Source organism: Rhizobium sp. BK538 (assembly GCF_014197575.1).
Lineage (GTDB): Bacteria > Pseudomonadota > Alphaproteobacteria > Rhizobiales > Rhizobiaceae > Rhizobium.
The window spans coordinates 337,747-394,732 of the sequence record NZ_JACIFT010000001.1 but is presented as its reverse complement, the minus strand read 5'-3'; the positions used below and the strand labels follow the sequence as shown (position 1 = coordinate 394,732).

54 protein-coding genes (2 of these 54 running past the window's edge) are annotated in these 56,986 nt (G+C 59.8%); 31 read left to right on the top strand and 23 right to left on the bottom strand.

All coding sequences use genetic code 11. The annotated features are described in order from the left end of the window. A protein-coding gene (locus FHX09_RS01940) for an ABC transporter permease subunit (protein WP_132587897.1) crosses the window boundary here: on the top strand, nt 1-648 show its 3' portion. 207 nt of this gene lie to the left of the window's left edge; the window shows 648 of its 855 coding nt (coding positions 208-855); its start codon lies off the left edge, out of view; it ends in the stop codon at nt 646-648. 65 nt (nt 649-713) lie between these two features. Further along, complete coding sequence (locus FHX09_RS01935; protein WP_184449203.1) at nt 714-2,069, top strand: LLM class flavin-dependent oxidoreductase; 1,356 nt, start codon at nt 714-716, stop codon at nt 2,067-2,069. Here the strand turns inward: FHX09_RS01935 and FHX09_RS01930 are convergent, their stop codons facing one another. The 3 genes from FHX09_RS01930 to FHX09_RS01920 form a co-directional block, all read right to left on the bottom strand. After that, complete coding sequence (locus tag FHX09_RS01930; protein WP_132587899.1) at nt 2,070-2,723, bottom strand: methionine ABC transporter permease; 654 nt, start codon at nt 2,721-2,723, stop codon at nt 2,070-2,072. Beyond that, nucleotides 2,704-3,789, bottom strand: a complete 1,086-nt coding sequence (locus FHX09_RS01925; RefSeq protein ID WP_132587900.1) for a methionine ABC transporter ATP-binding protein — start codon at nt 3,787-3,789, stop codon at nt 2,704-2,706. The genes FHX09_RS01930 and FHX09_RS01925 overlap by 20 nt, the downstream gene beginning before the upstream one ends. 93 nt (nt 3,790-3,882) lie before the next feature. After that, complete coding sequence (locus tag FHX09_RS01920; protein WP_007797477.1) at nt 3,883-4,716, bottom strand: MetQ/NlpA family lipoprotein; 834 nt, start codon at nt 4,714-4,716, stop codon at nt 3,883-3,885. Between the two features lie 270 nt (nt 4,717-4,986). Between FHX09_RS01920 and FHX09_RS01915 the strand changes: the two genes are divergently transcribed. Then, nucleotides 4,987-6,444 (top strand): FAD/NAD(P)-binding protein, encoded by a 1,458-nt coding sequence (locus FHX09_RS01915; protein ID WP_210294251.1) that lies wholly within the window; start codon nt 4,987-4,989, stop codon nt 6,442-6,444. Nucleotides 6,445-6,721: 277 nt separating this feature from the next. On the opposite strand, the gene FHX09_RS01910 is transcribed toward FHX09_RS01915, so the two are convergent. Next, complete coding sequence (locus FHX09_RS01910; RefSeq protein WP_184449201.1) at nt 6,722-7,249, bottom strand: hypothetical protein; 528 nt, start codon at nt 7,247-7,249, stop codon at nt 6,722-6,724. 222 nt (nt 7,250-7,471) lie between these two features. Between FHX09_RS01910 and FHX09_RS01905 the strand changes: the two genes are divergently transcribed. Genes FHX09_RS01905 through FHX09_RS01885 form a run of 5 tightly spaced genes read left to right on the top strand, consistent with a single transcriptional unit; the run spans nt 7,472 to nt 11,288 of the window. Continuing rightward, complete coding sequence (locus FHX09_RS01905; RefSeq protein ID WP_184449199.1) at nt 7,472-8,143, top strand: amino acid ABC transporter permease; 672 nt, start codon at nt 7,472-7,474, stop codon at nt 8,141-8,143. Further along, nucleotides 8,143-8,814, top strand: a complete 672-nt coding sequence (locus tag FHX09_RS01900) for an amino acid ABC transporter permease (protein WP_184449197.1) — start codon at nt 8,143-8,145, stop codon at nt 8,812-8,814. Before FHX09_RS01905 ends, FHX09_RS01900 begins: the two co-directional genes overlap by 1 nt. 1 nt (nt 8,815) lies before the next feature. Then, nucleotides 8,816-9,550: an amino acid ABC transporter ATP-binding protein gene (locus FHX09_RS01895; protein WP_184449195.1), complete on the top strand. Its 735-nt coding sequence runs from the start codon at nt 8,816-8,818 to the stop codon at nt 9,548-9,550. Between the two features lie 9 nt (nt 9,551-9,559). Next, complete coding sequence (locus FHX09_RS01890; RefSeq protein ID WP_184449193.1) at nt 9,560-10,477, top strand: N(4)-(beta-N-acetylglucosaminyl)-L-asparaginase; 918 nt, start codon at nt 9,560-9,562, stop codon at nt 10,475-10,477. Nucleotides 10,478-10,496: 19 nt separating this feature from the next. Beyond that, nucleotides 10,497-11,288, top strand: a complete 792-nt coding sequence (locus FHX09_RS01885; RefSeq protein WP_007797499.1) for a transporter substrate-binding domain-containing protein — start codon at nt 10,497-10,499, stop codon at nt 11,286-11,288. 37 nt (nt 11,289-11,325) lie between these two features. On the opposite strand, the gene FHX09_RS01880 is transcribed toward FHX09_RS01885, so the two are convergent. From FHX09_RS01880 to FHX09_RS29565, 6 genes are all read right to left on the bottom strand, one after another. After that, on the bottom strand, nt 11,326-12,327 hold the full coding sequence (locus tag FHX09_RS01880; protein WP_184449192.1) for a LacI family DNA-binding transcriptional regulator: 1,002 nt from the start codon (nt 12,325-12,327) through the stop codon (nt 11,326-11,328). A 110-nt stretch (nt 12,328-12,437) separates the two neighbouring features. Beyond that, complete coding sequence (locus tag FHX09_RS01875; RefSeq protein WP_132587908.1) at nt 12,438-12,692, bottom strand: DUF2934 domain-containing protein; 255 nt, start codon at nt 12,690-12,692, stop codon at nt 12,438-12,440. A gap of 111 nt (nt 12,693-12,803) precedes the next feature. Further along, entirely contained in the window at nt 12,804-13,217 is a 414-nt protein-coding gene (locus FHX09_RS01870) for a VOC family protein (RefSeq protein ID WP_184449190.1), read from the bottom strand. A 4-nt stretch (nt 13,218-13,221) separates the two neighbouring features. Continuing rightward, complete coding sequence (locus tag FHX09_RS01865) at nt 13,222-14,319, bottom strand: Gfo/Idh/MocA family oxidoreductase (RefSeq protein WP_184449188.1); 1,098 nt, start codon at nt 14,317-14,319, stop codon at nt 13,222-13,224. A gap of 10 nt (nt 14,320-14,329) precedes the next feature. Then, nucleotides 14,330-15,340: a Gfo/Idh/MocA family oxidoreductase gene (locus FHX09_RS01860; protein WP_132587911.1), complete on the bottom strand. Its 1,011-nt coding sequence runs from the start codon at nt 15,338-15,340 to the stop codon at nt 14,330-14,332. A gap of 360 nt (nt 15,341-15,700) precedes the next feature. Further along, nucleotides 15,701-15,892, bottom strand: a complete 192-nt coding sequence (locus tag FHX09_RS29565) for a hypothetical protein (protein WP_132587912.1) — start codon at nt 15,890-15,892, stop codon at nt 15,701-15,703. A 218-nt stretch (nt 15,893-16,110) separates the two neighbouring features. Between FHX09_RS29565 and FHX09_RS01855 the strand changes: the two genes are divergently transcribed. Then, the gene (locus FHX09_RS01855) at nt 16,111-16,422 is read left to right on the top strand and encodes a hypothetical protein (RefSeq protein WP_132587913.1); all 312 of its coding nucleotides are present in this window, start codon (nt 16,111-16,113) and stop codon (nt 16,420-16,422) included. Nucleotides 16,423-16,458: 36 nt separating this feature from the next. On the opposite strand, the gene FHX09_RS01850 is transcribed toward FHX09_RS01855, so the two are convergent. The 6 genes from FHX09_RS01850 to FHX09_RS01825 form a co-directional block, all read right to left on the bottom strand. Beyond that, complete coding sequence (locus tag FHX09_RS01850) at nt 16,459-16,797, bottom strand: DUF2147 domain-containing protein (protein WP_132587914.1); 339 nt, start codon at nt 16,795-16,797, stop codon at nt 16,459-16,461. A gap of 175 nt (nt 16,798-16,972) precedes the next feature. Then, entirely contained in the window at nt 16,973-18,976 is a 2,004-nt protein-coding gene (locus FHX09_RS01845; protein WP_132587915.1) for an aldo/keto reductase, read from the bottom strand. 45 nt (nt 18,977-19,021) lie between these two features. Further along, on the bottom strand, nt 19,022-20,107 hold the full coding sequence (ugpC, locus tag FHX09_RS01840) for a sn-glycerol-3-phosphate ABC transporter ATP-binding protein UgpC (protein WP_132587916.1): 1,086 nt from the start codon (nt 20,105-20,107) through the stop codon (nt 19,022-19,024). Between the two features lie 14 nt (nt 20,108-20,121). Then, nucleotides 20,122-20,958 (bottom strand): carbohydrate ABC transporter permease, encoded by an 837-nt coding sequence (locus FHX09_RS01835; protein ID WP_132587917.1) that lies wholly within the window; start codon nt 20,956-20,958, stop codon nt 20,122-20,124. Further along, complete coding sequence (locus tag FHX09_RS01830; protein ID WP_007796063.1) at nt 20,955-21,815, bottom strand: sugar ABC transporter permease; 861 nt, start codon at nt 21,813-21,815, stop codon at nt 20,955-20,957. Before FHX09_RS01830 ends, FHX09_RS01835 begins: the two co-directional genes overlap by 4 nt. Before the next feature lie 76 nt (nt 21,816-21,891). After that, entirely contained in the window at nt 21,892-23,169 is a 1,278-nt protein-coding gene (locus tag FHX09_RS01825) for an ABC transporter substrate-binding protein (protein WP_007796060.1), read from the bottom strand. 86 nt (nt 23,170-23,255) lie between these two features. Here FHX09_RS01825 and FHX09_RS01820 point away from each other — a divergent pair, with 86 nt between their 5' ends. After that, complete coding sequence (locus tag FHX09_RS01820; protein ID WP_132587918.1) at nt 23,256-24,164, top strand: helix-turn-helix domain-containing protein; 909 nt, start codon at nt 23,256-23,258, stop codon at nt 24,162-24,164. A gap of 21 nt (nt 24,165-24,185) precedes the next feature. On the opposite strand, the gene FHX09_RS01815 is transcribed toward FHX09_RS01820, so the two are convergent. Continuing rightward, nucleotides 24,186-25,094, bottom strand: coding sequence for a LysR family transcriptional regulator (locus FHX09_RS01815; RefSeq protein WP_132587919.1), 909 nt, complete (start codon nt 25,092-25,094; stop codon nt 24,186-24,188). Nucleotides 25,095-25,211: 117 nt separating this feature from the next. On the opposite strand from FHX09_RS01815, the gene FHX09_RS01810 reads away from it, so the two are divergent. The 4 genes from FHX09_RS01810 to FHX09_RS01795 all read left to right on the top strand — a co-directional run bounded on the left by FHX09_RS01810 (nt 25,212) and on the right by FHX09_RS01795 (nt 29,513). Further along, on the top strand, nt 25,212-27,047 hold the full coding sequence (locus FHX09_RS01810) for an IlvD/Edd family dehydratase (protein ID WP_132587920.1): 1,836 nt from the start codon (nt 25,212-25,214) through the stop codon (nt 27,045-27,047). A gap of 236 nt (nt 27,048-27,283) precedes the next feature. Further along, on the top strand, nt 27,284-28,444 hold the full coding sequence (locus tag FHX09_RS01805; RefSeq protein ID WP_132587921.1) for a fumarylacetoacetate hydrolase family protein: 1,161 nt from the start codon (nt 27,284-27,286) through the stop codon (nt 28,442-28,444). A gap of 114 nt (nt 28,445-28,558) precedes the next feature. Further along, on the top strand, nt 28,559-28,831 hold the full coding sequence (locus FHX09_RS01800; protein ID WP_132587922.1) for a hypothetical protein: 273 nt from the start codon (nt 28,559-28,561) through the stop codon (nt 28,829-28,831). A 229-nt stretch (nt 28,832-29,060) separates the two neighbouring features. Further along, on the top strand, nt 29,061-29,513 hold the full coding sequence (locus FHX09_RS01795) for a helix-turn-helix transcriptional regulator (protein ID WP_132588266.1): 453 nt from the start codon (nt 29,061-29,063) through the stop codon (nt 29,511-29,513). Between the two features lie 66 nt (nt 29,514-29,579). Here FHX09_RS01795 and pepT read toward each other — a convergent pair whose 3' ends face one another. Continuing rightward, nucleotides 29,580-30,812: a peptidase T gene (gene pepT / locus FHX09_RS01790; RefSeq protein ID WP_132587923.1), complete on the bottom strand. Its 1,233-nt coding sequence runs from the start codon at nt 30,810-30,812 to the stop codon at nt 29,580-29,582. A 249-nt stretch (nt 30,813-31,061) separates the two neighbouring features. Here pepT and FHX09_RS01785 point away from each other — a divergent pair, with 249 nt between their 5' ends. Continuing rightward, nucleotides 31,062-31,316, top strand: a complete 255-nt coding sequence (locus tag FHX09_RS01785) for a YMGG-like glycine zipper-containing protein (protein WP_132587924.1) — start codon at nt 31,062-31,064, stop codon at nt 31,314-31,316. A gap of 60 nt (nt 31,317-31,376) precedes the next feature. Here FHX09_RS01785 and FHX09_RS01780 read toward each other — a convergent pair whose 3' ends face one another. The 4 genes from FHX09_RS01780 to FHX09_RS01765 are packed head-to-tail and all read right to left on the bottom strand — an operon-like array spanning nt 31,377 to nt 35,430. Next, nucleotides 31,377-32,219, bottom strand: coding sequence for an ABC transporter permease subunit (locus tag FHX09_RS01780; protein ID WP_007796035.1), 843 nt, complete (start codon nt 32,217-32,219; stop codon nt 31,377-31,379). A gap of 2 nt (nt 32,220-32,221) precedes the next feature. After that, nucleotides 32,222-33,100: an ABC transporter permease subunit gene (locus FHX09_RS01775; RefSeq protein ID WP_132587925.1), complete on the bottom strand. Its 879-nt coding sequence runs from the start codon at nt 33,098-33,100 to the stop codon at nt 32,222-32,224. Beyond that, nucleotides 33,097-34,197, bottom strand: coding sequence for an ABC transporter ATP-binding protein (locus FHX09_RS01770; RefSeq protein ID WP_132587926.1), 1,101 nt, complete (start codon nt 34,195-34,197; stop codon nt 33,097-33,099). The genes FHX09_RS01775 and FHX09_RS01770 overlap by 4 nt, the downstream gene beginning before the upstream one ends. A 57-nt stretch (nt 34,198-34,254) precedes the next feature. Continuing rightward, entirely contained in the window at nt 34,255-35,430 is a 1,176-nt protein-coding gene (locus FHX09_RS01765) for an extracellular solute-binding protein (RefSeq protein WP_184449186.1), read from the bottom strand. Nucleotides 35,431-35,637: 207 nt separating this feature from the next. Here FHX09_RS01765 and FHX09_RS01760 point away from each other — a divergent pair, with 207 nt between their 5' ends. From FHX09_RS01760 to FHX09_RS01680, 16 genes are all read left to right on the top strand, one after another. Then, a complete protein-coding gene (locus FHX09_RS01760) occupies nt 35,638-36,360 on the top strand; it encodes a GntR family transcriptional regulator (RefSeq protein WP_184449184.1) in 723 nt (240 codons plus the stop codon). 44 nt (nt 36,361-36,404) lie between these two features. Further along, nucleotides 36,405-37,592, top strand: coding sequence for a mannonate dehydratase (gene uxuA, locus FHX09_RS01755; protein WP_184449182.1), 1,188 nt, complete (start codon nt 36,405-36,407; stop codon nt 37,590-37,592). Nucleotides 37,593-38,066: 474 nt separating this feature from the next. Then, nucleotides 38,067-40,361, top strand: coding sequence for an FdhF/YdeP family oxidoreductase (locus tag FHX09_RS01750; protein ID WP_184449180.1), 2,295 nt, complete (start codon nt 38,067-38,069; stop codon nt 40,359-40,361). A 264-nt stretch (nt 40,362-40,625) separates the two neighbouring features. Further along, on the top strand, nt 40,626-41,459 hold the full coding sequence (locus tag FHX09_RS01745; protein ID WP_184449178.1) for a formate/nitrite transporter family protein: 834 nt from the start codon (nt 40,626-40,628) through the stop codon (nt 41,457-41,459). Between the two features lie 8 nt (nt 41,460-41,467). Further along, nucleotides 41,468-42,616 (top strand): HlyD family secretion protein, encoded by a 1,149-nt coding sequence (locus tag FHX09_RS01740; RefSeq protein ID WP_184449176.1) that lies wholly within the window; start codon nt 41,468-41,470, stop codon nt 42,614-42,616. Next, nucleotides 42,613-44,232, top strand: a complete 1,620-nt coding sequence (locus FHX09_RS01735) for an MFS transporter (RefSeq protein ID WP_184449174.1) — start codon at nt 42,613-42,615, stop codon at nt 44,230-44,232. Before FHX09_RS01740 ends, FHX09_RS01735 begins: the two co-directional genes overlap by 4 nt. A gap of 103 nt (nt 44,233-44,335) precedes the next feature. Continuing rightward, nucleotides 44,336-45,916: an ATP-binding protein gene (locus FHX09_RS01730; RefSeq protein ID WP_132587934.1), complete on the top strand. Its 1,581-nt coding sequence runs from the start codon at nt 44,336-44,338 to the stop codon at nt 45,914-45,916. Then, nucleotides 45,909-46,565, top strand: coding sequence for a response regulator transcription factor (locus FHX09_RS01725; RefSeq protein ID WP_132587935.1), 657 nt, complete (start codon nt 45,909-45,911; stop codon nt 46,563-46,565). Before FHX09_RS01730 ends, FHX09_RS01725 begins: the two co-directional genes overlap by 8 nt. A 68-nt stretch (nt 46,566-46,633) precedes the next feature. Next, the gene (locus FHX09_RS01720) at nt 46,634-47,002 is read left to right on the top strand and encodes a response regulator (protein ID WP_007795999.1); all 369 of its coding nucleotides are present in this window, start codon (nt 46,634-46,636) and stop codon (nt 47,000-47,002) included. 204 nt (nt 47,003-47,206) lie between these two features. Continuing rightward, nucleotides 47,207-47,419, top strand: a complete 213-nt coding sequence (locus tag FHX09_RS01715; RefSeq protein WP_007795996.1) for a hypothetical protein — start codon at nt 47,207-47,209, stop codon at nt 47,417-47,419. A 430-nt stretch (nt 47,420-47,849) separates the two neighbouring features. After that, complete coding sequence (locus FHX09_RS01705) at nt 47,850-48,062, top strand: hypothetical protein (RefSeq protein WP_132587936.1); 213 nt, start codon at nt 47,850-47,852, stop codon at nt 48,060-48,062. A 47-nt stretch (nt 48,063-48,109) separates the two neighbouring features. Beyond that, a complete protein-coding gene (locus FHX09_RS01700; RefSeq protein ID WP_184449172.1) occupies nt 48,110-49,294 on the top strand; it encodes an efflux RND transporter periplasmic adaptor subunit in 1,185 nt (394 codons plus the stop codon). A gap of 4 nt (nt 49,295-49,298) precedes the next feature. Beyond that, nucleotides 49,299-52,409: an efflux RND transporter permease subunit gene (locus FHX09_RS01695; protein ID WP_132587938.1), complete on the top strand. Its 3,111-nt coding sequence runs from the start codon at nt 49,299-49,301 to the stop codon at nt 52,407-52,409. A 19-nt stretch (nt 52,410-52,428) separates the two neighbouring features. Then, a complete protein-coding gene (locus FHX09_RS01690) occupies nt 52,429-53,676 on the top strand; it encodes an oxalate decarboxylase family bicupin (RefSeq protein ID WP_183722103.1) in 1,248 nt (415 codons plus the stop codon). A 999-nt stretch (nt 53,677-54,675) separates the two neighbouring features. Continuing rightward, nucleotides 54,676-55,362, top strand: coding sequence for a GntR family transcriptional regulator (locus FHX09_RS01685; protein ID WP_184449170.1), 687 nt, complete (start codon nt 54,676-54,678; stop codon nt 55,360-55,362). Nucleotides 55,363-55,404: 42 nt separating this feature from the next. Then, entirely contained in the window at nt 55,405-56,079 is a 675-nt protein-coding gene (locus FHX09_RS01680; protein WP_132587941.1) for a GntR family transcriptional regulator, read from the top strand. A gap of 10 nt (nt 56,080-56,089) precedes the next feature. On the opposite strand, the gene FHX09_RS01675 is transcribed toward FHX09_RS01680, so the two are convergent. Continuing rightward, nucleotides 56,090-56,986, bottom strand: the final stretch of a protein-coding gene (locus FHX09_RS01675) for a sugar phosphate isomerase/epimerase and 4-hydroxyphenylpyruvate domain-containing protein (protein WP_184449167.1). The gene runs 993 nt beyond the window's last position; the window shows 897 of its 1,890 coding nt (coding positions 994-1,890); its start codon lies beyond the right edge, outside the window; its stop codon occupies nt 56,090-56,092.

Below are 56,986 nucleotides of genomic sequence, written 5' to 3'. Positions count from 1 at the left end.
GTCACGCAGGTCGGCGCCGTCTATCGCTTCGGCTATGCCGGAGGTTCGCTTGGAGAACATGTCTTTGCAAGCCTCTTCAGGATCGCGACGGCGGCGGCCATCGCCATCGCGGCCGGTATCCCGGTTGGCCTGCTGATGGGCCTCAATCGCTGGGCAAAGGGCATCTTTGACACGCCGATCGAATTCTATTGGCCGCTGCCGCCGCTCGCCTATCTACCCCTTATGATCATCTGGCTTGGGATCGGCGAGACTTCGAAGGTGACGCTGCTTGTGCTTGCCATGTTCGCGCCGATCTGCCTTTCGGCACAGGCCGGCGTGCGCTCGCTGCCGATCGAGCGCGTCCATGCGGCTCGCTCTCTCGGTGCCCGGCCCTGGCAGCTTCTCGTCAGCATTGTTTTGCCATCGGCGCTGCCGGAGATCCTGACGGGCATGCGCATTGCGCTCGGTGTCGGCTGGGGCACGCTCGTCGCGGCTGAACTGATCGCTTCAAACCGCGGGATCGGCTACATGATCATGTCCGCTTCCCAGTTTCTGGCGACCGACGTCGTCTTCGTCGGCATCGGCATCATCGCGGCCTGTGCATTTGCCTTCAGTGCTGCCGTTCGGCTCTTGGAAGCTGCCCTCGTTCCGTGGAAAGGTAAGAGCTAACGAGGGCACACGAGCGCCCCTCTAGCTCACGAGCGCGCCGGGTCTGCCGGCACAGGGAACGATATATGAAGCAGATGCAGATCTTTGCATTCGACATGAACTGCGTCGGCCATATCAATCATGGCATGTGGACGCATCCACGCGATACGTCCCTTCAATATACCGACCTCGATTACTGGGTGGATTTTGCCCGCACCGCCGAGCGGGGCAAGCTGGACGGAATATTCCTGGCGGATATCGTCGGCGTCTACGACGTCTACAAAGGCAGTCCGGCGCCCGTCATCGAAACCGGCGCGCAAATCCCGGTCAACGATCCACTGATGCCGATCTCGGCCATGGCATACGTTACCAAGCATCTCGGCTTCGGGGTAACCGTCAACACGACCTACGAGCCGCCCTACCTGTTGGCGCGGCGCATGTCGACGCTCGATCACCTGACAAAGGGTCGGATCGGATGGAACATCGTCACCGGCTATCTCGACAGTGCCGCGCGCGCCATGGGCTTTGAGACATTGCCAGAACACGACGCACGCTACGATGCGGCCGAGGAATATCTCGAAATCCTCTACAAGCTCTGGGAGGGAAGTTGGGACGACGATGCGGTGCTTTGTGACAGGGCGCGCGCCATCTTCGCCGACCCTTCAAAAGTTCGCGCCATCAGGCATGACGGCCAATATTACAAGATGGAAGGCATTCATCTTTCGCAGCCCTCGCCGCAGCGCACGCCACTGCTTTTTCAGGCGGGCGCCTCGGCGCGCGGGCAGGATTTCGCGGCCCGCCATGCCGAATGCGTCTTTATCGCTGCGCCGACCCCGCAGGCGGCACGTCCGACCGTGGAGGCCCTGCGGCGGAAGGCCGAAGCATTCGGTCGTGGAAAGGATGCGTTGCGCGTTCTTGGCCTCGTCAGCGCGGTCGTCGGTCGCACCGAGAAGGAAGCATTGGATAAGCTCGAAGACTACCGCCGGCATGCGAGCGTGGAAGCGTCTGTCGCGCACTACTCGGCTTCGACAGGCGTTGATTTGTCGAAGTACGGTCTCGACGAGCCGATCGCGCAGACGTCAACCAACGCCAATCAGTCCGCGCTTGCCGCAATCACCAAGAAGGCACCAAAGCCTGTGACGTTGCGCCAGATCATTGATCAAATGGTGCTCGGCAGCCGCATGAGGCCGATCGTCGGGTCAGCCGAGCAGGTGGCGGATCGCCTGGCGGCGTGGGTTTTTGATGGTGGTGTGGATGGCTTCAACCTGGCGCGCACGGTGGCACCTGAAAGTCTGCGCGATTTTGTCGAACTTGTCGTGCCGGTGTTGCAGGAGCGCGGACTCTTCAAGGCGCAGTACGCCGAGGGATCCCTCAGGCAGAAGCTGTTCGGCGGCCGCGGCAGGTTGCCATCCTCGCACCCTGCCGCGGCGTTTCGTTATTAATTACTTGTGGTCAAGCCTGGCGACCAGCCGGTCGCCGAGCCACTGTATGCCGCACACAAGGACGATCAGCACGGCAACGACCACCACCATGACGGTCGTCTCGAAACGCTGGTAGCCGTAGCGGATGGCGAGGTCGCCGAGACCGCCTGCACCGATCGCGCCGGCCATCGCCGAGGCGCCGATCAGCGTCACCAGCGTCACTGTGAATCCGGCGACAATGCCAGGCAGCGCCTCCGGAACGAGCACTTCGCGAATGATTGTCCAGCGGTTGCCGCCCATGGCGCGCACGGCATCGATCAGGCCGCGGTCGACTTCGCGCAACGACACTTCGGCGATACGCGCATAGTAGGGCGTCGCGGCAATGGCGAGCGGCACGATGGCGGCCCACGTGCCAAGTGCGGTGCCGACGATAAGGCGCGTCAGCGGGATCAGCGCGACCAGCAAGATGATAAACGGTACGGAGCGGAAGCCGTTGATGATAGCACTCAAAATGCCGTTCACCCAGGCGTTCTCGGCTATGCCGCCCTTGTTCGTGAGAACCAGCGCCAGACCAAGCGGCAGGCCGAAGACCAGCGAAATCAGCCCGGATGCACCGGTCATCAGGATCGTTTCCCAGAGGGAACGAAGCAGAAGATTAAACATGATCGGTGTCATAGCCGAGAACCTCCACCCGCGCCGAGCGGGCCTTCAGAAACTGCAGAACCTTGTCCTTCAGGGCTGGGTCGCGCATCGGGATAGCAATGAAGAAGCGCGCCACCGGCTGGTTCTGGATATGATCGATGCCACCGTGGACGAGCCGGAAGGATTGCGGCAGCGCAGTGGAGAGATCGGCAAAAACCGCGCCCTGCGCAGCCGGGCCGGCCATGTCGACGCTGAGGATCGCCTCCTGTCCGGACGTGGGTGACAGCCGGGCGGCGATATGCTCCGGCAATTGCGGGCGGCTTCCCGCCAGCAGGCTTTGGGTGATCGGCGCCTTGGGATCGGCAAACACCGCCCAGACCTGACCCTCCTCGACAATACGGCCGGCATCGATGACGGCGACGCGATCGGCAATATTGCGCACGACCTCCATCTCATGCGTGATGAGCACGATCGTGAGGCCGAGCTTGCGGTTGATATCCTTCAGAAGGGTCAGGATCGAACGGGTCGTTTCCGGATCGAGCGCAGATGTCGCTTCATCAGAGAGCAGCAATGCCGGGCGCGCCGCGAGCGCTCGGGCAATGCCAACGCGTTGCTTCTGGCCACCGGACAGAGACGAAGGATAGGCTTTTGCCTTGCCCGCGAGGCCGACAAGCTCCAGCAATTCATGCGCGCGCTTCAGGCGTTCGGCCTTTGCGACGCCGGCGATCTTAAGCGGCAGTGCGACGTTTTCTTCGACCGTCTTCGACGCCAGTAGGTTGAAGTGCTGAAAGATCATGCCAACGCGGCGGCGAAGCGGCTGCAGATCCTTTTCATCGAGGCCGATAATACTGGACCCCTCGATCTCGATCTCGCCGCTGTCAGGACGCTCCAGGCCGTTAAGGCAGCGGATCAGGGTGGATTTTCCCGCGCCGCTGCGTCCGATGATGCCGAGGATCTCACCTTTGCGGACGGTGAGCGATATGCCGTCGAGAGCGGCAGTCGCACCAAAATGCCGATGCACGTCGACAAGGCGGACCACCTCTTCCGACGCCGCCTCCGGCGTGGCCCCGATTGCGGAGGCCGATACAATTGAGTTCATGTTCTTTCCCTTCGGAAACGCCCAAGGCGGCCCGGGCAAGGAACGCCCGGACCGCCTTGTTCAACGCGCCTAACCTCTCGGCGCGAATGTCGATCAGTAAGCGCTGACGCCGGTTCCCTTATACACCTTGTCGAACTCCGCCTTAACGGCGTCGTTCTGGTAGGACGACACCAGTGTCTTCACCCAGGTCTCGTTCTCGCTGCCTTGCTTGACGGCAATGAAGTTGCGATACGGATTGTCGGCGATCGGCTCCTGTGCGATGCGGTCAGCCGCAGACAGCCCCGCCTTCAGAGCCCAGTCGGTGTTCACGACTGCGGCATCCAGATCGTCGATAGCACGGCCGACCACACCGGCATCAAGTTCCTTGATCTCAACTTTCTTAGGGTTCTCGGTGACGTCGGTGACGGTTGCGAGAATGCCCGTCCCGTCCTTGAGCTTGATGATGCCTTCGTTCTGCAGAACGCGCAGTGCGCGACCCTCGTTTGACGGGTCATTCGGCACGCCGATGGTCGCACCTTCGGTGATCTCGGCGACTGCCTTGTGCTTCTTGGAGTAAAGGCCGATCGGCCAGACGCCCGTGTATCCGACGGGGACGATATGATAGCCGTGCTGCGCGACCTGGTTGTCGAGATAAGGCTTATGCTGGAAGGCGTTCGCGTCGATTTCGCCGCGTTCCAGCGCCTCGTTCGGCTGTGTATAGTCGTTGAAGACGACCGTTTCGATCGTCAGGCCGTTCTTGGCGGCTTCGGCGGTCACGACGCGCCAGACATCTTCATCCTCGCCGCTCATGATACCGACCTTGATCGACTTGTCTTCGGCAAACGACGCAACAGGCGATGCAAAAGCAATCAGGGCGACCGTCGAGGCGGCGATCGCGGCAAGGCTTGCACGACGCGTCAGACTTGATGTGGACGTCTTCTTGTTCATTGTGGTGTTTCCCGTCTTGAATTGATGAGGGCTGGCCTCTGACGGCCAGATAATTTCAAAACTGCTCAGGGTAAACCAAGCACGCCGATCTCTATTGCGCTGCAGCACAGGAAAACTCTTCGGCGCCTGGACGGAATAGCGGGATAAAAATTCTACTGATTTAGTAGAATATTGCCGTTGCCGGGCTCCCTGACTGACTCTAAGTTAAACCATCCGAGCGCGAAGAACAAACATGCGCTCTTGAAACAAAGGCGATTTGGACCGCGGGCATTGAAGCAAGACAGCACGACATCACAACAGGCCCTTCGCGACAGGATACGCCGACCTGTGGTGGCGATTATCGGCGGAGGCGTTTCGGGAGCCGGCGTCGCATACCATCTGGCGCACTCCATGGCTGACCGAGCGCCAGCAATCGTCGTCTTTGAGCCACGGCGCGAGCTTGGCAGAGGGCTTGCGTATGATACGACCGATCCGGCCCATCGCATCAATGTTCCAGCCGCCCGCATGAGCCTGCTACCGGACCATCCGGAGGATTTCCTCGAATGGATCGCGCACAATGACGCTGTCGCCGACGACCCGGAAGCTTACCGGCCAGATGGCAACCTCTTTCCCCGGCGCCATGTGTTCGGAGCCTATATTGCGTCAGCAGTCGCTCCTTTCGTGCAGAGCGGCGCTGTGCGCCATCGTCGCGCGCTCGTTATCGCGGTGCGCCGGGACGGTGCGCTCTGGCACATAACCGATAGCCAGGGCGGACAGGTGTTTGCCGACTTTCTGGTGATCGCCACCAGCCATCCATCGCCATCGACGCCAGGTGTTTTGCGCTCGCTTGAAGGACACGAGCGATTTGTAGCCGATTCCACCTGCGCGGGAGCACTTGACACCATCCGGCCGGACGACAGGCTGCTGATCGTCGGCAATGGTCTTACCGCTGCTGACATCGTCGCCTCGCTCGCGCGGACCGGCCATCGCGGTCAGATCACATCGATTTCGCGCCGGGGACTGAGATCAAGAGGTCATGCACCTTTTCCGCAGGACCCGTTCGGCGAGTTCGAGGCTGCCCCGGTCCATAGTGCAACAGCATTGTTGCGGAGCGTCCGGCAAGCCATCACTCAGGCAAAAGCCGGCGGGCTGACATGGCATGCCGTCATTGACCAAGTGCGCGGCCACGGCCAGGCAATCTGGCAGAACCTGCCGATTTCAGAGCGTTGCAGGATCGTGCGCCATATCAGGCCCTATTGGGACGTTCATCGGTTCCGGATCGCGCCTCAGGTGGAAGAGGTACTCGAGCAGGCGATCGCCGGAGGCAGGATGGAGGTGCTGGCGGCTTCCGTCGCTCGCGTGCGTCGCGAGGATGAGGCCATCCATGTGGAGCTTAGGCAGCGGCATGGCTCGCAACTACAGCGCAGCTACGATGCCGTCGTCGTCACAACGGGTCCGGCGCATGGCGGCATCCTTGAAAGCCAGACATGGCTTTCCAGGCTTCGCGATCAATCATACCTGCAGCTCGACCCAACCGGTCTCGGGATCGCGTGTTCCGAGCACTCGGAGGCGATTGGTGCTGAAGGGCACCCCGATGCGACCTTGCTTATTTCCGGACCGCTGGCGCGCGGCACATTCGGAGAATTGATGGGCTTGCCACAGATCACGGAACATGCGGTCTTCGTCGCCAGCGAGCTTGCCGCAAAGGTAAAGGCAATGACGGATCACGGCGGCGGCGATATGAGGTGAAAACCGACATTTCGGTAGCGTTGCCCCGTCAACTGGCAGAGTGCATGGGGAGAGAATGCTGTTCGCTTTTGCGTCATCAGCAACGGTCCACCCGAAGTCCGATCGATAAGGCATTCACCTTTATACCGCTCGATCTCGTGACGCAGTTGTCGAACGGGTATGATGGAGAAGCGTCTCGAAGAGTTGAAGCGACACCCAATCGGCCTTGCGTTGTTGAACTATATCCGCACGTGCCATTCCCATTGAGCGACGTGCTGAGGATTCGACCAGCTTGGCTTTACTCAGCAGTCTCCGTGAAGGCCACGAGCTCTGGATCGAAGTCAACCTCTACCACATTATTGAAGACCGCTGTCGCGAGCATGATACCAGCAAAGGCCACAAGATCGACGAGCGTCTTGGCATCGTATCGATCCTTCAGCTTCGCCCAGATCTCGGCGGGGACCGCGTTGGAATCAACAACGATTGCCTTGCCGAAGGCGTTGAGGAGTACTTCGTCTTCAGACAAGATCAGGGCCTCCGGGTCGAAGCCCGCATTGATGAGCGCCCGGCGAAAGAAGGTGACGGCAATTTTCGAGTTCGCGGCTTTCGAAATGGCGTGCGAGAAGACCCAGATAGGTCTATCGGGAATTGAAGAGAGCTCGGCGCGAAGCGTGAACCATTCAGCGTAAACGCGGTGGGCAACCGGTGAATGCAATAGCGTGCGCTTCATGTTCGTCATACGCCCGCGTACCCTCACCTCCTCATCGTGTACGGCGCGAATCTCATCGGAAGCAGTAGCATAGTCGATCTGTGGGATATGACTCATGGCGATGCTCATTCTATGTGGGGCAAAATGTCAGACGTCTGCGAATCAGCAAATGGTCCTGATGCAGTTTTCGATCATCTTGGCAAAATCGGCTACGTCACGCCAATCCGAAGTTCATTGCCACCACACCAGGAAGGTCAGGAAATCTCCCCCTGCATTCTTGACAATGTTTGGTTGTCGGGACACGATGAAACCGGTTTCACTCACGCTCATGGAGAGATCGTGCGGCTCGACCTGTCGATTCTCTTGCCTCATCTCGGCTTTCTCGCGCAAGGCGCCCTTCTGACGGCGCAAGCATGCGCGCTCGCGCTCGCCGGCAGCGTCATCATGGGCGCATTCGTGGCGATCGCGCGAACATCCTCGTCGGCGCTCCCGCAGCGGATCTCGTTCATCTACGTCGATATCTTCCGCAACGTGCCCTTCATCGTGCAACTGTTCTTTTTCTATTACGGCCTGCCAGAGATCGGCATCTATATCGATGCCTTCACGACGGGCGTGATCGCGCTGTCGATCGCCGGCGGCGCCTACGCCTCGGATGTGATCCGCGCCGGCATTCTGGCAATCGATCAGGGCATCATCGAAGCAGCCGAGGTCAGTGGCCTGTCGCGGCGTGTGATGTTCACGCGCATTGTCCTGCCGATTGCGCTGAGAACGTCGATACGGCCACTCGGCTCAGTTCTCATCAACATGATCCTCACCTCGTCGATCCTCTCCACCATCACGCTGAATGAATTGACCGGTTCGGCACAAATCGTGGTCTCGCAGACATACCGGCCCTTCGAAGTCTATATTGTGCTGCTCGTTGTCTATGCGGCTTTGACCTACCTCGTTTCGCTCGCCATCGCACTGCTCCACCGTCGCCTCAACCGTGACATGATGGAGGCTGTTGCCTGATGCGCTTTACAGATTTCACGTCCTTTGACCTCATTCTTCTGGCGCAGGGTCTCAGCGTCAATGTTGCACTCTTTCTCGCGACATCGTTGGTCGGACTGATGATCGGCATCAGCTGGACAATCGTGCGCTTCTATCGCGTGCCGCTGCTTTGTGAAGCGATCACCTTCGTTTCCGAGCTCCTGAAGAATTCACCGGTGCTGGTGCAGTTGTTTCTGGTGTTTTTCGGACTGCCCGGTCTCCTTCACATCCGCGTGACACCAGTCACGGCGGCGACGATCACGCTTTCGGCCAACACTGCCGCCTTCGTCTATGTGATTGCAGTCTCGGCAATCGAGTCGATCGGCCGCGACCAGATCGAAGCCGCGCGCGTGTTTGGCTTGAGCCGCTGGCAGGTGCTTCGTCATGTCGTGGCGCCGCAGGCAGCGGCATTTGCCGTTGGTCCGCTGATCGCGCTCCTCGTCAACCAGTTGCAGGTAACCTCGCTGATCTCGGTCATCGGCGTCGTCGACCTGACCAAGATCGGCAACATTCTCAATATGCGGACGCTGAAGCCATTTATCGTCTGGACGGCTGTCGGCTTGCTTTATTACGCCGCCGCCAAGCTTGTCGCTTGGCTCGGGTCGCACTTCGAAAAACGCCTTCGCGCCCATAGTGCTTGGAGAGGGCTCTGACATGATAAAAGTTGAAAACGTAAGAAAGGCCTTCGGCCACACGACCGTGCTCGACGGCGTTGATCTAACCATTGCGCCGGGCGAGGTCGTCTCGATCCTAGGCTCGTCCGGATCCGGCAAGTCGACGCTGATCCGTTGCATCAACGGTCTGGAAAAGCTGAGTGGCGGCAGGATCACGGTCGACGAGTTTGATGTCGGCAAGCCCAAGGAGCTTGCCGAAGCGCGCAAGCGCTCAGGCACGGTTTTCCAGCTGTTCAACCTCTATCCGCACATGACGGTCCTCGCCAACATCACGCTCGCGCCGGTCGAAGTGCTGAAGAAGCCCCGCAGCCAAGCGGAGGCGATGGCCCGCGCCCTGCTGGAATCGGTTGGCCTCGGTGGCCGGGCCGATGCCTACCCGGCCCAGCTTTCCGGTGGTCAGCGCCAGCGCGTCGGCATCTGCCGGGCGCTTGCGATGCAGCCGCGTTACCTATTGCTGGATGAAGTGACCAGTGCGCTCGACCCGGAGATGACGGCAGAGGTGTTAACAATCCTTGCCAAGCTCGCGCAGGAAGGCACGACGATGCTTTTCGTCACGCACGAGGTCGAATTCGCCAGGCAGATTTCGGATCGCATCGTCTTTCTCGACAAGGGCAGGCTGCTGGTCGACCTGCCAACCAAAGAGTTCTTCTCCGCCGATGGCGGCATGGGGCAGCCGCGTGTCGCCCAGTTCCTTTCCAAGATGCGCAAAGATTAGAGGTTCTAGATGCTCCTTTTGGCCAATAAAGAAGCCTGGCCGGGTTTTCCGACATCCGTCGAAATGTTGCGTGATGGTGCAATCAGCCTGGATGCGATGGTTGCGGGGATCAGCAAGGTAGAAAGCGAAGTGAAGGTTCGCAGCGTTGGGTACGGCGGTTGGCCCAATATGCTTGGCAATATGGAGCTGGATGCGGCGGTGATGGACGGCAATACACGTGAGGTCGGCACGGTCGGCGCCGTTCCAAATACACTTCCAGTGGCTCGCCTTGCTCATGAGGTCATGAAGCGCCTTCCCCACGTTATGCTGACTGGCGATGGCGCACGTCGCTTTGCCAGTGAAATCGGTTTCTCGCATGACGAGGTGTTGTTTGAGGACAGCAAGCGGGTCTGGTGGGAGCGACTGGAAAAGGAGCTCTCGCCGGAGGATCTGGCGAAGTTTCCAAATATTCCGCTGGCGCCTCTCAGCCGCGCCATCACCGATCCGGAGCGCGTTCGCGACACGACCGTCTTCTTGTCGGCCGATCCCAAACGCGGCATCCATGCCGCGACGTCGACATCGGGTTGGGCATGGAAATATCCGGGCCGTCTTGGCGACAGCCCGATCCCCGGCGCTGGCTTCTATGCCGACAGCCGCTATGGGGCGGCCGCCTGCACGCATACTGGCGAAATGACGATGCGCTGTTCGACGGCGCGCACGGTGGTTCTTGCGATGAAGCTTGGCTATTCGCTGTCCGACGCTGTGAAGCTCGCCGTCGATGAGCTCAATGAACTCTCCACCGGATTCCTGGCCGGCGTCGTGATCCACGCGGTCGATGCCAAAGGAAACCACGAGGTCGTGAATTTCAGATGCGAGGGCGAGATTCGGTACTGGCTCTGGGAGGACTCGATGCCCGAACCGGAATTGCGGGCAGCGAAACTGGCATAACTAAAAGAGGGAATGAACCATGAAGCGCATTCTGACTACCCTTGCCGCCCTGGCCATCGCGGCTGGCTCGGCATTTCCGTCCTTCGCCGGGATGATCGACGATATCCGCTCGCGGGGCACCGTTCGCATCGGCGTGTCGCTCGGCGGCGAGCCGATTGGCTTCCGTGACGCGCAGAACAATCCAGTCGGTTACGACGTCGATGTCGCAACACAGCTTGCCCAGAAGCTCGGTGTGCCGGTCGAGTTCGTCGACGTCTCAGGCGATGCTCGTATCTCGATGCTCGTTTCGGGCCAGATCGACGTCGCCGTCGCCAACACCTCGGCAACGCTCGAGCGCGCCAAGACAGTGAATTTCACGATCCCTTACAATCGGGCTGGCCTACGCGTCATCGTTCAGAAGGATGCGGGCATCAAGGAACTGAAGGACCTCGCCGGCAAGAAGGTCGTCGTTGGTCGCGGCACGACGGGCGAAAACTTCCTCAAGACCGCCGTTCCAGATGCGCAGCTCGTCTACGTCGATCAGTTTGCTCCGGACGGAGTCCTTCAGTTGCAGCAGAAGCGCGTCGATGCGGCAATCGAGGATTCGTCGCTGCTCGATTATCTCGCGACCAAGACCCCGTCGCTCGTGACCCTGCCGGGCCTTTATTCCAACGATCCGATCGGCATTGCCGTCGCCAAGGGTGATCCGGAATTCGTGCGCTGGCTCGACATGTTTGTTTCCGATTACATCCAGTCGGGCGCCTATGCGGCGAACTACAAAAAGTGGTGGGGTGCAGAATCCAACCCCCCTGCCCTCAATCCTCAGTGGTAAAATGATCGCGGGCCGCCTTCGGGCGGCCCGTTGCTCGTTAGCCCGTCAGGCGTGGCACGAAACGTGTCGGCACTGTCACCGGCAGCTGGCCTGGCGTGAAATTGCCGGGGTTGGCAACTGAATCGACAATATGGCGGACATAGAGCGCCTTGTCGTAGCCGATCGAAGAGATCGGATAGGCGTCGAAATCGGTCAGTGACAGGTTGTCGAAACCATAAAGCCGGAAGCGCGAGGGACGGCCATCGGGAAAGTCGGTCCGGCGGACGTCCAAGATGCCCATCGCCATCGCATCGGATGTGCAAAAGACAGCATCGAAAAGGTCAACGCCCGTGAGTTCCGTGGCCGCCGCATGCCCGCTTTCATAGGAATAGTCGCCCTGGATCCTTCGTACGAGATTGATGCCGTAGCGCAAAAAGGCTTCCTGGTAGGAGCGAATCCGCGCCTGCTCGACCGGAGAGGACGCACGTCCGGTCACAAGAACGGTCCTGCGCACACCCTTGGATGCGGCATCCGCGACGGCTTCGGCGATGCCAGCATGCTCATCCGGGATGATCACGGGAGAAAACTCGTCGTGAAGGCCGTTCAGCATGATGACATGATCGGAGCGGAACATCCGCCGGACGGTCGACGCGTCCGCAAAATCCGAAAACACCAGCGCAGCGTCGACATGGTAGGCGACGCCATTGCGCAGGAACTCTTCGACGCGCGCGACCGATCCGATGCGGATCAGGATGACCTGCTTGCCGACCATTTGGACCTGATCGATGAGCCGGTCAAACAGGTCGAGGTCCGAGAGATCGTGGATGTGATTAACCACGACGGCCACGAGATTGACGGTCTTGGTGGTCAGGCTCTGTGCCAACAGGTTCGGCTTATAGCCGAGGCTTGCAGCCGCAGCGATCACGCGCTCTCGCTTCTCGGAGGATACTGGCCGCGGTTCGTTGGAAAGCGCCCGGCTGGCGACCGCACGCGACACACCCGCCAAACGCGCGACATCGGCAATCGTGGGAGGAGCGTCACGGTTACTATCGTGATTCATGATCGAGAGCTTTCCACCTTTGGCAGGGTGATATCGCAACGTCGCGTGCTTCGGCTATGGTAATCTTTCGTTTCTTGGCGGTCAGCAATCATCAGGCACCGGCCCGTCGATCACGCAGATGCTGTTTGTCCGTGCGAGGCGACATCAATGCCATTTTCAACGTCCTTCGCGTGCATCAGGCGACCCATTGCCCGCAGGCGCTCGATGAGGTCGCTGCCGTCAACGGAAGCGCGGGTCAGTTCCAATTGTTGGTATTCCAGTGCGGCCTGCTGCCAATGTTCGCCGCTGCGACCTTCCGGCCGCCCTTCGGCTTCCCAGAGTGCATAAGCACGCTGATTGATCCAGTCGTCCTTGCTGCGTGACATGCCAACCCCAGCCATGAAGGAATGTATCGTCTCCTTCAGGCTGACAAATCAGCATTACGGAGTCGTTACCGCAACGCAAAAATGTTCCTGCCGTCGGCATGTTTGTGGGGATCAGATGCGCTTCAATTCATCACGGCGTTCCGCGAGCTCGACGATGATGCCGTCGGGATCGCGAAGAAAGGCCACTCGATCCAGCACCTCAGAATTGACGGCTGGGCGCGGCCTCTCCTTGATCTCCACGCCTTCCGCCTCCAGCTTTGCGAAGCTCTCATCAACGCTTTCGACTAGGAAAGTAATATGCAGCACGCCCGATGTGGCCCGCGGGAGGTCTAAGGCAGGTGTGGCGCCACCGGGCGGGGCGAAGATCTCAAGCATGCCGCCACCGGTATCGAGAAAAGCCACTTCCGTGCCGTTGGCCATCGTCTTGCGCAAATGAAGACGCAGGCCAAGGAGATCACGGTAGAAGGCAAGCGACCGGTCCATGTCTGCGGTCACCATGCCGACATGCTCGAAGCTTTTGATCATCGGCTCAGGCTCCGGCTGCCTGGCGTCGCTCTTCTTCCGGCAGCCAGGAATGGTAGAGCGGATGGTCGGAGAGGATGGGCAGCAGCGTCGGCTTGCCAGTGCGCTGCGAATGATATGCGGCGGTCACCAGCTCCAGTGAGTTGCGAGCATCTTCCAACGTCACCGGTGGCTCGCCGCCGGTGGTCAATGTATGATGGAAGAGTTCGAACTGTCTGGTGTAGCCGTCTTCCTTGACGACATAACCTGCCAGCGCCTCGTCGACGCGCTTCTGATGCTCTTCCGTCCCGGCAATGAAGCTCCAGGGGTCTCGACCCATTGTGTAAGGCTCGACAATGCTCTCGACGACGAGATCGGAGAAGCAGAACCGCAGCCGGGAGATTTCCTTTCGGGAGCCGAGCGTCATCGACAGCGTCGCCAACGAACCGTTCTTCATCTTCACCGAAAGGGCTGCCGTATCCTCGACCTGGATCGGATTGACCAGTGTCGCCCCGTAGGAGAAGATTTCGGCGCATGCGCCGTGCACATAGTTCAGCATATCGTGCGCGTGGATCGCGTGGCCAAGCAGACCGCCACCCAGCTCGGTTACCCATTTTCCCCGCCACGGGACGGCATAATAGTCCGGGCCGCGCCACCAATGGGTTTCGATTGTGGTGAGGAATGGAGTGCCGGTCAGGCCGAGATCGATCAGCATTTTCAGCTTTTGAAGTCCCGAGCCGTAGCGATACTGAAAGATCGGCATCAGTCGCGGACCTTCGGCGCGCGCGACAATGCGGGCCATCTCGTCGACTTCAGCTATCGAGCCGAACAGCGGCTTTTCGCAGATGACGTGCTTTCCGGCTTCGATCGCCTTGCGGCATAGCTCGAAATGCGAACTTGGCGGGGTGCAGATGTCGATGATATCGAGATCGGAGCGAGCGATCATCGTCTCGGCATCCTGGGTATATTCGGGAATACCGAACTCCTCGCAAAGCGCCCGGCCGCGGTCCTCGTCGAGCGAGCAAAGGACGGCAACGTCAAACAGCTCCTTGTTCCAGACAAAGCCTGTCAGGTGGCGGGAGGCGATCCCCGCCCCGATGATACCGACGCGAAACTTCTTGGACATGACAGCTTCCCTAGCGATGACCCAGGCGCGCGGCCTTCGATTGTGCTTCCAGCGAAAGGCGGCAGACCTCGTAGACATGAGCCTGGGGCATCGCCGTCTCGGTGCGGTCGCGCACATCGGCAGCGAAGGCATCGAAATAGTCGAGTTTCTCGCTGCTGCAATCGATGTGCGTCATCTCCTTGCCGTTGACGAGGAAGAGGTGGTCCTTGCCCGGCCGTCCGGCGATGTCGATGTATTTACGCAGCTCGATATAGCCCTCCGTACCAAGGATGGTCAGGCGGCCATCGCCCCAAGTCGGCAGTGCCTCCGGCGTAAACCAGTCGACACGCACATAGCCCGAGGCTTTCTCGGAGCGCAGCAGCACCTCGCCGAAGTCCTGGAATGCAGGCTTGTCGGGCATGCCGAAATTGCCAACCGAGCTTGCCACGACTTCACCGCTCGTCGATCCCGTATAAAAGAGGAACTGATCGACCTGGTGCGAGGCGATATCGACGATGATGCCACCGAACTGCTCCGGATCGAAGAACCAGTTCGGCCGTGTCGGCAATTGCAGCCTGTGCGGCCCCATACCGAGCGTCTGGATCACCGTACCGATCGCCCCTTCTTTGACGAGCTTGCCCGCCTTGACGGCGGATCGCACGCAATGGCGCTCGGAAAAGCAGATCGAAAAGATGCGGCCGGTTTCGGCGACGGTGCGTTTGACTTCCTCCAGCTGCGCAAATGTCGTCACACCGGGCTTATCGGTCATTACGTCCTTGCCAGCCTTCATCGCGCGGATGGCCAATCCTGCGCGGTCACGCGGGATTGCGGCGATGCAGATCACGTCGATCGACGGATCCGCGAAGATAGCGTCGCGAGCGATCTGCGGGGCATCCGGATAGGTTCTCTTGAAGGTTTCCAACAGCGCAGGCACCGAGGTCTGCGGGCAATATCCGACGAATTCTGCACCCGCCGCAAGCAGGCCCTTCACGTGATCGAACGTGTGTCCATGATCGATCCCGACGACGGCAAATCTCAACATAACAGCAATGTCCTCCTGGAAAATTCCAAACGCCCCGGCTTTTTGAGTCCTGGGCGGCCTCCTCTGGCTGAAACAGACAGCCAAACCCACACGCTGTCAAGGTCGGACAATTGACGAAAGTCCGGCGCTGTTCCATTAAGGTACGGAATTTACAATGGAATTTTTTGTATCTAAATAGTTATTTATTTGTGTGAGAAGTATTGGGTCTGAAGGCCGGCCCCTCGAACGAACTCTTCTCCGCTACGTACATCCGGATCGCTGAATTCCTATGTGTCGTGGCGTTGCGGCAGGGCTTCAAATAATCAAGGCTCTCGACGGCTCGCAGTCGAACAAGCCTGGGCCAAGCACCGCGCCCAACGCTTAGTAGCTACAGGGACGATCATTACCAAATCCACCGCTGCACGCTGGCCGCAATGCAAAGTCTGCGTTGTGAGCACCATACCCAACCGACCCCGTTGTTCGAGGAGCGTCTGAGCTTGTCGAACACGCTGTTGCGACGCCCGCGATTGCAACGACCATCCCGAGGCACATCATCCTTCGAAGCGTTTTCATGTCATCCTCACGACATAGTTTGCCACCAACTGGACAGAAACTAGGTCCCGGTGAGACTGGGAAAACAGCGTGTGCCATCAATACTTCGTCATCGATGGCCGCCAATGGCAACCTTTCTGCCACCAGCCCAACTTTGGCAGTCGCAAAACCTTCCGGCCACCAGTTTGGCACGAGGAATGCATGGTATTTTTCAGGGGTTCCTTTGTTAGGAGGGAAAAATGACGGCCTTGGTTACCGATATCGTCAGCGCCACTGGACAACTCGAAGCAGCCATTCTCGATGTCACGTCTGCAGATCCCAGCATCATCGTTAGATCCAAGTCAATGAAAGCAAAGGCAAAATTTCTTCCGCAGGTATTGGTGGAGCAATACCCGGAGCTCTCATGGATCGAACGCGAGCTGCGCGGTGTATTCGAAGCCTGCTCGCACGCCATTGACCGCAAATCGATCAGTCCGGTGGTCGCAAAAGCGGCAATCTCCATCGCCGAGGAATACCGGCAGGTTATCGACGGGCTGAAGCGCCGGAACTAGCAGCGCACAAAGCAGCCGGCATAGTTCCACTCGCAGTTACAACCGCGTCCAGATCAGCGAGACGCAGATCACCTTCATCGTGCAGCCGCGCATGTGCACCGTGTCGCCACTGAGTGTGAGCACTCCCGTGAAAGTCTTTTTGCTCTCCGGCTCCACGATGGTTCCGGTGAAGTTACCGTTACTGCCCTGGAACGAGCCGATGCGCTTGCCCGCATTGTTGCCCGTCTTCATCGTGATGCAGTAGCCCTGCGCGCATTCGTCGATGGCCGCAGTGGTGCCGACTTGAGTCTTCCAGGTGCCGACGACAGGCTCTTGAGCCAAAACACCAAAGGCCACGAGCGTCATCGACGCCGTGGTCAATACCAGCCGTTTCATCGTTTTCGCTCCCCTATTGACTGTCAGGGTGGGGCCGCTGGTCCGACCTAAAGCTTTCGACTATACGCCCCGAAGGTGTCCTGCTCCAGCGTCCAGTGGTCCTTTGTGCATGAGGGAAGTGAAGCCACACGCCCGGGACTGGCGCCCAAAGCCCCGGGCGATCGTTGCTATCGCGTCACGCTTCCAGCCACTTCACCTGTTCCGGTGTCAGCTTGATGTCGAGCGCCGAGAGGCTGTCTTCCAACTCGGCGATGGTGCGCGGTCCGATCAGCGGAATGACCGGGAACGGCTGGGCGATTACATAGGCGAGCGCGATGTGGATCGGGCTGCGTCCGAGCTTGTTTGCGAGCTCGATTGCCCGGTCCCGGCGCTCGAAATTGCGATCCGAATACCAGCAACGGACAATTTCCTCATCATCGCGCTTGTCGCGTCCGGCGCGCTCCGTAAAGAAGCCGCGTCCCTGGCTCGACCATGCAAAGTTCGGGATCTGCTTGGCATTCAGCCATTTCTTCCAGCCGTCATCGGAAGCCGCCACGCATCCAGCCCAGATCGGATCGAGCATCTCGGCAAGCGAGAAGTTGTTGGAAAGGGCAGCCGGCGCCGTCTTGCCATTCTTGGCGGCGTAGGCTGCGGCTTCGTCCACGCGCTCGCGCGTCCAGTTCGATCCGCCGAAGATGCCACGAATGCGACCGCGCTTGACCTCTGCGTCCATGGCATCGACGAACTCGCCAACCGGAATATCGGTATTGTCTCGATGCATGAAGTAGATATCGACATAGTCGGTCTTCAGACGGTTCAGCGACTGGTCGAGCTGCTTGGCGATGACATCGGGATAGCAGAGCGGGGAATGGACGCCCTTGCCGATCAGCACGATCTCCTCGCGCGGCACCTTCCGGCTGGTGTGCCAGTCGCCAAAGATGCTCTCGGTCTTGCCCCCACCATAGACGAAGGCCGTGTCGAAGACATTGCCGCCCGCCTCGTAGAATGCGTCGAGGGTCAGAGACGCGGCAGCAAAGTTCGGGAAGAATTCGAAGCCGAGCGTGACGAGCGAAGCCGGCTTCGAAATGCCGGGAATCTGGCGCTGCGGGATGCTGTTTCCGCGCCGAACCGCACCACCTGCGATGTTCGCGGTTCGCTTGTCCGCCTTCTCGACGCCGTATTCCAGACCAATCGAGGCCCGCCATTGATCAAGAACACGCAGGTTTCCGACCGAGTCGGCCCAGCTCATGCCGGGTGCGCGGAATTCCTTTTCATCGGCGCGGATCGCATCGCCGGCTGCATCGACCTCAAAGGAATAGAGCCAGCGGTCTTCCTTGACCTCGATCGTCTGCTGCTCGTTGCCCTTGAAGATCTCGATCCTGCCAGTGCCGCCCTTGTGGCCGGAGGCAAACCAGAAATCCTTGACCTCGATGCGCCCTTCCGAGCCGATGATGCGCAGCGTATTGTCTTGCTGGGCCATGATCGAGCAGGACACTTCGGCGATGACGCCGTTTTGAAATTTCAAAACGGCGGACGCCCACTCATCCACCCCCGATTGACCGAGGTGACCGACGCCTGAGACCCTTTCCGGCTCGAGGAACGGCTTGCCTTCGACAGTTCCTGCGATCAACCGTGCCATGGAGACCGGATAGCCTCCGACATCGAGGATACCGCCGCCGGCCGTCTCGTTGGCAAAAAGCCGATGCTCGGGCTTGAACGAGCCCATGTTGAAACCGAAGCTCGAGCGGATGATGCGCACGCTGCCGATGACACCGCCTGTGATCAGTTCGACGATCTTGGCCGTTTGCGGGTGAACGCGATACATGAAGGCCTCGCCGGCAAAGACGCCGGCCTTCTTGGCTTCGTGATAGATCGCATCGGCGTCGAACGCGGAAAGTGCAATCGGCTTTTCGACAAGAACGTGCTTGCCGGCGCGGATAGCCTTGATTGCCCATTCGGCATGACCGGTATGTGGGGTTGCGATATAGATCGCGTCGATTTCTGCGTCCGCCAACAGCGCATCATACCCATTGACGATGCGGGCGCCGGGGAAGTTCTCGCCGAGTCCGGGCTTTTGCGGGTTGCGGGTGGCAATGGCGACGAGTTTTCCCGTCCGCGAATGCGCGATGCCGTCCGCAAAGGTGCGGGCGATCGTGCCCGGGCCGATAATGCCCCAACGGATCGGTTGGTCTGTGCTCATAGGGAATTCCTCTTCATTGCATAAATCTTGGGATGAGGTTTACAGTCAGCGCAGGCGGTTGCCGTCGCCATCGAACAGAAAGATGCGGTGGGCGCTCAGGCCGACGGTCAGTGTGTCGCGATTGCCGGCAGCGCGCGATTCCGGGCGCTCGATAATGAGCGGCTCGCCGCCTGCCGTGGTCGCATAGATGTAGCTTGTGTTGCCAAGATGCTCGGCGACGTCGATCGTCACGGTGAGATCTGCCTCACCCTGCCCGGCGTCGACAAAATGCTCCGGCCGGATGCCGAGCGTCACCTGTGTGCCGGGCATGACCGAGCTGCCCACGGGCATGTTCAGGCGGACATTCCTGTCACCCGCAAGCGCAATCGTCGCGGTTGCACCGTCCTTTTCGATGATCTCTGCTTCGAGGAAGTTCATCTTCGGCGAACCGACGAAGCCGGCGACGAACTGGTTGGCGGGATCATCGTAGAGGTCGAGCGGCGCACCGACCTGCTCGATATTGCCTGCACGCAGGACGACGATCTTGTCGGCGAGCGTCATCGCCTCCGTTTGGTCATGCGTGACATAGATCATTGTCGTGCCAAGCTGCTTGTGAAGACGGGAGATCTCGACACGCATCTGCACGCGCAATTCCGCATCGAGGTTCGACAACGGCTCGTCGAAGAGGAAAACCTGTGGTTCGCGCACGATGGCGCGGCCAATCGCAACGCGCTGGCGCTGGCCGCCTGATAGTTGCTTCGGGCGGCGATGCATCAGCTCATTGATCTGCAGAATGTTGGCTGCATGCTTGACGCGCTTTTCCGTGTCCTGTTTCGGGTTGCCGTTCATGCGCAGACCGAAGCTCAGGTTCTCCTCGACCGTCATGTGCGGGTAGAGAGCGTAGGACTGGAAGACCATGGCGATGCCGCGATCGGCCGGCTCGACATCGTTGACGACCGTGCCGCCAATGTTGATCTCGCCGCCCGAGATGTCCTCAAGACCGGCTATCATGCGAAGCAGTGTCGACTTGCCGCAACCGGAGGGGCCGACGAAGACGACAAACTCGCCGTCCTTTACCTCAAGATTGGCGCCATGGATGATTGCCAGCGCGCCGAAGCGCTTGACGACATTTTTCAACGAAAGTTCAGACATCAGACGTTTTCCGATTACTTGACTGCGCCGGCCGCGATGCCGGCGATGAAGTGGCGCTGCAGGAGCACGAAGACGACAAGGATCGGCGCCGTCAGCATTATTGCTCCCGCCATGATCCCTCCCCACGATACCTTGGTCAGACCAATCAGCGTGCCAAGCGCCACCGGTGCCGTCATCATCCCCGGCCTGGAGTTGATGAGCAGCGGCCAGAGGTAATTGTTCCAGGAGTGCAGGAAGAGGATGATGGCAAGCGCCGCCATCGTCGGCCTTGCGAGGGGCAGTGCGATCCGAAGGAAGATCTGCCATTCCTTGACGCCTTCGACACGCGCGGCATCGAAGAGTTCCCCAGGCATCATCGAGAAGGCCTGGCGCATGAACAGCACTCCGAGCGAGTTGAAGAGCGGTGGGACAATCAGCGCAATCCAGGTATTAGCCAGCCTGAATTCGCGGGCCACCATGATGAACTGCGGAATGACAACGACGGCAAAGGGCAGCGTGATCGTCCCGAGAATGATGCCAATGACGATCGACCGCCCGACGAAGCGATAGCGGGCCAGCGCCCAGCCGGCCATCGAGGTCAGAAGCACCGACAGGAACGTGTAGATCACCGCAACGCCGATGGAGATGAACATGGCGCGGATGAAGTCGGTATCGGCCTGCAGGTTCTTGAAATTCTCGACGAAGTTGGTCGACGGCCAGAGCACGATCTCGGGGCTGAATATGCCGAAGTCCGACATCGTCGAGAAGACGAACATCATCCAGAGCGGAAACAGCCAGATTATGGCCAGCGGCGTCAGGACGGCGTGGAGGGCGACCTGCCGGAGCAGCAGCGATTGAGACTTCGATCTCATTTGGGCTCCCTTCCGATCCAGAGGTTGAAGAGTGAGATCGCGACCGCCAGCGCCGCCATCGTGTAGGCGACGGCCGAGGCATAGCCGAAATTGAGCGAGCGGAAGCCCTCGCGATAAAGGAGAAGGCCAAGCGTTTCCGTTCCACCTCCCGGACCGCCGCGATTGGTGATGAGGAATGGTTCGGTAAAGAGCTGCATGGTGCCGATGACCGACAGGATGACGCAAAACAGGATGATCGGCTTCAAGAGCGGCAGCGTGATGTGGAAGAACTGCTGTGTCTTGCTGACGCGATCGAGCGTTGCCGCCTCGTAGACGTCGTCAGGAATGGATTGCAGGCCGGCGAGAATGATGATCGCGTTATATCCCGCCCAACGCCAGGTCACCGCAATGATGATCAGGGTCATGGCAGCGTTGGCATTGTCGAACCAGGAAACGGCTGGAAGACCGACCAAGGTGATGATCTTGTTGACGATCCCGAAATCGAAACTGAACATCAGGCGGAAGACCGCAGAATAGGCCACCTCGCCAACGACGACGGGCGCGAAAAAGGCGAAGCGGAACAGCGGCCGCGCCTTTAAGAGCGGCGAGTTCAACAGCACCGCCATTACGGTGGCAAGCATGATCATGACCGGGACCTGGATGACCAGGATGATCAGCGTGTTGTAGAGCGCGTTATAAAAGGCCGGATCGCCGATGAGACGACCCCAGTTAATGGAAAGACTGAATTTCCATGGATTGACGCGGGTATTCTGAAACGAGGTCAGAAACGAACTGATGATCGGCCAGATCCAGAAGGTGGCAAAGATCAAGAGGTAGGGCGCAAGAAAGGCGTAAGCGTTCCGGTTGCGGATCGGCATTGTATTCTCCTCACAGACGAGACGAGCCACCCCTCAGGATGGAGGCCGGGCGCGTTGCCACGCCCGGCACCGTTACTCATTTCGCAATGGGAAGACCTGTCGCCGTGGCGATCTGGTTTGCGGCGTCATCGAGCGCGGCCTTCGCGTCGGGGTAGCCGCCGGCGAAGTACTTCGTCTGCGCTGCCCTGTAGATCGAGTCGGCGTCCGTCTGGAAAGCCGTGCCGCGGCTCGGAACGATCTTCGGGAGGGTCGACAGGATATCGACCCAGACCTTCTGCCCGCCCCAGAAAGGTTGCGGCTCGTTGACGAACGGGTCCTGAACGGCGGTCAAAAGCGACGGAACGAGACCGAAGGACTTCAGCATCGTCACCTGGCCCTCATTGGTGCCAAGAGCGTAGTTGATGTAGGTCCAGGCGGCTTCCTTGTTCTGCGAGTTGGCAGCGATTGCGAGCGACGAACCACCGAGGTTTGCCGCATGCGGGCCATCGGCCGTCAGGCTTGGCATCGTGTAGACGCCCCACTTGCCGGAAAGATCGGGGGAGCCGGACCTGATCGTGCCCTCGTACCAGCCGCCATACATCTGGCTGGCCGCCTTTCCTGCCGTATTGGCCTGTATCTTCTCATCCCAGATGGCTGCCGTCAGCGTGCCGGCGTCCTTCATCTGCTTGACCTTTTCGAGCGTCGCAACGCAGGCCGGCTGATTGATGGTAATCGTCTGGCCATCCGTCGAGAAGTAGCCGCAGCCCTGCTCGTTGGAAATCATGCGGAACCATTCGCTGTCGCCGTTGAAGTCAGCTTGCGCCATGACGACGCCCGGATTGGCTGCGGAGATCTTCTTGCCGGCTGCAATGAAATCGTCCCAGGTCTTGATGGTCGACGGATCAACGCCTGCCTTTTCATAGAAGTCGCGGCGATAAAAGACAGCGACCGGGCCCGAATCCCAGGGCATGGCGTAGGCAACATCCCCGACTTCTAGCTCGGTGCGCTTGAAGTCTGGGAACTTTGCCTGAATTTCTGGGGTGTAGCCCAGCTCTTTCAGGTTGGCGAAGCAGTCGGGAAAGCGGCTCCAGAAGATTTCCGCCTCGAAATTCTCGACGCTGACGATGTCCGGCAGTCCTTCGCCGCCGGCAGCGCAGGCAGCCAGCATCTTGTCGAACACCTGCTGGTTGCCGAGGTCCTCGACCGTGACCTTGATGTCCGGATGCTGCTTGTTGAAGCCCTCGAGCGTGGACTTCAGCGCCGATGCGGCGATATTCCAGCTCCAGATGGTGAGATTGCCCGACTGCTGCGCGAACGCAGAACCGGAAGCAAGCAGCGCGACTACAGCGGTCGCACCGATAAGTTTGAAGCGCATTGAAAATCCTCCCTTTTCAATTGCCGTCCCTTAGTGAACGCGGCTAGACTATCTGGAAGGGAGCCGCTGTCTCCTAAAAAGGGAACATGGATTTGGCGGAAAGTAAGATCGTAAGGCGGGCTGTCTATCAGCCGGGAGCAAGCAGTATCGAAGGGTTGCCGACGGCCCTTCAGATGTTTCACAACCACCCGCCAGTCATGTTGATGCCGCATTGGCATGTACAGGTTGAAGTGAACTACATCATGCAGGGGAGCGTCCACTATCGCGTGAATGGTTGCGAAATCACCATGCGGGCGGGCGACATGTGCCTGTTCTGGGGCGGGCAGCCGCACCAGATGGACGATTGCTCCGAGGACGCGATCTATGCCGGCGGGCATCTTCCGCTCGTCTACTTCTTCCGCATGCGCCTGCCGATCAACATTTCCAGCCGCCTGATGAAGGGCGAGATCCTGTTCACCTCGGCAACCGACGCCGCCGACCGGGAAAACTTTCCACGCTGGGTGCGCTACGCCAAGTCAGGCGACCCTGCCAAGGCGCAGCACGCCGTCGACGAGATGCTGTTGCGGGTGGAGCGAATCGCCCTGGAGCCCTATTCCATGATTCCGACACTCGGTCCGACGGATGCTGACGATATCGAGCAGTGCTATCCGCAATCCTCGCGCAGCGTGGCGCGCATGTGCGACTTCATCGCCGTCAACTTCCTACAGGAAATTGATTCGGTCGATATCGCTCGTGCGGCCGACCTTCACCCGAAATATGCGATGAACCTGTTCAAGAAGACGACCGGCATGACGCTCAGCAAATATGTCAATCTCCTGCGCCTGTCGCGCGCGCAAGCGATGTTGATGAACGACGAGGCAAACGTGTTGCAGGTCGCAATGGACAGCGGATTCGGCTCGATCAGCGCCTTCAACAAGTCGTTTCGCCATATTGCGGGCATGTCACCTTCCGATTTCCGCCGCGATGCGCGCATGGTCACGCAGTATGCGCCTTAGGCTACGAGGGGCCGCGGCGCATCAAGGGTTTCGCGTTGTGGCAAACACATTGTAGACAAGCTCGGCGGAGGCAGACAGTTCGCGTTCCTTGAGTTTGACGAGGCCAAACCCTGGGACGGAGATATCGCCCTCTATCTGCAGCGCCTTGACGAGACCATGCCGCTCGAGCAGGGCTGCCACGGGCTCGGCAAAGATGCCGAGCCGCTGGCTCTGCAATATCAGCAACATGGTCAAAAGTGCATCTGAAGTCGAAACGACGCTTGCTGGCACGATGCCGTGACGACGGATGAAATCATCAATGACCTGTCGAAGGAACGAGCCATGCGGCTGGAGCACCCAGCTCTGGTGCCTGAGATCGTCCTCGGTGACGACAGGCTTGGCCGAGAGCGGGTGATCCACGGCCACGATGACACGCAGCGTCTCCTGGCCGACCGGCAGATAGTCGAACCAGAGGGGGTTCATGCCACCTGGAATGCGGCAGACGGCAAAGTCGAGCCTTCTGTTCAGCACATCCTCGAGAAGCACGTCACTGCTGCCAACGGAGATGCTGATGTCGATCGTCGGGTGGGTTTGGAAGATCCGTTTCAGCGCAGGGGCAACGTAATCGGCTGCCGGCGTCATGATCGTGCCGAATGCCACGCTGCCGCCCTGCCCGGCAGCTGCGACCACCATTTCATATTCTGCGCGTTGTGCTTCGGAGATCAGCATCTTGGCGTGGCGAACGATCACTTCGCCCTGAGGGGTGGGGACGAGGCCACGATTGTGTCGTTCGAAGAGCTGGTGCCCAGACATTTGCTCCAGCTCATTGAGGGTTCTCGACAGGGCCGGTTGCGAGATGCCAAACATTTCGGCAACGACGCCGAGCTTGCCGTGCTCGCTGAGCGCCACGAGCATCTTCAGGTGCCGCAGTCTGAAACCATCTAATCCCACGATTGCCTCACTCGATATAAGATATTTGCATATCAAAATGCGAAAGACTGATTATACATTCCTGTATCGATCAGCTAAGTGCATGACAACAGCGACTTCAAAGCAAGGAAATTCATCGTGGTTGAGAAGAATCCCTCCCCGAATCAGAACGCAGTTCAAGAGCAGGACGGATCGCGCCAGCTTCGCTCCAAGGCCTGGTTCGACAATCTGGCAAACCCTGACATGACCGCGCTCTACCTGGAGCGTTACATGAACTTCGGTCTGAGCCAGGAAGAGCTGCAGTCGGGAAGGCCGATCATCGGTATCGCACAGACTGGCTCGGACCTGTCGCCGTGCAATCGTCACCATATCGAGCTTGCCAAGCGCGTTCGCGAAGGCATTCGTGACGCTGGCGGTATCGCCATTGAATTCCCGGTGCATCCGATCCAGGAAACCGGCAAGCGCCCGACCGCCGGTCTCGACCGCAACCTCTCCTATCTCGGCCTCGTCGAGGTTCTCTACGGCTATCCGCTCGACGGCGTAGTCCTGACGATCGGTTGCGACAAGACGACGCCGGCCTGTCTCATGGCCGCGGCCACCGTCAACATTCCGGCGATCGCGCTCTCGGTCGGTCCAATGCTGAACGGCTGGTTCCGCGGCGAGCGTACGGGCTCCGGCACAATTGTCTGGAAGGCCCGCGAAATGATGGCGCGCGGAGAAATCGACTATCAGGGCTTCGTCAAGCTCGTCGCATCCTCCGCACCCTCGACCGGCTACTGCAACACGATGGGCACGGCGACGACAATGAACTCGCTTGCCGAAGCGCTGGGCATGCAGCTGCCGGGTGGCGCGGCAATTCCGGCCCCCTACCGCGACCGTCAGGAAGTTTCCTACGAAACCGGCCTGCGCATCGTCGAGATGGTGCGCGAAGACCTCAAGCCGTCCGACATCCTGACCAAGGAAGCCTTCATCAACGCGATCAAGGTCAACTCCGCAATCGGTGGTTCCACCAACGCGCCGATCCACCTGAACGCTCTGGCACGCCATGTCGGCGTTGAACTGACGGTCGACGACTGGCAGACCTACGGCGAGGAAATTCCGCTCCTCGTCAACTTGCAGCCGGCCGGCGAATATCTCGGCGAGGACTACTACCATGCCGGTGGCGTTCCTGCCGTGATGGGCGAACTGATCAAGCATGATCTCCTCAATACAAGTGCGATGACCGTCAACGGCAAGACTGTCGGCGAGAACTACACAACGGCGACGATCGAAGACGACAAGGTCATTCGCCCGTTCGAGCGCCCGCTGAAGGAGCGTGCCGGCTTCCGCGTCCTGCGCGGCAATCTCTTCTCGTCCGCAATCATGAAGACGAGCGTGATCTCGCCTGAATTCCGTCAACGTTACCTCTCCAACCCGAACGATCCAGAAGCCTTCGTTGGCCGCGCGGTCGTCTTCGACGGACCGGAGGATTACCATCACCGCATCGACGACCCGTCGCTGGCGATCGACGCCTCGACGATCCTCTTCATGCGCGGAGCCGGCCCGATCGGCTATCCCGGTGCAGCCGAGGTCGTCAACATGCGCGCGCCCGACTACCTCTTGAAGCAGGGTATCAGCTCCCTGCCCTGCATCGGTGACGGTCGTCAGTCCGGCACGTCCGGCTCCCCCTCGATTCTCAACGCTTCGCCGGAAGCGGCAGCTGGCGGTGGGCTCGCACTGCTGAAGACCGGTGATCAGGTTCGCATCGACCTCAAGAAGGGGACGGCCGACATCCTCATCAGCAACGAGGAGCTTGCCGAACGGCGCAAGGCGCTCGAGGCAGCCGGTGGCTATGTCTATCCGGAGAGCCAGACGCCCTGGCAGGAAATCCAGCGTACCTATGTCGGTCAGATGGAAACCGGCGCCGTGCTCGAGCCCGCCGTCAAGTACCAGCGCATCGCACAGACCAAGGGTATCCCGCGCGATAACCACTAAGCCGCCGGCGTGCAGGAGTGCACGTTACGTGAGCCACGGCTGATCATGCACAATGGGCGCGTTGCCAACTGCGGCACCGCGCCCTTTTTCATTTTCGAAACGAGGTCGAGATTGATTGGTTTTGACCTTGCCGACGGGCATCTATTGTGGTCGATTTCCCCGCGCCGTCGGGTTGGAGGGCGGCTGGTTCGTTTTGATATTGAGCGCCTCCATCGCTCGCGTGACGGAACATATCGATGTCTTACACTCTTCTGGACGCTGTCGCCGCTGGCGGCTTGTTTATCGGTCGTGCCTGGAACCCTGCTGTCCAAGGTCCATGCGTCGTGGTGGTTCGGGATGGCCAACTGGTCGACATCACCTCCAAGACCGTGCCGACGTTGAGCGCACTGCTGGAGCAGGTCGACGCGGCTGCCTTCGTGCGCGCTGCGCGCGGTCCTGTGCTCGGCGCGCTCAAGGAAGTCGACGCCGTTGGTATCGGAACGCCTGACCCGTCGCGCGTCCATCTGCTTGCTCCGGCCGACCTCCAGGCGATCAAGGCCTGTGGGGTGACATTCGCTCAGTCGATGATCGAACGCGTGATCGAAGAGAAGGCGGCCGGAAATCCAGATCGCGCCGCCGCGATCCGCGAGCGCGTCAGTACGCTGATCGGCGGTAGCCTCAACAACCTGAAGGCAGGCTCGCCGGAAGCCTTGAAGGTCAAGCAGGCGCTGATCGAGGAAGGCATGTGGTCTCAATATCTCGAGGTTGGCATCGGACCGGACGCAGAGGTGTTCACGAAGTCACCGGTGCTGTCGTCTGTCGGCTGGGGCGCCGATGTCGGCCTGCATCCGATCTCGACCTGGAACAACCCGGAGCCCGAGATCGTGCTTGCCGTCAACAGCCGCGGCGAGATCAAGGGTGCAACGCTTGGCAACGACGTCAATCTGCGTGACGTCGAAGGCCGTTCGGCGCTGCTCCTCGGCAAGGCAAAGGACAACAATGCGTCGTGCTCGATCGGTCCATTCATTCGCCTCTTTGATGAGAGCTATAGCCTCGATGAGGTCCGCAGGGCGGAACTCGATCTCAAGGTGACAGGGACAGATGGATTCATCCTTCACGGAAAGAGTTCGATGTCGAAGATCAGCCGAGATCCGGGCGACCTCGTCAAGCAGACCTGCGGGCCTCACCATCAGTACCCCGATGGCTTCATGCTGTTCTTGGGGACGCTGTTTGCCCCGACACAGGATCGTGACGCGCCAAACCAGGGTTTTACCCACAAGGTGGGCGATGTCGTCGAAATTTCGTCGGCGGGCCTCGGCTCGCTCGTCAATACCGTGCGGCTGTCGACCGAGTGCTCTCCCTGGACTTTCGGTATCACCGCGCTGATGGCAAATCTTGCAAAGCGGGGCCTGTTATAGGCGTTGGGCAAGCGTTGCGGCGGACCTGCTGAATTCTTGCGCCAGACGGCATCTGTTCCGGCCCGATTGATTGCATATATGCTTCGGGAATGAAACAAAACTGTCGAGGGTACCATGAAGAAGGCCCTTGCGTTGCTTGGTGTCCTCGCACTTGTCGGGTGCACGACGAAGGACTTTTCTTCGCCGGGTCTCGATCCGATCCCGGGCAGCGTCACCTATGGCGGCCAGCCGCGCACCAAGTTGACGAAATCCCCGCCCGGGTCGACCTTCCCGCACAACTTCATTGATCAGTGGGGCCGGCAGATCGATGAGACCTACATGATACAACCTGACAGGTCGCTGAAGATCGTGCACAGGGAAATCCGGCCAATTCGCTTCAAGCGCTGACCGATTGCGTCGGGGCAGTTCAGCACGGTCGCCGTCGACCTAAGGTCTGGTTGCAGTGCTGTTCTACCATGTTGCGGTGAGTGTCTGATTTCTGCCAGATGATATTACGCAGGTCGTATGAACTAACAATTGAATTTGGTCGGCGGCTAATACACATTTCATGAGAGTGCTGTATACCGGAGGTCGAGCGATGATCGCGACACCAGCCCGGTTCATGGAAACATTGACGATGAATGCAAAGACGCCGAATGCCATCGATACCTATGTCGGTTCTCGCGTGAGGATGCGCAGACAACTGCTTGGTCTTAGCCAGGAAAAACTGGCCGATCAGATAGGTGTTACATTCCAACAGGTGCAGAAATACGAAAAAGGTCTGAACCGGATCGGTGCCAGCCGGCTGCAACGGATTGCCGAGGTACTGAGGACGTCTCCGAGCTTCTTCTTTCAACAGGACGACTCCGAGCCACAGAGCTTGGCCGGATCTGAAATGACTGTCGCGGCCGACCCCGTTGCCGAATTCCTGCATTCGAAGGAAGGCCTCGCCCTCAACCGCGCTTTCCTGCAGATCACCGATACCCAACTGCGCGAAAAGATTGTCGCCTTGGTCAAGGCGATGGCGCAGGCTCAGGAAGGACGCAACATTGCGACGGCGCGGTCGAAACCGGGCGAGACTTTCGCCTGAGTGGGATACTGCCGCACGCGTGAGATTGCGACCCGCTGGTTGTAAGCGTACAGACTTCTGCGCAGCTTACGCCCGCTCCTCCCATACCTTCGCGAGTTCGACGAGCGTGGCTACGGCCTTCTCCATGTCCTGCCTGCTGATCCATTCGCGCGGCGAGTGAAAGGCATGGCCGCCAGCAAAGATGTTCGGGCATGGCAATCCCATGAAGGATAGGCGGGAACCGTCCGTTCCGCCTCGGATACTGCCCCGGACTGGCGACATGCCGGCTCGCCGAATAGCTTCCACAGCGTTCTCGACAATCTGAGGGTGGCGATCGAGCATGACCTTCATATTGCGGTACGTCTGCTTGACGACGAAGGTATAGGAAGAACCGGGATAGTCAGTCATGATCTCGCGCACCAGTGCTTCGAGATGTTTCTCCTTGTCTATGAGACCGGCTTCCTCAAAGTCGCGGACAATGAGGCTGACAGCCGCCTTTTCCATCGAGCCGGTGACGCCGGTCGGATGAATGAAGCCTTCTCGTCCTTCGGTCGTCTCTGGTGCGGCATTCCTCGGCAACCGGTCGATGATGGCGCCTGCGATCTTGATCGCATTCTCCATCTTACCCTTCGCAAAGCCTGGATGGATGGCGACGCCCTCAATGGTGATCTCGACGCCATCGGCCGAAAATGTCTCGTCTTCGATGTGCCCGGCGGTTTCGCCGTCCATCGTATAGGCAAACTGCGCGCCAAGCTTCGCCAGATCAACCTTGTCGACGCCGCGGCCGATCTCCTCGTCCGGCGTGAAAAGCAGCTTGATGGTTCCGTGCCTGATGTCGGGATTGTCCACGAGGATTTGCGCTGCCGTGATGATCTCGGCAATGCCTGCCTTGTCGTCTGCGCCGAGCAGTGTCGTTCCGTCGGTCGTCACGATGTCGTTGCCAATCTGGTCATTGAGAGCTGGATTCTCACTGACCCGAATGACCTGCTTCCTGTCACCGGAAAGCTGAATGTCGCCACCTTGATAGTTGTGCACGATCTGCGGCTTCACGTTCGTCCCGGTGAAGTCAGGAGCGGTGTCCATGTGCGAGCACAAGCATATGACCGGAATTGCTTTATCGACATTCGAGGGAACGGTCGCATAAACGTAGCCATGCTCGTCGAGATGAGCATCGGATAGGCCGATTGCCAACAATTCGTCGACCAGCAAACGCCCCAGGTCCTTCTGTTTCATGGTCGACGGCTGTGTCGATGATGCCGAATCCGACTGGGTATCAATGACGACATAGCGAAGAAAGCGATCGAGGACGGTTTCGGTCATGGCAGGTCCATTCCATGTTTTTGCGTCGCCCCGGTATAGCCGTCAAGGACGCGTTGTGAACAGAAGTATTCGGGCGCTGACGAGCGCATTTAACAACAAATGGTTGTCTTTGCGCGGTCCCGTGTGAAGCCAAGGTGACGAAGCGGCCGCCGGAGGCAGGACCACGTCGGACCTAAGTCCGATGGAACCTTGGGGCAGCGGACTCAGTTCCTACCCGGCAAACCAATAATACAATCGCAGGAGTAGCGGATGAGAAAGATTATTCTAGTTGGCGCATTTATGGGTGCATTGGCGTCATGCACAGCCACCGAAAAGGGAACGGCAATCGGTGCCGGTACCGGCGCCATCATCGGCGGCGCCGTCAGCAACAGCTGGGGCGGCGCAGCCGTTGGCGCCGTGGCGGGCGGTGTTGCAGGCGCTCTGATTGGACGCTCAACCGAACGTCGTGGCTATTGTGTTTATCGTGACCGATATGGCCGCACTTATGAGGCGCGCTGCCGATAGCCGGAGCCGCCAACCGACCGCCTCGTTACAAGAGGCGGTCTAATTCCTTGAGATTTTGAACTAGTGGGCGCTTTGCTGTTTCGCCCTTGCTACGATCTGCGTCGGGTTCACGAACTGCAAAGCGAGAACCAGCCAGAACAATGTCGTGATCATGTAGACCACCGCCATCGCATCAATCGACTGACCCGCGCGAACGCCCGACGCAAAGACGGCGTAGTAGAGCGACACCACCAGCGTTTGCGTCGTCGGCCCGGCAATCAGGAAGGTCAGCTCGAACATTGCGATGGTGCGCACCAACACAAGCAGCAGTGCAGCCAGCATCCCCGGCAGAAGCAACGGTAGCAAGATGCGCAGGAAGAGGCTCGTCGTTCCTGCACCAAATACCCGTGCGGCCGCTTCGATACGCGGGTCGATCTGTTCTATGAAGGGGATCATCACCAGCACGACGAAGGGCAGAGACGGGACAACGTTGATCAGCACGACGCCCCAAAACGTGCCGCCGAGCCCAAGCTGATAAAGGACGGTTGCGAGCGGAATGCCGTAAGTCAGCGGCGGGATAAGCAGAGGCAGCAAGAACAAAAGCACGACCAGACGCTTTCCGGGAAAGTCGCGCCGCGCCAGTGCATAGGCGGCCGTGATGCCCAAGATTCCGGACATGATGACGACGGTGAAGACTATCTCGAATGTGACAAGAACCACGCTGGAGAGCTGGAATTCCTTCCAGGCACTGAAATACCAGCGTGTCGTCCAGCCGACCGGCAGCCATGTGCCAAGCCAGCGCGTCGCCAAGGAGTTGACGATGACGGCCGCGATGACAGCCAGCAGATTGAGGACAAAGAGGATGGCCAGCGCCCAAATGGCAAAGCGCCAGATCTTCGAGGTGAGGCCCTGATCTCGGATCATGACTAGCCTTTCGTGCCGCCGGTCGGGCCGCGGTAGAAGAGTGAGCGTGTGGCCAAAACGGCGAGCACGACGACCAGCTCCACGCCGCCCATGATGAGGGCGATCGCCGAACCGAGGGAATGATCATATTGCTCGAAGGCTGCCTGATAGGCGGCAATCGAAATGACGCGCGTCGGGCCGGCAGGCGCCCCAAGAAGAACGGCGGAGGGGAACACTGCGAAGGCCTGCACAAAGGCCAGGCAGAAGGTGACTGCAAGCCCAGGGACGAGAAGCGGCAGAAAGACGCGGAAGAACCGTTGGCGCGGTCCCGCGCCCAGCGTCGCCGCGGCCTGCTCGATGGCCGGGTCGATGCCGGTCACGTAGGACAGCGTCAAAAGGAACGCGAAGGGAAAGCCGGTGATCAACAGCGAGGCAAACACGCCCCAGTAATTGTTGGTCAGCTTCACCGGTGCGTCGAGAATGCCGAGCGTCAATAGCGTGTGATTGAACCAGCCGCGCGGCCCGAGAAACGTCAACAGGCCGTCCGCGACGAAGACAGTACCAAGGGTGATCGGCAGGACAAGAATGGTGGTTAACAGCCGCTGTCTGCGCATCAGGCGCACACGCAGCGCGACCGGCACGGCGAAGGCGAGGTTGATGACGGTCACCGGCAGCGCCAGCCACATGGTTGCAGCGATGGTCTGGTACTGGAATGGGTCACTAAAGAACTTTGCATAGTTGGCGTACCACGCGCCCTCTTTCGGCACGAGAGAATCGGCCACGCCATAAAGAAACGGATAGACAAACAGCGCGATCATGAAGAACAGCCCCGGCAACAAGAGGAGCGTCGTGCCATCGAGCCCGCGGGCGGCAAGCCGTGTTTGCAACGACGGTCCGCTCATCGCGCCGCTCCCGCAAAGACCAGCGCCCGGCCGGCAACCGGTTGCAGCCTTGTTGACGCTCCGCGCGCCAACGGCGCATCTGCCCGGAAATAGAGTTCCGAACCGTCCGTTGCCCGCGCCATGCCAAAGAAAGCACGACCGCGATATTCCATGCTGCTGACGGTTGCGGCGATTCCCTCGCCACTTGATGCGACGAGATCTTCCGGCCGGACAGACAGAATGGCTGCGTCGCCAATGCTGAGCGGCGACCCCATGGTGCCGACGAGCCGCGCGCCGGCGACCTCAATCTCGGCCTCATCGTTTGATACGCGTGTAATGCGGCCCGCAACGCGTGTCCGGAAGCCCATGAAATCCGCGACCTCGACGTTCACGGGGCGCTGGTAGAGATCCTGCGGTGAGCCGATCTGTTCGATATTGCCTTGGCTCATGACGACGATACGATCGGCAAGCGACAGCGCCTCGTCCTGGTCATGCGTAACATAAATGGTCGTGGAGCCGATCTGGTCGTGGATGCCGCGAATTTCGGCGCGCATCTCTAGCCTTAGTTTCGCATCGAGATTGGAGAGCGGCTCGTCCATCAAAACGATCGGGGGGCGAATGACGATGGCGCGGGCGATCGCGACGCGCTGCTGTTGGCCGCCGGAGAGCTGGCCCGGCAACTTGTCGGCCTGGCTTTCGAGACGCACCAGCGCCAGGGCATCGCGGATACGCTGGTCGGCTTGCGGGCCCTTTATGCCCTGCATGGCAAGACCGAATCCGACGTTCTTGCGAACGCTCATATGGGGAAACAGCGCGTAGCTCTGGAAGACCATGCCAAAGCCACGACGCTCGGGTTCGAGCTGGTCAATGCGTGTGCCGCCAAGGCGAATTTCGCCGCCGGTCAGTGCCAGCAGGCCGGCAATGCAGTTCAGCGCGGTCGACTTGCCGCAGCCGGACGGACCAAGCAGGGCCACGAACTCTCCCGGCTCGATTGCAAGATCTATGCCGTTCAAGGCGTTGAACGTTCCAAAAGCACGACGCATCCCATCGAGTTCCAGGCGTGCGTTCTTGCGCGTCGGTACGGCGGCATTTGAAACCGAGGTCAAACCAATCTCCATCTGCAGAATGAGGTTGCCGGCCCAAGACGCAATCCCCGGCCGGCCGATTTCTTTCGATCAGCCCTTCTTGGCGCCGATCTTCTCGTCCCAGATGCGGAAGGCTTCAACCAGCTGCTTCGGTTCCAGCGGAACCTCCAGGGGATTGTTGGCGATCCATTCGGCATATTCCGGCCGGCCGAATTCCTTGATCGTGTCCTGGCTTTCCTGCGGCGCCATTTCGAGGGTGAGGTCCTTGACGGCAGGACCTGGGTAGAAATAGCCAGCATCGTAGGCGATCGCCTGCTGCTTTGGCTGCAGGATGTAGTTGAGGACGTCGATCAGCACGCCGATCTTCTCGTCCGACACGCCCTTCGGGATCACGGCGTAATGGGCATCGGTGACCCAATGGAAGCCATCGAGCTTCTGCACCTTCGCCTCAGCCGGCACGATGCCGAGCGCACGTGGATTGATGTCCCAACCGGTCGTCGAGACGACGATGTCGCGCGTCCCTTCGCCAAGCTCCTTCATCACCTGGCCGGTACCGGTCGGATAGTACTCGATGTGTTCGCCGAGCGCCGCGAGATAGTCCCACGTCTTTGCCCACCCCTTAGCGGGATCACGTGGGTCAGTGTCACCAAGGAGGTAGGGCAGGCCCATCAGGAAGGTGCGGCCAGGGCCGGAATTGGCCGGTCGGGCATAAATGAAGCGGTTCTTGTTTGCTTTCGCCCAGTCGAGCAGTTCCTGCGCGGACTTCGGTGGCGTAGGCACCTTGTCGGGCATGTATTCGATGAGCGGACCGGACGGGTAATAGGTGATGACGACGCCCTGATCCTTCGCAAGAGCCTGCATCTTGAAGGCTTGCGGCTGCAGGATCTGCTCGAGGTCGGGAAGCTTAGACTTATGTGCCGTAAGATCGATCCAAAGGCCCTGATCAAGACCGGCCGAAAGCGCGTCCGTGCCGGTCAAAACGAGATCGATGTCGACCTTGCCGGCCGCCTGCTGCGCCTTGATCTTGCCGGGCAGTTCCGGTGCCGGCGCCTTCGTGAAGGCAAAGCTGGAGACCCAGTCGGCCTTTTCCGAGGCATAGGCCTCGAACATGCCCTGCGTCAGCGCCAAGTTGCCGGCGACGTCCGCGATCGTGATGGTGACGGGGCTTGCCGGCTTCTTGGCCTGGGCAAAGACTTTCAGCGGCAACATGGTTGCGACGGCGGCGCCTGCCGCGGTGCCGACAAATGTTCTGCGGGTGACTTTCATAGTGTTTCTCCTCCTCTCGTTGCAGGACGCTGCAAATAGGGTGCTAGGCGTCCTCGGGCCAGTCGCTGCAGGACCGGAACCTTGTCTTTAAATGTATGAAACCTCCTGAAATGATTGCCAAAAACACCGTTCCTCCTCGGCGTGCCTTGGCAGTCGCAATAAATTGATATACTAGTATGCACGATCAAGTCAACGTCAGGGTACGTTATGCAGGCAGCAGTTGTTTCCGTCCCGCCAGCCATGGCTTCCGACGCCGACAGGCCGGTGAAGATCCGCCGCGTGACAACTGCCGACGCCATCTTCGATCGGCTCTACGCGGACATTCTCGCTCTGCGGATGCCGCCCGGAATGCAGTTGCAGGAAAAGCGGATTGCGGAAGAGTTCAACGTCAGCCGCACGCCGGTGCGCGAAGCGTTGCTGCGGCTGTCCGAGGGCGGGCTTGTTGATATCTACCCGCAATCCGGTACCGTCGTGTCGCGCGTGCCGGTCTCGGCGATCCCCGAGGCCGTGGTCGTTCGCAAGTCGCTTGAGGGCACAACGGTGGAGCGCGCGGCCGAGATTGCAACGGCAGCCGATATCGCCCGCCTGGATTCCATTATTTCGCGACAGAGATCGCTTGCCGCCCTTGGTGATACCTCGGCATTTCACGAAGAGGACGAGGCCTTCCACGAGGCCATCACCAGCATTGCCGGCTATCCCGGCATCTGGACAATTCTAAAGACCGTCAAGGTGCAAATCGACAGGGCGCGGCGTCTGACGCTGCCGGTTCTCGGTCGCATGGACAACGTCTTGCACGAACACGGGCTCATTCGCGACGCGATTGCGGCCCATGACGTTAAGACAGCGCGCGCGGCGATGATGCAGCACCTCAGTGCCGTCGTTCCCGATGTCGCCGAGCTTCGCAGCCAATATCCAGATTATTTCCGCTGAGCCGATCAGCCGACAACGACAAAGAAGACCGCAAGGAGGTACACATGCGCCAAGGTTGGAGATGGTTCGGGCCGGAGGCACCTGTCACGCTTGATGAGGTGCGCCAGACCGGAGCCACCAATATCGTTTCGTCACTGCACCAGGTTCCCATCGGCCGCGCCTGGACTGAAGGCGAGGTGCGCGAGCGACAGGCCATGATCGAAACGACACCGCCCGGGCGCTCGCGCCTGGCCTGGTCGGTGGTCGAGAGCATCCCGATCCCCGATGCCGTCAAGCGCAATGGCGGACGCGCCAAGGCCGAAATCGAGGCCTGGATCGCCAGCCTTGAAGCTGTGGCCGCCTGCGGGATTCCGATCGTCTGCTACAACTTCATGCCCGTCGTCGATTGGACGCGCACGGACCTTGACCATGTGATCGATACCGGTGCCACCGCCATGCGTTTCGATCATGAGACGTTCGCCGCCTTCGATCTTTTCGTGCTCCAGCGTGCCGGCGCCGAGCAGCAATACACCCCTGAGGACATGGCGCGTGCCCGCGACGTGTTCGATGCGATGAGCGAAGAGGACGTCGCGGAGATCACCCGGATCATCACGTCCGCCCTGCCTGGCTCGACAACCGAGCCGCTGACGATCCCGCAGTTTCGTGAAAAGCTTGCCGCCTACGCCGGCATCGATGCCGCCAAGCTGCGCCAGCATCTGATCGAATTTCTCCAGGCAGTGACCCCGGCTGCGCAAGCTCGCGGTGTCAAGCTGACGCTGCATCCGGACGATCCGCCGCGCTCACTCTTCGGTCTGCCGCGCATCGCGTCGACTGCGGACGACTATGCCGCACTCTTCGAGGCGGTCCCCTCTGAGGCAAACGGCATGTGCTACTGCACTGGCAGCCTTGGCGTGCGCGCCGACAATGACTTGCCGGCAATCGCTCGCCGTTTCGCGTCGCGTATCCATTTCGCGCATCTGCGTGCAACCAAGCGCGAGGGCGACGGCCGCACTTTCCATGAAAGCGCGCACCTTGAGGGCGACGTCGATATGGTTGCGGTTCTCAAGGAGCTTGTCGCCGAAGACCGCCGGCGTCAGGCAAACGAGACCATCGTGTTCCGCTCGGACCACGGCCATCGCATGCTCGATGATCTCAACAAGAACGTGACGCCAGGCTATCCCGCGATCGGGCGTCTGCGCGGCCTGGCGGAGCTTCGCGGCATACTCTACGCGCTGGGCGCGCCGCCGACATGAACCGTGGACTGGAATTGGCTGCTGGTCTAGTCCGGCCAATACCTAAGTTTAGTTACGCGGCCTTCCGGACGGGGCTACCTTTCACCCATCGCCTCAACCCCTCGATGAGGCGGGTAGCATCCTCCCTGCTACCGGCTTCGGTGTCCCTCCCCTCCGCCGAGGCCGCGGATCCTCCCAAGGTCCGCTTAAGGCCGTCTCCATCCGCCCGGAGACGGCCTTCTTTTTGTGAGAGCCGCATCGGATTCAAGTGATAGAAGAACAGTCATGGCTCGTATCCGGCCACGGCAGCCGCACGCAGCGATATCGCGCACCAGATAGCTGGGGCCTGCGTTGTCGTGTGCGGATACCGGGCCAACGATCGGCGCCCTATGCCTCTGTATAGTGTGCAACGTTCGCACGCATTGCTAGGTTCTCGGCTGATGTGCACTCATCGGCGGCGTCCTGGTCGCCGCGCAGGATCGAAGGAGCTTCGACATGAAGGATCAGCGTCCAGAAGGCATCGAGCAATATGATCAGCCGGCCGGCGGCTGGGGCGCGCTCAAGGCGGTTGCCAAGACGCTTGCGCATCAGCAAGTCGTGGCGCAAGGCACCATGACGCTGCTGAAGGCCAATCAGCCGGAAGGGTTCGATTGCCCCGGCTGCGCCTGGCCGGATCCTAAGCACACTTCGTCATTCGAGTTCTGTGAGAACGGCGCCAAGGCGATCACCTGGGAATCCACGGCCAAGCGCTCAGGGCCGGCGCTCTTCGAAAACAATACCGTCTCGGAGCTTTGGAAGTGGACGGACCATGAACTAGAAGATGCCGGGCGGCTAACAACGCCGCTGCACTATAACAGCCAAACCGATCGCTACGAGCCGATCGAGTGGGATGAAGCCTTCAAGCTGATTGCGGCTGAACTGAACAAACTCGACGACCCCAACAAGGCCGAGTTCTACACATCCGGTCGCACCTCAAATGAAGCGGCTTTCCTCTACCAGCTCTTCGTCCGCGCCTTTGGCACCAACAACTTTCCCGACTGTTCCAACATGTGCCACGAGGCAACCAGCGTCGGGCTTCCGATGTCGATCGGCGTCGGCAAGGGCACCGTGACGTTGGAGGATTTCGACGACGCCGATGCGATCTTCAGCTTCGGTCATAATCCCGGTACCAACCATCCGCGCATGATGACGACGCTGCACAATGCGTCGCGTCGCGGCGTGCCGATCGTCGTCTTCAATCCGCTGAAAGAACGCGCATTGGAGCGCTTCGCCGCGCCACAGGATCCGGTCGAGATGGTGACGCTGTCCTCCACGCCGATTGCCTCCGCCTATCACCAACTGCGCACCGGAGGTGACCTTGCGGCGCTGAAGGGCATGATGAAGGCGGTGTTCGAGCGCGATGCCGCCGACATCGCTCGTGGCGGCTCCGGTGTGCTCGACCGTGGTTTCATCAAGGAGCACACAGTCGGCTTCGACGTCATGCGCGCCGATGTCGATGCCACCAGCTGGGGCCAGATCGTCGCTGTCAGCGGCCTTACGAAGAATGCGATCGAGAGTGCGGCCGACGTCTACGTGAAAGCCAAGAATGTGATCGTCTGCTATGGCATGGGCATCACCCAGCATGCCAACGGCACGGGCAACGTGCAGCAGATTGCCAATCTGCTGCTGCTGCGTGGCAATATTGGCCGGCAAGGAGCCGGGATTGCACCGATCCGCGGCCATTCCAACGTCCAGGGCGACCGCACTGTCGGGATCACCGAAATTCCAAACAAGGCGTTGCTTGACGGGATGGAGCGAGCATTCGGTTTTCGTCCATCCGCGGAGAAGGGCCACAATGCGATCGAGGCGGTGGAAGCGATCATCGCCGGTGAATCGAAGGCGCTGATTTGCCTCGGCGGCAATCTCGCCGTCGCCATGTCCGATCCGGAAGCCACCTGGCGGGGAATGCGCAAGCTCGATCTCGCAGTCCATATTGCCACCAAGTTGAACCGCTCGCATCTCCTGACGGCAAAGACGTCGCTCGTCCTGCCCTGCCTCGGCAGGACCGACCTCGACACGCAGGCCTCCGGCCCGCAGGCGGTGACCGTCGAAGATTCCATGTCGATGGTGCACGCCTCTCGAGGCTTCTTGAAGCCCCCGAGCGAGGCTTTGAAATCCGAGCCCGCCATCGTCGCCAACATCGCCAAGGCAACGCTCGGCGATCGGTACGGCATCGACTGGAACGGGCTGATTGCAGACTATGACCGGATCCGTGAGAAGATCGAGGTGGTCTTCCCCGACTTCCACGACTTCAATGAGCGTGTGCGTGCGCGCGGAGGTTTCCGCCTTGATGTCGCCGCCTCCTTCCGTCGATGGAACACGAAAAGCGGCAAGGCAAACTTCCTTGTCGCCCCGGGTCTCGACGAAGATCCGCTGATCAAGAACCCGGACGCTCTGGTCCTGACGACGATCCGCAGCCACGACCAGTACAACACCACGGTCTATGGCCTGAACGATCGCTATCGCGGTGTCTTTGGTCGCCGCGACGTGATCTTCATGAACCGGGATGATCTCGCCCGTCTTGGTCTCAAGGACGGTGACCGGATCGACATTCGCGGCCTCGTCGGGGCTGGCGAAGGAGCGCACCTCGTGCGTGGCTTCACGGCGGTGGAATACAACATCCCGAAGGGGTCGGCTGCCGGTTACTACCCGGAGATGAATGCGGTCATGTCTCTGCGCCATTATGACCGGCTCTCGGGAACACCGTCCTACAAGGGTGTGCCCGTGATGGTCGCCGCTAGCAACAGCTGACCCGTCATCGACCTTGCCAGATCCACCGGCGTCGCAGATGCCGGGGGACTGTTGCCGACCTCGCTTCAAAAGATTCGAGCCTGATTTCGCGGCGACACGCCGCCTTCGCTCTGCCTTTCGCTGCTGTGACGCTGGCCTAGGCTATTCCTTCCTCTCCCCACCTACACTTACGTATGATTCAACGCTGCGCCGCGTGCGACTAGCGTTCCTGCATCAACCAGCGAAGCGCTCGGCCCGGTCCGGGCAGGATGCGAGGATCTCGTCATGTACCAGGATTCCATCACAAATTTCGCCGAGTCAGGCGAACACAAGGCGCTCATTGTCCGTACGCAGTTCTTCGCGTTCCTGATTGGAGCGGCGATGGCCGGTGCCTATATCGGCTTCGGCGACATCCTCATGTACACCGCCGGTGCGCATGCCGATCCTGCCTGGGCCCATCTCGTTACGGGCGTGGTCTTCTCCTCGGCCCTGACGATCGTCGTGTTTGCAGGCTCCGAACTCTTCACCGGAACGGCCATGTATATGCCGCTCGCGGTGCTGACGGGGCGCGCGCGCCTTTCGGACGTGCTGCTCGTCTGGTGCAGCGCGTGGATTGGCAACCTGATCGGTGCGGTGATCCTCGCCGCCCTCTTTCACATGGCAGGCGGCGGCGTACTGCTGGGCGATGGAAGCCAGGCGTTCTTTTCAGCCGTTTCGGCAAAGATGTCGGCAAGCTCCGAAGAGCTTTTTGCCCGCGGAATCCTGTGCAACTGGCTGGTCTGCCTGGCAATCTGGATGGCCGGGCGCACCGGTAACGCCGCAGCCAAGATCATGCTGATATTCTGGCCGATCACGATCTTTGTCGCGGCCGGATATGAGCACTCCGTCGCCAACATGTTCACCTTCTCCATGGCGCTGATCGGCGATCATCCCGCAAATATCACACTTGCCGGTGCGATCCACAATCTGGTCTGGGTTACGTTTGGCAATCTGATCGGCGGCTCGGTCTTCATGGCCCTGGGCTATTGGGCGCAGTTCCACAGCAGCGGGCACGTTTCATTTGTTCCGGCACCCGCGACTGTCCGCGCAAAGATTTCCGCCAACCGGAACGACAAGTGAGGGTCGTCATGGCCGACCAGCTTCGTATCACAAATCTCAGCCCGTCGCCTGCGACCAGTCGAGCACCGGCCGCAGAGGCGCCCAAGCCGATCGCGCAGCCTTCGACAACCGTGGCGACAATCCGGCGCCTCGCTATTCCGGTTCTTGCAGTCGTCCTGGTTGGCGGCAGCGTCGCTCTGGTCATGGCAGATTGGAACCGATGGGTCGCGGATGCTGCCCGGCAAGCGACCGATGACGCCGTCATCAATGCCGATGTCTCCACCCTCAGCGCGCAGGTTAGCGGCACGATACGGAGCACGCCGATTGGCGACTATCAGCGGGTAACGAAAGGCCAATTGCTCGCGCAGATCGATCCTCGCGAGTACGATGCCGCCGTCGAGGTGGCGACGGCAAACCTGGCATCTGCCAACGCCTCGCTCGCAAACCTTGCGAACCAGATCGAATTGCAGAAGGCTGTCATTGAGGCCGCCGAAGCGCAGAACGCATCGGCGCTTGCCCAGCAGACGCAGACCGAGCTTGAGTTTCATCGGCAGACCAGCCTGGGCGATGCCACGTCGCAACAGCAGCTTCAGCAGGCGCAGTCGTCCTATCTCCAGGCGCAAGCCGCCGTCAAATCGACCGCTGCCGCGATCGATCAGCAGAAAGCGCAGTTGAAGGTGCTCGACGGGCAAGAGCCGTTGTTGCGCGCGCAGATCGGCGCCGCACAGGCAAACGTCGACACGGCGCTGATCCGTCAGGGCTACACCAGGATCTATGCGCCCTTTGATGGCGTCCTTGGTCGCAAACTCGTCCACGAAGGCGATTTTGTTGCGGCCGGAACCAGCGTCAATTCGGAGGTCCCGCTTCCTAGCGTCTATGTGACAGCAAACTTCAAAGAGACCCAGCTTGCGCGGATGACCCCGGGCCGCACGGCCGAGATCACCATTGATACATTTCCGGGTCAGACGCTCCACGGCAAAGTCTCCCGGTTGTCGCCTGCAAGCGGCTCCATATTCGCGCTGCTGCCGCCTGACAACGCGACCGGCAACTACACCAAGGTCGTGCAGCGCATTCCGGTCAGGATCGATCTCGATCCCGGCCAACCGCTGATCGATCAGCTCCGGCCTGGTATGTCGGCCAACGTTAACGTCGATACATTGGCGGACACGACCCCATGAGTGTCGCACCGAGCGCCTTTGGCCCGGTGACCAGCGGCACGACGGCGAGCCGCCCTCACCTTATCGTCGCTGCGCTATTGCTCGCCTCCTTCGTGGTAGGCTTCGACACCAGAGTATTGAGCGCAGGCCTTCCGGATCTCCGGGGCGCCTACGCGTTGGGAATCGACGAGGCCTCCTGGCTGAGCACCATCGCCAACGCACCGCAAATTCTCGTCTCGTCGGCCGTGGCATGGCTCGCCACGGTGTTCGGCATCCGCCGCGTGATGATCCCTTCGAGCCTTATCTACGCTTGCATCTCGTTGGCGATCCCACTCCTCCATGACGGCTCGGCACTGTTTGCCCTTCATGCCGTAAGAGCGCTTTTGCTCGGCGTGTTCATTCCGGCAACGATCATGGTGATCTTCCGGAACCTCGACATGAAATACTGGCTGATCGGAATTGCGATCTACGCGCTTCGCGTTCCGCTCTCGCAAAGTCTCGGTTTTGTCCTCGTCGGTGTCTATGGGGATTATCTCGGCTGGCAATGGCTGTATTGGCAGGACGTGATCGTCGCGCCACTCATCGCGCTATTGCTCATCGTAGCTGCTCCCAAGGAAGAGCTCAACGTCAGCCTGCTTGAAACTGCCGATTGGGGCGGCATGCTCCTGCTCGGTTCGTCAATGACAATGCTCTATGTCGCGCTTGACCAGGGAAACCGGCTCGACTGGTTCCAGTCAGGCATCGTCACGTCGCTTGTTGTGGGCGGCGGTATTCTAGCCATTGGATTTTTTATCAACGAGAGCGTGGTAAAACGTCCCTGGGCTCATGCGAGCGTCATCCTGTCGCGCAATATCGGAATTGGCTACGGCATTATCGTTGCCTTCACATTCTCGAGCTCGGGCGGATCGATTGTCATACCGTCGTTCCTGCAAAACGTCGCAGGGTTACGGCCGATCGCGATTTCGCAACTCTACGTTGTTGGTGCTGTCATTCCGGTCTTCGTGTTCATTACCCTGGCCGTCTACCTGCAGCGTCGGGTGGATTCGAGATTGTGCATCCTCATCGGTCTCGTGGCGATGGCCATTGGATCCTTGATCGGTTCGAGGTTGACGATTGAATGGTCGCCGTGGAGTTTCCTGCCGGTCGTTCTCTTGTTCACAGCTGGCCAATCATTTACCTTCTTTTCGACCGTCGTCTATCTGCTGGCCAACAGCGATCCGAAGCGCGCGACGGCGTCGTCCGCCTATATCCAGGTCATCCGGCTCGGCAGTGCGGAGCTGGCTGTCAGCCTATTGAATACATGGCTGCGGCAGCGCGAGCAGTTTCACTCCAACATACTGGGCGGCCCGATTGCGGCTTCGTCGCGCGATCTCCATGGCATGATCAACAAACTGGAGACGCTGTTTGGGACCTCTCCGCGGGGAAGCCTGGAAGCCTTGTCGGCAGTCGCGTCACAGGTCCGGGCGCAGGCCTATGTGCTTGCCTATGGCGATGGCTTTGTGCTGTCATTCTGGTTCGCGATTGCCGGCCTGTTACTGGTGGTGTTCACGGGGGCTATGCCGTTCGGCCCATTGCACCCCGATTTTGAACACAATGCGCCTCAAGCCGCCCCGGCAGCACAGGAGAAGGCCGCTTGATCGGCGGGCGGCCAACGATATGGTCGCATCGGGCCACACCTATGTATAGGTTCGATTGCGTCTGCAACAGGATATGCTCGCGGCCAAATAGACTGGGGGAACAATGTCTATAGTATCAACTTTACTTCGCGCCCGCGATGCTGAAGGAGGCCACAACGTGGCCTTCGGCTTGATTGCCGTCGCGCTCGCCGCGGCCGTCTTTTACGTCGATACGTACACTGACATCGAGGGCGCCATCGCGGTGCTCTATGTCGTCATCATGCTGCTTGCCGCCCAGGCGACCACGCGCGTCGGCCTGTTTGTGATTGCGGCTGCATGTGCCGCTCTCACGCTCCTTTCCTACGCCCTGACGCATGGAGACGATGCTGACCTTCAGTCTACCACCCGCCTGATCGTCGCTCTTGCGGCGCTGTTCGTAACGACGATGCTGTTGGTGAAAACGGAGACCGCGCGCCTGACGCTGCTTTCAATCAATTCTGCCTTGAAAGAGAGCGAGGCAAGATACCGTTCGATTTTCGATCGCACGCGCGTCGCGCTCTGGGAGCGAGACTATTCGAAATTGCGGAGTTATCTGATGGATGTCAGGGCGCAGGGCGTTACCGACATCAAGACCCATGCGCGCACCAACCCGACCTTCGTCGATCATTGCATCGGCCTTATCAAGGTTGTCGCGGCCAATGAGGCGGCACGCGAGATGCTGGGGCCAGAATCTTCTGCAGTCGGCAGCCTGCGTCGATCCTTTATCACCGGGCAGGAACGGTTTCTCGACGTAGTGCAGGCAATCATGGACGGCGAGAGGGTCTTTGAAGACAAGGCCGAGGTACGCGCGGACAATGGCGAAGACAAACTCGTGCTGCTCAGTATCGCATTTCCCGAGGATCCGGCCGCATTCAACCGTGTGGTTGTCAGCATGGTCGATATCACGCAGCGCGAAATGGCCCTTAAGGCCCTGGCCGCAGCACAGGCTGAGTTGACGATGGCATCGAAGGCCGCAACGGTCGGCGCAATGTCGGCATCGCTGGCACATGAACTCAACCAGCCGCTCGGTGCGATCGTGGTAAACTCTCAGACGCTCTTGAGGTGGCTTGATCGCGATCCGCCAGATCTCGCGGCTGTGCGCCGCTCGGCCGAACGAATGATCCGCGACAGCCAGCGCGCCAGCGACATTATCCAAAACACCCGCGGCCTTCTTTCTCCGTCGAACAACAAGCTCGAGAGTATCAGCCTGGACAGGTTGATCGACGAGACCATGGCTCTTATGGAGCACGAGCTACAGCGGAGTGGAACGACCGTGCATATCGAACGGAAGGCTCACATTCCGCCCGTCTCAGCCGTAAAGATCGAGCTGCAACAGGTACTGATCAATCTGCTTACCAACGCCATTCAGGCAATGGATGAGGCCAGCAGCCCGCAGAGGATCATCAGAATAGCGACAGCGCGGCCGGATATTGAGCATGTTAGTATTGCTGTGCGTGACACCGGACCCGGGATCACCGACGATGTGAAGGACAAGCTGTTTGCCCCCTTCTTCACGACCAAGGCGGCCGGCATGGGTATGGGCCTGTCTATTTGCCGCACTACATTGGAGGCCCGTGGTGGAAAGCTGGACGGGACCAATCATCACGACGGTGGCGCGATCTTCGAGATGAGCCTGCTGATTAAGCCGGAGGTGGAACATGCCTGATACACGTAGGCTGCAAAAGGAGCCGCCTGAACCTGTGGTCTTTATCGTCGATGACGATCTCTCGATGCGAGAAGCGCTGACGGACCTGTTCCGATCGATGAAATTCGATGCTGAGGCATTCGAGAGCGCGACGGCCTTTCTGGAAACCGCGAACTTCAACCGTCCGGGCTGCATCCTCCTCGATGTCCGCTTGCCAGGTGTCAGCGGTTTGGACTTCCAGACGCAGCTGGAGCGCATCGGCAGCAAGATGCCGATCGTCTTCATGACGGGGTTTGGTGACATTCCGATGAGCGTGCGCGCCATGAAGGCCGGCGCCGTCGATTTTCTGACCAAGCCCTTCAAGGACCAGGATATCCTCGACGCCGTTGCAGCGGCGATGGAACGTGACGCTGTGCGCCGCCGGCAAAATGCGCAAAGCGAAGCGGTCGCTTCGCTGGCGGGAAGCCTTACCCCGCGCGAGCGCGAGGTCATGGAAGCGGTGGTCAAGGGGCTGATGAACAAGCAGATCGCCTATGAGCTCGGCATCAGCGAGGTCACGGTGAAGCTACACCGCGGCAACGTCATGCGGAAAATGGAAGTTCGCTCGGTCGCCGAGCTCGTGAGGAAGACAGAAATGCTGGGCGAAGGGGTACGACCACCTGTATCTTAGTATGGTATCTTTGAATGGGGCGTGAGCGCATAACAAGACTGTGAAAGCAGTCAGAAAAGGTCGGTTCATTGCCCTCAGTCCCTACCATAGCCGTCGTCGACGACGACCAGGCCATCCGTGAAGCTATGGATGATCTCGTCAAGTCCTGCGGTTACGAGTGCCGTTTGTTCGCCTCGGCGGAAGAATTCCTCGTCTTCGAACCGCGATCCGCGATCGATTGCATGCTCGTCGACGTGAAGATGCCCGGCCTCAGCGGAATCGAACTGCAGGCAGAGTTGAACAAGCATTCGCAGCGTCCCCCGATGATCTTTGTCACGTCGTACAAGGACGAGCGGACGCGCAGCAGGGCAATGAACGGTGGCGCATTCGCCTTTCTTGGCAAGCCGGTCGATATCGAAAAGCTGATCGTTTGCCTCGAGCAGGCGCTCGCGCACTAGGTCGGATTGACGCGCCGCCGCTTCGATTGACGAGGCTTTGGCGCGTCGGATTATCGCCTATAAAAAACGGCCCGCCTGGCGAAAGCCAATGGGCGCATCTCAAATCGGTACTTCACCGGGACATGCCCTGACGACACCGTCTGGGCAAGCGATCCCGTGTCGCTTGCCCAGACACCCCGAAAGCAATATGCACAAGGAGACAAGATGATGTTCTCATTCACGAACACCCAGCTGTCGGAGCGAGATGGCTTGCTGTCCCTGAGTGTCAGCCTGGTCAATCACGTCTCGCGTCGATCATACACGTTGCGGTGCGAACTGCGGCGCGACGAGCCTGGCCACACGATTGACGCGGCACGTTTCGACGAGCGGCTTCAATCGCTCCGCCGGTCGATCGACAACTCCTTTTCCGGCAATTGACCGCCGCGGGGCCCTTCCATGAATCGACATCCGTCTACCCCTGTCAGCCGATCGCCAAGCGAACAGGTCAATGCTCGAGATCGTTTGCCGCCGGCAAGAGCAGCCAGGAAATCGCGCTCATCCGCGGTTTGAGCAGTCATCCTGTCAATACCTATCTGCGCTCTGCCATGGGGACGCTCGACGTGGTCAATCAGATCCATGCGGTCGCTGCCACGTGCTGTCTTCGGCTGATCTAATCGGGAACAATCGCCCTTGACGCACGCCGCAGCGGTCCAACAGCCGGCCGAGGTCATTGGCGCATTGGTGGCGACGTCGGCGCCTGGCATCACGCTCATACCTTTTGCGAGATCCGACTAGACCTGCGTATAGATGTGCCGATGCCCATCCAGTTGTAGCCTTCTGTCATCACATTCATTGACAGGAGGACATGATGTCCAGGTTCAAAGACAAGCCAACCGTCCTGGCCCGGATATTGGACGACATCGTCAAGTCAATCTCGATCCGATTTGAAGACGCCATCGAGGCGGCAGCACGCCGTCCTCAGGGTCTCTGGATGCAGCCTCAATACCTTCCTGTCCGCGTCCGCGCGGACGCGGACAGGCGCACGGCTTCCTATCACCGCGATCGATCATCAATCGGCTGATGCCGCATCTCAACACAATGGTTCGATCTACATTTCTGGAGCCCGGAATGACAACCATCCGAACCATTGCCACCCCTCCGAATCACAGGCGATCTGCCGCAGCAGCCGCTATCGTTGTGCTCGTGGTCGCGGGTGTGTCGGCAGCGTCGTTCTGGCTCGCGGGAACCGGGCCGACCGCAGCAGCACCTGGGGCCGGCGCTCCCGCAGTGCCGGTCCAGGTTGCCGCACCGTCGATGCAAGAGGTGCCGGTTTATCTCAATGGCCTCGGCACTGTGCAGGCGAATTACACGGTCAACATCACGACCCGCGTCGACGGTGAGCTTCAGAACGTCCTCTTTACGGAAGGACAGGCGGTCAAGAAGGGCGATCTTCTCGCCGTCATCGACCCCCGTCCGTATCAGGCCGCGGCCGATCAGGCGGCTGCAAAGATCCAGCAAGATCAAGCCGATCTTGCCAATGCGCAGTATCTGCTCGCAAAAGACCAAAAGCTCTCCCAACAGCAGATTGCCACCCAAGAGACCGTCGAGCAACAACAGAGCCAGGTGGCGAGTTTCACGGCCCAGCTTGCCGAGGATCAGGCGGCCAAGGAGGCCGCCGACGTCTCGCTCTCCTATACGCAGATCCGATCACCGATTGACGGGCGCACCGGTATCCGCCGCGTCGACGCGGGAAACCAGGTCCACACGACAGACACCACGCCGATCGTGACGATTACGCAAACGCAGCCGATTTCTGTGGTATCGACGCTTCGCGAAGACGATCTCGGCGCTGTTCGGGATGCGATGAAGTCGGGTCCCGTTGCAGTCGATGCGCTCGCGATGGACCAGTCCAGAACGCTGGCGACCGGCAGCCTTTCCCTGATCGACAACGTCATCGATCAAAACAGCGGCACCATCCGCATCAAGTCCACGTTCGAGAACCAAGACGACGCTCTGTGGCCGGGACAATTTGTGCTGCTGCGGCTCAGGCAGAAGACGCTTCATCAGGCGATCACGATCCCGTCGGCGGCGCTACAGCGCGGCGTGGATGGCTTCTTCGTCTACGTCGTCGATGGCAACGGCACCACCGCGGTCCGCAAGGTTGTTCCCGGGCCGATCGAGAAAGGCCGGGCCGTGATCACAAACGGGCTTGCCGGCAACGAGCAGGTGGTGACTGCCGGCCAGTACCGGCTCGATGTGGGCACACATGTGTCTGTCGAGCAAGGCTCATCAAACACGGCGCAGAAGGAGTAGCGTGGTGTCTATCTCCTCGTGGTTCATTCAAAGACCGATCGCCACCTCTCTGCTGATGGCCGCGTTGTTTGCCATCGGGGTCGTTGCCTACCCTCTCCTGCCTGTCGCGCCGTTGCCTCAGGTCGACTTCCCTACGATCCAGGTGTCGACGCAGTTCCCGGGCGCCGATCCGAAAACAATGGCCTCATCCGTCACGCAGCCGCTCGAGCGACAGTTCGGTCAGATTCCCGGCGTTACGCAGATGACGTCGACGAGCACGCTCGGCAGCAGCTCGATTACGCTTCAGTTCGATCTGTCACGCAATGTGGACAACGCTGCGCAGGACGTTCAGACAGCGATCAACGCCGCCGGCGGGCAACTGCCGACGGGCCTGCCGTCGCCGCCGACCTACCGAAAGGTCAACCCGGCGGACCCGCCCGTCATGGTGTTGGCACTAACATCGGACACGCTGCCGCTCACCCAGGTTGATGACTACGCCGAGAGCGTTCTCGCCCAGCATGTCAGCCAGCTCAATGGCGTTTCCCAAGTCCTGATCTTCGGCCAGCAGAAACCCGCCGTACGCCTACAGATCGATCCTCGTAAGATCGCGAACATGGGGCTGTCGCTCGAAGACGTCAGGACCGCTGTCACCGGCATCACCAGCAACGCACCGAAGGGCTCCGTTCAGGGAACAGAACGGACGTACACCATCTACGACAACGACCAATTGCTGGATGCAGCGCCCTGGAACGATGCAATCGTTGCCTACCGGGACGGTGCGCCGGTTCGCATCCGCGATATAGGCCAGGCGGTTGATGGACCGGAGAACACCCAGCTCGCCGCCTGGGCGAATGGCAAGCACGCGATTTTGCTGCCGATCTTCAAGCTGCCGGGCGCCAATGTCGTCGAAACCGTCGATCAGATCAAGGCGACGCTGCCTCAGCTCCAGGCGATCGCGCCCGCAGCCATTCATCTTTCGATCCTCAGCGACCGGACCGAGACAATCCGTGCGTCGGTGCTCGACGTCGAGACGACACTCATGATCACGATTGCGCTCGTCGTCACGGTCATCTTCGTCTTCCTGCGCAATCTCTTTGCAACCGTCATCCCAAGCATTACCGTGCCGTTGGCGCTCCTGGCGACGCTGGCTTTGATGTATCTCGCCGGATTCAGCCTCGACAACCTTTCGCTGATGGGATTGAGCATAGCTGTCGGCTTCGTCGTCGATGATGCGATCGTCATGGTGGAGAACATTCATCGCCACATGGAGATGGGCAAGACGCCGAACGAGGCTGCCATCGATGGTGCCCGCGAGATCGGCTTCACCATCATCTCGATCAGCATCTCTCTGGTCGCGGTCTTCATACCGCTGCTTCTAATGGGTGGCATTGTCGGAAGATTGTTTCGCGAGTTCGCCATTACCGTGACGATGACAATCGGCGTTTCCGCACTCGTCTCGCTGACCATTACGCCGATGATGGCCGCCCGCTTCCTGAAACCTGACGAGGCGTCCGGCCATGGAAAGCTCTATGCTGCATCCGAGCGCATCTTCGACCTCATGCTTGACGTCTATCGGCGCACACTCGACGTCGCGCTGCGCCACCATCGCCTGACGATGGTCGCATTCCTTGCCTCGCTCGCAGCAACCGGCATCCTCTTCGTCAACATTCCGAAAGGCTTCTTCCCGACGCAAGATACGGGCCTGATCACCGGCATCCTGGAATCTTCCCAGGATATCTCGTTTGCCGAAATGGCACGGCATCAGGTGGAAGCTGGCAATATTGTCGCAAGCGATCCAGCCGTTGCGACAATCGGCATGGCTGTCGGCGGCGGCTCGGGGCTGACAGTTAACACAGGCCGCATGTTCATCACACTCAAGCCGCGCGATGAGCGAGACGCATCGGCGAGCGAGATCATCAACCGGCTGCGCACGAAGCTGGCACAGATGCAGGGCGCACAGCTTTTTCTACAGCCGGCGCAGGACATCAATGTCGGCGGCAGGAGTTCGGCCACGCAGTTCCAATACACGCTGCAGGATGGCGACGCTGACGAGCTCGACGACTGGTCAAACAGGCTGCTGGCCAAGTTCAAGACCCTGCCTGAGCTGACCGACGTCGCCACGGACCAGCAAAATGGTGGCGCTACCGTCACCCTGGCAATCGATCGCGATCAGGCATCCCGCTTCGGCATATCCCCCCAGACGATCGACAACACGCTCTACGATGCCTTTGGTCAGCGCCAGGTCACACAGTATTTCACCGACTTGAACAGCTATCATGTCGTCCTTGAGTTGGCTCCGCAGGCTCAGAATTCGCCGCTGGCGATCAATGGCCTCTACATCAAGTCGCCGCTGACCGGTCAACAGGTGCCGCTCAACCAGCTGGTCAGGCAGACCACCGAACCGACGGCGGTTCTCGCGGTCAATCATCAAAGCCAGTTTCCCTCCGTCACGCTGTCCTTCAACCTAGCCAAGGGCGTGGCGTTGAGCCAGGCGGTCGCAGCCATCGGCAAGGCCGAGGTCGAGATGGGCAAGCCGGCGACGTTGATCGGCAGTTTCCAGGGTAACGCCCAGGCCTATCAAAGCTCTCTGGCGAGCGAGCCGCTGCTGGTACTTGCTGCTCTCGCGGTCATCTATCTCATCCTCGGCGTGCTATACGAGAGCTACGTCCACCCGCTGACTATCCTGTCGACCCTTCCCTCCGCTGGTCTCGGCGCGCTGGCGATGCTGTGGTTCTTCGGCTTTGACTTTACCGTAATCGCCCTGATTGGCGTTATTCTCCTGATCGGGATCGTGAAGAAGAACGGCATCATGATTGTCGACTTCGCCATCGCGGCTCAGCGCGAAGAGGGCCTGTCACCAAAGGATGCGATCCGCCAGGCCTGCCTGCTGCGCTTCCGTCCGATTATCATGACGACTTGTGCGGCGCTGCTTGCCGGCATGCCTTTGATGGTCGGTCACGGCACCGGCTCGGAGCTTCGCCAACCGCTCGGCTACGCCATGGTTGGCGGCCTTTTGATCAGCCAGGTCATGACACTCTACACAACACCGGTCGTCTACCTCTACCTCGAAAAGCTCGGCGAACTGATCACTCGAAGGCGACCTGCAGTTCCCGGTGTTCCAGCGCCGGCGGAATAGTCCAACAGGAGTGACAGCCATGGAACCCTTATCCAGACGCACAGTGCTTGCCCTTGGAGCGATGGGAGGCACGGCGCTCGCGGCGGGTGGCGCCCACGCCGCCAGCTTCGGCAATCCGGATCAGCCGGCCGAGGGCGCGATCAATGCCAATCGTGCCGGCCTTTCGGATCCCGGTCCGAAAAACCCCGCGATCAACGAGCAATTTCCCTCGTTTCAAAACCCGCCAGCAACGGATGTGGGTGACATGCAGCTGTTTTGGGGATCGTTCAACAATGCCGCCAAGCGCATCCAGAATGGAGGCTGGGCGCGCCAGGTCACCAAGTCGGATTTTGCGATCTCCGAGGCCGTTTCCGGCGTCAACATGCGGCTCGGTCCCGGCGGCATCCGCGAGATGCACTGGCACCGTGCCGCCGAATGGGCGATCATGACCAACGGGCGCTGCCGCGTCACGGTTCTTGATCCCCAGGGGCGAGCCTATGTGCAGGATGTGGAGGCAGGCGATCTCTGGTATTTTCCAGCCGGATTCCCTCATTCGCTGCAAGGACTTGGGCCGGATGGCTGCGAATTCGTGATCGTCTTTGACGAAGGCGACCAATCCGAATATGGCACGCTGCTTCTGACGGACTGGCTGGCGCACACATCGCCGGAACTTCTGGCCAAGAACTTCGGCGTGCCGCAGGAGACGTTCAGGAACATTCCGTTGCAGGATCTCTGGATTTTCCAGGGCAAGGAGCCCGGTCCGCTTTCGGCTGACCAAGAGGCCGTCGCTTCTGCTGGACTGCCGCCGTATCCCTTTACCTACAGGCTTTCGGGCTCGGCTCCACTGAAGCAGAACGCATCCGGCACGATCCAGCTTGCCGACAGCAATAGCTTCAAGGTGTCCAAAACCATTGCGGCGGCGATCGAGACGATTAGGCCCGGAGCCGTGCGGGAGATGCATTGGCACCCGAATGCAGACGAATGGCAGTATTGGATCAAGGGGGAAGGTCGAATGACGGTGTTCGACGCCGGTCCGCGCAGCCAGACGGCCGACTTCCGGCCGGGTGATATCGGATACATAAAGAGAAGCCAGGGCCACATCATCGAAAACACCGGCAAGACGGATCTGCAATTCGTGGCCGTCTTTAAGGTTGCTGAGTATCAGGAGATAGGCCTGTCGTCCTGGCTGACGCACACGCCGGCAGCGCTTGTGGCACAGCATCTCAATGTCAGTGTCGCCGACATTGAGAAATTCCCTGCCGATCAGCCGGGTATCGTGCCGCGCTGAACCCGATATCGCGGCGGCGCCAGGCGCCAAGATGCCCCTTTTCTCCCGTCATCGACGGGAGAACAGACAAAGCGCCGGCGAAAAGCTCGTCAGGGTGCTTACAGATCTCGTCGGAGGTAACGACCTGCTGGATGTCACCGGCTTTGAGAATGACGATGCGATCGCAGGCGTCATTCCCTCGGCCTGGTCGTCGGTCGCGTCAATGATCGCTATGCCGACGGCTCGGTGCAGCCGCTTGATTTCGGTACGGGTCGTGGCACGTCAACTTCGTTGAAGACAAGCAATCGTCGAGTGGTTGGCTGGGCACCTTTCGGCCTGGCGTGACGGACCAGCTTAGTCGACACTGTCGGCCGCAACGATACGCGAACCGCAGCTAAAAGCCGCAGGTCGTAAAGAACATACAAAATGTCGCACATGCGATATCACGTAATTAAATGAAAGCTAATGTGCGTCATAACGAAATAAATCGCGCGCGAAGCGCGCCGGGAACGCATCAAATGACTCCGTCCGAATTCAGGGCGGCGCTCGCTGTCACTGGATTGACGGCAAGCGTCGCCGCAGAGCTTTTTGGCGTCGATGAACTCGCTAGCCGTCGGTGGGCGTCGGGTGAGCAGCCGGTCCCACGTGCCGTTGCGCTCAGTCTGTGGCTGATGGCATCCTATGGCGTTTCAGTGGCCCAAGCGCGAATTCTTTCAGAAAGTCCAAAATTGCCAAAGTCGGCTTGAGCGCTTAGGCCCGGAATCTCCTGTTACCGCCGGAGGCCTCTTCCGAGCGAAGGTCGGCCTCTTGGTGAGGCGCTGAGGGCCGGCTGATCTTGCTTAGCCTCTGCCAAGGGCGGCATTTCTATCAAGGCTGTGACGCAGGTTTGGGGTTCCTACGCGATGGAATCGGTGGCGACCCGTTCCCACTCATGATCCTGCGCCCAATCTGCGCTACTTGTTGAATTTGGCCTAGCTATCCGGATATATAGGAGGAAAGAAGAAATCTCGGAGACAGACCGTGCGCCAGGAAATTGTTGAGGAAACTGTCGCTGAGAGCGGTTATCGGCAAATAAGGGCGGACATAATATTCGGGCGCCTCGCGCCCGGCCAGAAGCTCAAGCTGGAGAATTTGAAAGGCGCTTACGAGACCAGCGTCAGTACGCTACGGGAAATTCTCAACCGCCTGACGTCTGAAGGGCTCGTTGTGGCTGAAGGTCAGCGAGGCTTTGAGGTTGCACCAGTATCCGTTGCGGACCTCAAAGAGATCGCAGCTCTGCGCCTGCTTCTGGAAGAGCACGCGCTCGAACAGTCCTTCGAACAGGGCGATGTGGAGTGGGAGGCAAAACTGGTGTCTGCTCATTACAAGCTTGCGCGGATGGAACAGGTCATGGCGTCGGGCGACACAAGCAGAGCGGAAGACTGGAAGCGCTACGACTGGGAGTTTCACCAGGCCCTGATTTCCGCCTGCGGATCGCGTCTGCTGATGGAGACCCACTCGGCCGTTTTCGACAAATACCTGCGATATCAGATGGTTGCGCTGTCCTATCGCGGCAGCGTTGCCGAACAGGAACATAGGCAACTTCTGGAGGCCGCGTTGCAACGCGATAGCAAGACCGCAAAGAAAGTCCTGCAGTGTCATATACAAGCAGGCGTCGAGCATGCGCTTGGAAAAGGCCTGTTATCCGCCGTGCCACCACAATCGTGATAGTCGGCACTCTCGTAGTGCCTGAGCAAAGCAGGGGACCTCATGCTCAAAATTGCCGGTGAACCTTCCGAGACCGTAGGCGACGTCGTTTTCCGGCAGATCCGTCAGGACATCATTTCCGGCGCCTTGGCGCCTGGTGCGAAAATCAAACTTGAGCAAGCCAAGGAGCGCTATTCGATTAGCGTATCGTCGCTGCGCGAAATACTCAGCCGCCTGACCACGGAAAACCTGGTGCTAGCGGAAGGCCAGCGCGGCTTTGAAGTCAGCCCGGCCTCCCGCAAGGAGCTCGAGGAGCTCGCCGATCTGCGTACCGTGTTGGAAACCCATGCGATCGAGCTTTCATTTTCGGCCGGAAATCTCGAGTGGGAGGGACGCATCGTCGCCGCCCACCACAAGCTGGCGGCAGCGGAGAAGAAACTGCTAGCAGGCGATACATCACGCACCATCGACTGGGTTCGCTATGATTGGGAATTTCACCAGGCGATCGTATCGGCTTGCAATTCCGCAACACTCATGGCGGCGCTATCTTCTGTGTTCGACAGGTTTTTACGCTATCACATGCTAGCCCAGAGCTTTCGCGGTCAGGCCGTCGTTGACGACCACAAGCTACTTTTCGAACTTGCCTTGAAGCGCGACATCGAGGGCGCTCGAGCCGTCATTCGCCGGCATATAGAAAGCGGGGTGGCGCACGTCCTGAAGAGCGGTCGCATCGACTGACCGGCGCCGATCAGACGGCATCCTTCGGGACACCTTCGGGCCGCATCTGCCTCTTGAGTGCAGCAATACGGAAAATGGCGTTCGGCGCGCCATAGCCCCGATAGCCGCGTCGTTCGACGATTTCGAAGAAGAACCCCTCGCCGTAGGTGCCGCTGTAGAGCTGGAAATATTCTCCATGCTCATCGCGGTCATAAAGGATGTTTTCTGCCTTCAGGCGCTCGGTGAGATCGGCATCCAAACCGAAGCGGGCTTCGACATCGTCATAATAGTTCGGTGAGATGTGGAGCGGCTTGAAGCCTTGCTTGCGAAGCGATCTGGCGGTGACGAAAATGTCGTCGGTCGAAAAGGCCAGATGCTGGATGCCCGAACCGAATTTTTCGGCGATGAAGTGACCGGCGAGCGTGCGGCGGTTCTCCGCGCCATTCATTGTAAGGCGCAGCCTGCCGGTTTCATTTTCAACGACCTGGCTGCGCACAACGCCGCTCGGATCGATGATATCAACCATTGGCGTCTTTCTGGTCTCGAAAATTGAAGTGTAGAAGAGCAGCCAAGTCAGCATTTCATCATAGGCGACCGTCTGGGCGATATGGTCGAACTGCAGCAGTCCGGCGCCAGCCTTGCCGCCGTCTTCTGAAACCGGCTCGAAATCGATTTCCGAGAAACGGCCGAGCGGGCTCTTGTCGTCGATGAGGTAGATCAAGCCGCCGCCGACGCCGCGAATTGCCGGCAGTTCGAGTTCGCCATCGGCAACGGCCTGTTGGAAGGGCTCAGCATCCATCGCAAGAGCGCGCCGATAAGCTTCACTGGCATCCTCGACAACGAGCGCCAGAGCATAAGCGAATGTGCCGTGGACTGCATAGGCAGCGCTTGCAAAACCGAGCGGATCGGCATTGACCAGAATCCGGAT

Bases quoted from the DNA above. Each gene is read 5' to 3' on its own strand.
- FHX09_RS01935 (WP_184449203.1), top strand. From the start codon at position 714: ATGAAGCAGATGCAGATCTTTGCATTCGACATGAACTGCGTCGGCCAT.
- FHX09_RS01930 (WP_132587899.1), bottom strand. From the start codon at position 2,723: ATGACACCGATCATGTTTAATCTTCTGCTTCGTTCCCTCTGGGAAACG.
- FHX09_RS01925 (WP_132587900.1), bottom strand. From the start codon at position 3,789: ATGAACTCAATTGTATCGGCCTCCGCAATCGGGGCCACGCCGGAGGCG.
- FHX09_RS01920 (WP_007797477.1), bottom strand. From the start codon at position 4,716: ATGAACAAGAAGACGTCCACATCAAGTCTGACGCGTCGTGCAAGCCTT.
- FHX09_RS01910 (WP_184449201.1), bottom strand. From the start codon at position 7,249: ATGAGTCATATCCCACAGATCGACTATGCTACTGCTTCCGATGAGATT.
- FHX09_RS01900 (WP_184449197.1), top strand. From the start codon at position 8,143: ATGCGCTTTACAGATTTCACGTCCTTTGACCTCATTCTTCTGGCGCAG.
- FHX09_RS01895 (WP_184449195.1), top strand. From the start codon at position 8,816: ATGATAAAAGTTGAAAACGTAAGAAAGGCCTTCGGCCACACGACCGTG.
- FHX09_RS01890 (WP_184449193.1), top strand. From the start codon at position 9,560: ATGCTCCTTTTGGCCAATAAAGAAGCCTGGCCGGGTTTTCCGACATCC.
- FHX09_RS01885 (WP_007797499.1), top strand. From the start codon at position 10,497: ATGAAGCGCATTCTGACTACCCTTGCCGCCCTGGCCATCGCGGCTGGC.
- FHX09_RS01880 (WP_184449192.1), bottom strand. From the start codon at position 12,327: ATGAATCACGATAGTAACCGTGACGCTCCTCCCACGATTGCCGATGTC.
- FHX09_RS01875 (WP_132587908.1), bottom strand. From the start codon at position 12,692: ATGTCACGCAGCAAGGACGACTGGATCAATCAGCGTGCTTATGCACTC.
- FHX09_RS01870 (WP_184449190.1), bottom strand. From the start codon at position 13,217: ATGATCAAAAGCTTCGAGCATGTCGGCATGGTGACCGCAGACATGGAC.
- FHX09_RS01865 (WP_184449188.1), bottom strand. From the start codon at position 14,319: ATGTCCAAGAAGTTTCGCGTCGGTATCATCGGGGCGGGGATCGCCTCC.
- FHX09_RS01860 (WP_132587911.1), bottom strand. From the start codon at position 15,340: ATGTTGAGATTTGCCGTCGTCGGGATCGATCATGGACACACGTTCGAT.
- FHX09_RS29565 (WP_132587912.1), bottom strand. From the start codon at position 15,892: ATGAAAACGCTTCGAAGGATGATGTGCCTCGGGATGGTCGTTGCAATC.
- FHX09_RS01855 (WP_132587913.1), top strand. From the start codon at position 16,111: ATGACGGCCTTGGTTACCGATATCGTCAGCGCCACTGGACAACTCGAA.
- FHX09_RS01850 (WP_132587914.1), bottom strand. From the start codon at position 16,797: ATGAAACGGCTGGTATTGACCACGGCGTCGATGACGCTCGTGGCCTTT.
- FHX09_RS01845 (WP_132587915.1), bottom strand. From the start codon at position 18,976: ATGAGCACAGACCAACCGATCCGTTGGGGCATTATCGGCCCGGGCACG.
- ugpC (WP_132587916.1), bottom strand. From the start codon at position 20,107: ATGTCTGAACTTTCGTTGAAAAATGTCGTCAAGCGCTTCGGCGCGCTG.
- FHX09_RS01835 (WP_132587917.1), bottom strand. From the start codon at position 20,958: ATGAGATCGAAGTCTCAATCGCTGCTGCTCCGGCAGGTCGCCCTCCAC.
- FHX09_RS01830 (WP_007796063.1), bottom strand. From the start codon at position 21,815: ATGCCGATCCGCAACCGGAACGCTTACGCCTTTCTTGCGCCCTACCTC.
- FHX09_RS01825 (WP_007796060.1), bottom strand. From the start codon at position 23,169: ATGCGCTTCAAACTTATCGGTGCGACCGCTGTAGTCGCGCTGCTTGCT.
- FHX09_RS01820 (WP_132587918.1), top strand. From the start codon at position 23,256: ATGGATTTGGCGGAAAGTAAGATCGTAAGGCGGGCTGTCTATCAGCCG.
- FHX09_RS01805 (WP_132587921.1), top strand. From the start codon at position 27,284: ATGTCTTACACTCTTCTGGACGCTGTCGCCGCTGGCGGCTTGTTTATC.
- FHX09_RS01800 (WP_132587922.1), top strand. From the start codon at position 28,559: ATGAAGAAGGCCCTTGCGTTGCTTGGTGTCCTCGCACTTGTCGGGTGC.
- FHX09_RS01795 (WP_132588266.1), top strand. From the start codon at position 29,061: ATGAATGCAAAGACGCCGAATGCCATCGATACCTATGTCGGTTCTCGC.
- pepT (WP_132587923.1), bottom strand. From the start codon at position 30,812: ATGACCGAAACCGTCCTCGATCGCTTTCTTCGCTATGTCGTCATTGAT.
- FHX09_RS01785 (WP_132587924.1), top strand. From the start codon at position 31,062: ATGAGAAAGATTATTCTAGTTGGCGCATTTATGGGTGCATTGGCGTCA.
- FHX09_RS01780 (WP_007796035.1), bottom strand. From the start codon at position 32,219: ATGATCCGAGATCAGGGCCTCACCTCGAAGATCTGGCGCTTTGCCATT.
- FHX09_RS01775 (WP_132587925.1), bottom strand. From the start codon at position 33,100: ATGAGCGGACCGTCGTTGCAAACACGGCTTGCCGCCCGCGGGCTCGAT.
- FHX09_RS01770 (WP_132587926.1), bottom strand. From the start codon at position 34,197: ATGGAGATTGGTTTGACCTCGGTTTCAAATGCCGCCGTACCGACGCGC.
- FHX09_RS01765 (WP_184449186.1), bottom strand. From the start codon at position 35,430: ATGAAAGTCACCCGCAGAACATTTGTCGGCACCGCGGCAGGCGCCGCC.
- FHX09_RS01760 (WP_184449184.1), top strand. From the start codon at position 35,638: ATGCAGGCAGCAGTTGTTTCCGTCCCGCCAGCCATGGCTTCCGACGCC.
- uxuA (WP_184449182.1), top strand. From the start codon at position 36,405: ATGCGCCAAGGTTGGAGATGGTTCGGGCCGGAGGCACCTGTCACGCTT.
- FHX09_RS01750 (WP_184449180.1), top strand. From the start codon at position 38,067: ATGAAGGATCAGCGTCCAGAAGGCATCGAGCAATATGATCAGCCGGCC.
- FHX09_RS01745 (WP_184449178.1), top strand. From the start codon at position 40,626: ATGTACCAGGATTCCATCACAAATTTCGCCGAGTCAGGCGAACACAAG.
- FHX09_RS01740 (WP_184449176.1), top strand. From the start codon at position 41,468: ATGGCCGACCAGCTTCGTATCACAAATCTCAGCCCGTCGCCTGCGACC.
- FHX09_RS01735 (WP_184449174.1), top strand. From the start codon at position 42,613: ATGAGTGTCGCACCGAGCGCCTTTGGCCCGGTGACCAGCGGCACGACG.
- FHX09_RS01730 (WP_132587934.1), top strand. From the start codon at position 44,336: ATGTCTATAGTATCAACTTTACTTCGCGCCCGCGATGCTGAAGGAGGC.
- FHX09_RS01725 (WP_132587935.1), top strand. From the start codon at position 45,909: ATGCCTGATACACGTAGGCTGCAAAAGGAGCCGCCTGAACCTGTGGTC.
- FHX09_RS01715 (WP_007795996.1), top strand. From the start codon at position 47,207: ATGATGTTCTCATTCACGAACACCCAGCTGTCGGAGCGAGATGGCTTG.
- FHX09_RS01705 (WP_132587936.1), top strand. From the start codon at position 47,850: ATGTCCAGGTTCAAAGACAAGCCAACCGTCCTGGCCCGGATATTGGAC.
- FHX09_RS01700 (WP_184449172.1), top strand. From the start codon at position 48,110: ATGACAACCATCCGAACCATTGCCACCCCTCCGAATCACAGGCGATCT.
- FHX09_RS01690 (WP_183722103.1), top strand. From the start codon at position 52,429: ATGGAACCCTTATCCAGACGCACAGTGCTTGCCCTTGGAGCGATGGGA.
- FHX09_RS01680 (WP_132587941.1), top strand. From the start codon at position 55,405: ATGCTCAAAATTGCCGGTGAACCTTCCGAGACCGTAGGCGACGTCGTT.